56 protein-coding genes (2 of these 56 only partly in view) are annotated in these 55,935 nt (G+C 71.5%); 30 read left to right on the top strand and 26 right to left on the bottom strand.

Features of this window, described 5'->3' with window-relative positions; genetic code table 11:
- On the top strand, positions 1-1,556 hold the 3' portion of the coding sequence (locus ABZ459_RS25305; protein ID WP_357974660.1) for a transglycosylase domain-containing protein. It extends 505 nt beyond the left edge of the window; 1,556 of the gene's 2,061 nt are visible here — the last part of the coding sequence; its start codon lies off the left edge, out of view; its stop codon occupies positions 1,554-1,556.
- Here the strand turns inward: ABZ459_RS25305 and ABZ459_RS25300 are convergent.
- A complete protein-coding gene (locus ABZ459_RS25300; protein ID WP_357974657.1) occupies positions 1,542-3,506 on the bottom strand; it encodes a thioredoxin domain-containing protein in 1,965 nt (654 codons plus the stop codon). The genes ABZ459_RS25305 and ABZ459_RS25300 overlap by 15 nt on opposite strands.
- Positions 3,507-3,601: 95 nt before the next feature.
- Between ABZ459_RS25300 and ABZ459_RS25295 the strand changes: the two genes are divergently transcribed.
- Complete coding sequence (locus ABZ459_RS25295; protein ID WP_357974654.1) at positions 3,602-4,753, top strand: hypothetical protein; 1,152 nt, start codon at positions 3,602-3,604, stop codon at positions 4,751-4,753.
- On the opposite strand, the gene ABZ459_RS25290 is transcribed toward ABZ459_RS25295, so the two are convergent.
- From ABZ459_RS25290 to mca, 3 genes are read right to left on the bottom strand one after another with little or no spacing between them, the layout of a single operon-like run.
- Complete coding sequence (locus tag ABZ459_RS25290; protein ID WP_357974651.1) at positions 4,739-5,032, bottom strand: GNAT family N-acetyltransferase; 294 nt, start codon at positions 5,030-5,032, stop codon at positions 4,739-4,741. The two genes, ABZ459_RS25295 and ABZ459_RS25290, sit on opposite strands and share 15 nt — an antisense overlap.
- On the bottom strand, positions 5,033-5,194 hold the full coding sequence (locus ABZ459_RS25285) for a hypothetical protein (RefSeq protein WP_352323255.1): 162 nt from the start codon (positions 5,192-5,194) through the stop codon (positions 5,033-5,035).
- 34 nt (positions 5,195-5,228) lie between these two features.
- Positions 5,229-6,113 carry a mycothiol conjugate amidase Mca gene (mca, locus tag ABZ459_RS25280; RefSeq protein ID WP_357974648.1) on the bottom strand — a complete coding sequence of 295 codons (885 nt, stop codon included), beginning with the start codon at positions 6,111-6,113 and terminating at the stop codon, positions 5,229-5,231.
- A gap of 147 nt (positions 6,114-6,260) precedes the next feature.
- Here mca and ABZ459_RS25275 point away from each other — a divergent pair, with 147 nt between their 5' ends.
- The 13 genes from ABZ459_RS25275 (at position 6,261) to ABZ459_RS25215 (ending at position 18,102) form a co-directional block, all read left to right on the top strand.
- Positions 6,261-6,683: a DUF4307 domain-containing protein gene (locus ABZ459_RS25275; protein ID WP_357974645.1), complete on the top strand. Its 423-nt coding sequence runs from the start codon at positions 6,261-6,263 to the stop codon at positions 6,681-6,683.
- 108 nt (positions 6,684-6,791) lie between these two features.
- A complete protein-coding gene (gene greA, locus ABZ459_RS25270) occupies positions 6,792-7,292 on the top strand; it encodes a transcription elongation factor GreA (RefSeq protein ID WP_352323258.1) in 501 nt (166 codons plus the stop codon).
- A gap of 140 nt (positions 7,293-7,432) precedes the next feature.
- Positions 7,433-8,545, top strand: a complete 1,113-nt coding sequence (locus ABZ459_RS25265; RefSeq protein ID WP_357974911.1) for a C40 family peptidase — start codon at positions 7,433-7,435, stop codon at positions 8,543-8,545.
- 68 nt (positions 8,546-8,613) lie between these two features.
- Positions 8,614-9,135, top strand: coding sequence for a hypothetical protein (locus ABZ459_RS25260; protein WP_357974642.1), 522 nt, complete (start codon positions 8,614-8,616; stop codon positions 9,133-9,135).
- A 249-nt stretch (positions 9,136-9,384) separates the two neighbouring features.
- On the top strand, positions 9,385-11,178 hold the full coding sequence (locus ABZ459_RS25255) for a phosphoenolpyruvate carboxykinase (GTP) (RefSeq protein WP_357974639.1): 1,794 nt from the start codon (positions 9,385-9,387) through the stop codon (positions 11,176-11,178).
- 132 nt (positions 11,179-11,310) lie between these two features.
- Positions 11,311-12,216, top strand: coding sequence for a TIGR04222 domain-containing membrane protein (locus ABZ459_RS25250; protein WP_357974636.1), 906 nt, complete (start codon positions 11,311-11,313; stop codon positions 12,214-12,216).
- A gap of 1 nt (position 12,217) precedes the next feature.
- On the top strand, positions 12,218-13,057 hold the full coding sequence (locus ABZ459_RS25245; RefSeq protein ID WP_357974633.1) for a DUF692 domain-containing protein: 840 nt from the start codon (positions 12,218-12,220) through the stop codon (positions 13,055-13,057).
- Complete coding sequence (locus ABZ459_RS25240) at positions 13,050-13,412, top strand: hypothetical protein (RefSeq protein WP_357974630.1); 363 nt, start codon at positions 13,050-13,052, stop codon at positions 13,410-13,412. Before ABZ459_RS25245 ends, ABZ459_RS25240 begins: the two co-directional genes overlap by 8 nt.
- 38 nt (positions 13,413-13,450) lie before the next feature.
- Entirely contained in the window at positions 13,451-14,329 is an 879-nt protein-coding gene (locus tag ABZ459_RS25235; RefSeq protein ID WP_357974627.1) for a hypothetical protein, read from the top strand.
- A gap of 27 nt (positions 14,330-14,356) precedes the next feature.
- The gene (locus ABZ459_RS25230; protein ID WP_357974624.1) at positions 14,357-15,184 is read left to right on the top strand and encodes an amidohydrolase family protein; all 828 of its coding nucleotides are present in this window, start codon (positions 14,357-14,359) and stop codon (positions 15,182-15,184) included.
- A gap of 25 nt (positions 15,185-15,209) precedes the next feature.
- The gene (locus tag ABZ459_RS25225) at positions 15,210-15,758 is read left to right on the top strand and encodes a hypothetical protein (protein WP_352323267.1); all 549 of its coding nucleotides are present in this window, start codon (positions 15,210-15,212) and stop codon (positions 15,756-15,758) included.
- A 55-nt stretch (positions 15,759-15,813) separates the two neighbouring features.
- A complete protein-coding gene (locus tag ABZ459_RS25220; RefSeq protein ID WP_357974621.1) occupies positions 15,814-16,575 on the top strand; it encodes an isoprenyl transferase in 762 nt (253 codons plus the stop codon).
- A gap of 207 nt (positions 16,576-16,782) precedes the next feature.
- Entirely contained in the window at positions 16,783-18,102 is a 1,320-nt protein-coding gene (locus ABZ459_RS25215; RefSeq protein WP_357974617.1) for a PhoH family protein, read from the top strand.
- A gap of 12 nt (positions 18,103-18,114) precedes the next feature.
- On the opposite strand, the gene ABZ459_RS25210 is transcribed toward ABZ459_RS25215, so the two are convergent.
- The 3 genes from ABZ459_RS25210 to ABZ459_RS25200 are packed head-to-tail and all read right to left on the bottom strand — an operon-like array spanning position 18,115 to position 20,731.
- Positions 18,115-18,636, bottom strand: a complete 522-nt coding sequence (locus tag ABZ459_RS25210) for a hypothetical protein (RefSeq protein ID WP_357974614.1) — start codon at positions 18,634-18,636, stop codon at positions 18,115-18,117.
- An 8-nt stretch (positions 18,637-18,644) separates the two neighbouring features.
- The gene (locus ABZ459_RS25205) at positions 18,645-20,060 is read right to left on the bottom strand and encodes a HAMP domain-containing sensor histidine kinase (protein WP_357974611.1); all 1,416 of its coding nucleotides are present in this window, start codon (positions 20,058-20,060) and stop codon (positions 18,645-18,647) included.
- Positions 20,057-20,731: a response regulator transcription factor gene (locus tag ABZ459_RS25200; RefSeq protein WP_125636689.1), complete on the bottom strand. Its 675-nt coding sequence runs from the start codon at positions 20,729-20,731 to the stop codon at positions 20,057-20,059. The genes ABZ459_RS25205 and ABZ459_RS25200 overlap by 4 nt, the downstream gene beginning before the upstream one ends.
- Before the next feature lie 378 nt (positions 20,732-21,109).
- Here ABZ459_RS25200 and ABZ459_RS25195 point away from each other — a divergent pair, with 378 nt between their 5' ends.
- Both ABZ459_RS25195 and ABZ459_RS25190 read left to right on the top strand, forming a co-directional pair.
- Positions 21,110-21,712: a lytic transglycosylase domain-containing protein gene (locus ABZ459_RS25195; protein WP_357974908.1), complete on the top strand. Its 603-nt coding sequence runs from the start codon at positions 21,110-21,112 to the stop codon at positions 21,710-21,712.
- A 71-nt stretch (positions 21,713-21,783) separates the two neighbouring features.
- Complete coding sequence (locus ABZ459_RS25190; protein WP_357974608.1) at positions 21,784-23,784, top strand: glycosyltransferase family 2 protein; 2,001 nt, start codon at positions 21,784-21,786, stop codon at positions 23,782-23,784.
- Here the strand turns inward: ABZ459_RS25190 and ABZ459_RS25185 are convergent.
- The 9 genes from ABZ459_RS25185 to ABZ459_RS25145 form a co-directional block, all read right to left on the bottom strand.
- Positions 23,774-24,925 carry a tannase/feruloyl esterase family alpha/beta hydrolase gene (locus ABZ459_RS25185; RefSeq protein WP_357974605.1) on the bottom strand — a complete coding sequence of 384 codons (1,152 nt, stop codon included), beginning with the start codon at positions 24,923-24,925 and terminating at the stop codon, positions 23,774-23,776. The genes ABZ459_RS25190 and ABZ459_RS25185 overlap by 11 nt on opposite strands.
- Entirely contained in the window at positions 24,925-25,926 is a 1,002-nt protein-coding gene (locus tag ABZ459_RS25180) for an alpha/beta hydrolase (protein WP_357974602.1), read from the bottom strand. The genes ABZ459_RS25185 and ABZ459_RS25180 overlap by 1 nt, the downstream gene beginning before the upstream one ends.
- Positions 25,923-27,197, bottom strand: a complete 1,275-nt coding sequence (locus tag ABZ459_RS25175) for an MFS transporter (protein WP_357974599.1) — start codon at positions 27,195-27,197, stop codon at positions 25,923-25,925. The genes ABZ459_RS25180 and ABZ459_RS25175 overlap by 4 nt, the downstream gene beginning before the upstream one ends.
- Before the next feature lie 31 nt (positions 27,198-27,228).
- Positions 27,229-29,175 carry a helix-turn-helix domain-containing protein gene (locus ABZ459_RS25170; RefSeq protein ID WP_357974596.1) on the bottom strand — a complete coding sequence of 649 codons (1,947 nt, stop codon included), beginning with the start codon at positions 29,173-29,175 and terminating at the stop codon, positions 27,229-27,231.
- Positions 29,175-29,927: a 3-hydroxybutyrate dehydrogenase gene (locus ABZ459_RS25165; protein WP_357974593.1), complete on the bottom strand. Its 753-nt coding sequence runs from the start codon at positions 29,925-29,927 to the stop codon at positions 29,175-29,177. The genes ABZ459_RS25170 and ABZ459_RS25165 overlap by 1 nt, the downstream gene beginning before the upstream one ends.
- A gap of 75 nt (positions 29,928-30,002) precedes the next feature.
- Entirely contained in the window at positions 30,003-31,400 is a 1,398-nt protein-coding gene (locus tag ABZ459_RS25160) for a class II fumarate hydratase (RefSeq protein WP_357974590.1), read from the bottom strand.
- Positions 31,401-31,487: 87 nt separating this feature from the next.
- The gene (locus ABZ459_RS25155; protein WP_357974587.1) at positions 31,488-33,143 is read right to left on the bottom strand and encodes a protein kinase; all 1,656 of its coding nucleotides are present in this window, start codon (positions 33,141-33,143) and stop codon (positions 31,488-31,490) included.
- A gap of 35 nt (positions 33,144-33,178) precedes the next feature.
- Positions 33,179-34,288 carry a serine/threonine-protein kinase gene (locus tag ABZ459_RS25150; protein WP_357974584.1) on the bottom strand — a complete coding sequence of 370 codons (1,110 nt, stop codon included), beginning with the start codon at positions 34,286-34,288 and terminating at the stop codon, positions 33,179-33,181.
- A 70-nt stretch (positions 34,289-34,358) separates the two neighbouring features.
- The gene (locus ABZ459_RS25145) at positions 34,359-34,967 is read right to left on the bottom strand and encodes a superoxide dismutase (protein ID WP_357974581.1); all 609 of its coding nucleotides are present in this window, start codon (positions 34,965-34,967) and stop codon (positions 34,359-34,361) included.
- A 340-nt stretch (positions 34,968-35,307) separates the two neighbouring features.
- Between ABZ459_RS25145 and ABZ459_RS25140 the strand changes: the two genes are divergently transcribed.
- Both ABZ459_RS25140 and ABZ459_RS25135 read left to right on the top strand, forming a co-directional pair.
- Positions 35,308-35,979: a CHAP domain-containing protein gene (locus tag ABZ459_RS25140; RefSeq protein ID WP_357974578.1), complete on the top strand. Its 672-nt coding sequence runs from the start codon at positions 35,308-35,310 to the stop codon at positions 35,977-35,979.
- Between the two features lie 463 nt (positions 35,980-36,442).
- Positions 36,443-36,631, top strand: coding sequence for a DUF5999 family protein (locus ABZ459_RS25135; RefSeq protein WP_352327892.1), 189 nt, complete (start codon positions 36,443-36,445; stop codon positions 36,629-36,631).
- Between the two features lie 78 nt (positions 36,632-36,709).
- Here the strand turns inward: ABZ459_RS25135 and ABZ459_RS25130 are convergent, their stop codons facing one another.
- Together ABZ459_RS25130 and ABZ459_RS25125 are read right to left on the bottom strand one after the other, a co-directional pair.
- Positions 36,710-38,359: a fumarate hydratase gene (locus ABZ459_RS25130; protein WP_357974575.1), complete on the bottom strand. Its 1,650-nt coding sequence runs from the start codon at positions 38,357-38,359 to the stop codon at positions 36,710-36,712.
- Between the two features lie 31 nt (positions 38,360-38,390).
- On the bottom strand, positions 38,391-39,257 hold the full coding sequence (locus ABZ459_RS25125; RefSeq protein WP_357974572.1) for a DMT family transporter: 867 nt from the start codon (positions 39,255-39,257) through the stop codon (positions 38,391-38,393).
- 68 nt (positions 39,258-39,325) lie between these two features.
- Here ABZ459_RS25125 and ABZ459_RS25120 point away from each other — a divergent pair, with 68 nt between their 5' ends.
- Together ABZ459_RS25120 and ABZ459_RS25115 are read left to right on the top strand one after the other, a co-directional pair.
- Complete coding sequence (locus tag ABZ459_RS25120; RefSeq protein WP_357974569.1) at positions 39,326-40,702, top strand: PLP-dependent aminotransferase family protein; 1,377 nt, start codon at positions 39,326-39,328, stop codon at positions 40,700-40,702.
- 25 nt (positions 40,703-40,727) lie between these two features.
- Positions 40,728-41,666: a Gfo/Idh/MocA family oxidoreductase gene (locus ABZ459_RS25115; protein ID WP_357974566.1), complete on the top strand. Its 939-nt coding sequence runs from the start codon at positions 40,728-40,730 to the stop codon at positions 41,664-41,666.
- A gap of 16 nt (positions 41,667-41,682) precedes the next feature.
- Here ABZ459_RS25115 and ABZ459_RS25110 read toward each other — a convergent pair whose 3' ends face one another.
- The gene (locus tag ABZ459_RS25110; protein ID WP_357974563.1) at positions 41,683-42,846 is read right to left on the bottom strand and encodes an MFS transporter; all 1,164 of its coding nucleotides are present in this window, start codon (positions 42,844-42,846) and stop codon (positions 41,683-41,685) included.
- 105 nt (positions 42,847-42,951) lie between these two features.
- Here ABZ459_RS25110 and ABZ459_RS25105 point away from each other — a divergent pair, with 105 nt between their 5' ends.
- A complete protein-coding gene (locus tag ABZ459_RS25105) occupies positions 42,952-43,557 on the top strand; it encodes a TetR/AcrR family transcriptional regulator (RefSeq protein ID WP_357974560.1) in 606 nt (201 codons plus the stop codon).
- Here the strand turns inward: ABZ459_RS25105 and ABZ459_RS25100 are convergent.
- On the bottom strand, positions 43,532-44,194 hold the full coding sequence (locus ABZ459_RS25100) for a DUF998 domain-containing protein (RefSeq protein ID WP_357974557.1): 663 nt from the start codon (positions 44,192-44,194) through the stop codon (positions 43,532-43,534). The genes ABZ459_RS25105 and ABZ459_RS25100 overlap by 26 nt on opposite strands.
- Positions 44,195-44,407: 213 nt before the next feature.
- Between ABZ459_RS25100 and ABZ459_RS25095 the strand changes: the two genes are divergently transcribed.
- Positions 44,408-45,058, top strand: a complete 651-nt coding sequence (locus ABZ459_RS25095; RefSeq protein WP_357974554.1) for a DUF1707 domain-containing protein — start codon at positions 44,408-44,410, stop codon at positions 45,056-45,058.
- 6 nt (positions 45,059-45,064) lie between these two features.
- Here the strand turns inward: ABZ459_RS25095 and glpX are convergent, their stop codons facing one another.
- Positions 45,065-46,099, bottom strand: coding sequence for a class II fructose-bisphosphatase (gene glpX / locus ABZ459_RS25090; protein ID WP_357974551.1), 1,035 nt, complete (start codon positions 46,097-46,099; stop codon positions 45,065-45,067).
- Between the two features lie 248 nt (positions 46,100-46,347).
- On the opposite strand from glpX, the gene ABZ459_RS25085 reads away from it, so the two are divergent.
- From ABZ459_RS25085 to ABZ459_RS25075, 3 genes are read left to right on the top strand one after another with little or no spacing between them, the layout of a single operon-like run.
- On the top strand, positions 46,348-46,956 hold the full coding sequence (locus tag ABZ459_RS25085; RefSeq protein ID WP_357974548.1) for a TetR/AcrR family transcriptional regulator: 609 nt from the start codon (positions 46,348-46,350) through the stop codon (positions 46,954-46,956).
- Positions 46,957-46,967: 11 nt separating this feature from the next.
- Positions 46,968-47,498 (top strand): DUF4245 domain-containing protein, encoded by a 531-nt coding sequence (locus ABZ459_RS25080; protein ID WP_357974545.1) that lies wholly within the window; start codon positions 46,968-46,970, stop codon positions 47,496-47,498.
- Between the two features lie 36 nt (positions 47,499-47,534).
- Entirely contained in the window at positions 47,535-47,762 is a 228-nt protein-coding gene (locus tag ABZ459_RS25075; protein WP_352325447.1) for an exodeoxyribonuclease VII small subunit, read from the top strand.
- Positions 47,763-47,766: 4 nt separating this feature from the next.
- On the opposite strand, the gene ABZ459_RS25070 is transcribed toward ABZ459_RS25075, so the two are convergent.
- The gene (locus ABZ459_RS25070; RefSeq protein ID WP_357974542.1) at positions 47,767-48,180 is read right to left on the bottom strand and encodes a nitroreductase family deazaflavin-dependent oxidoreductase; all 414 of its coding nucleotides are present in this window, start codon (positions 48,178-48,180) and stop codon (positions 47,767-47,769) included.
- A gap of 82 nt (positions 48,181-48,262) precedes the next feature.
- Here ABZ459_RS25070 and ABZ459_RS25065 point away from each other — a divergent pair, with 82 nt between their 5' ends.
- On the top strand, positions 48,263-48,868 hold the full coding sequence (locus tag ABZ459_RS25065) for a TetR/AcrR family transcriptional regulator (protein WP_357974539.1): 606 nt from the start codon (positions 48,263-48,265) through the stop codon (positions 48,866-48,868).
- On the opposite strand, the gene xseA is transcribed toward ABZ459_RS25065, so the two are convergent.
- Both xseA and ABZ459_RS25055 read right to left on the bottom strand, forming a co-directional pair.
- On the bottom strand, positions 48,865-50,067 hold the full coding sequence (xseA, locus tag ABZ459_RS25060; RefSeq protein WP_357974535.1) for an exodeoxyribonuclease VII large subunit: 1,203 nt from the start codon (positions 50,065-50,067) through the stop codon (positions 48,865-48,867). The genes ABZ459_RS25065 and xseA overlap by 4 nt on opposite strands.
- A gap of 26 nt (positions 50,068-50,093) precedes the next feature.
- On the bottom strand, positions 50,094-51,230 hold the full coding sequence (locus tag ABZ459_RS25055) for a hypothetical protein (protein WP_357974532.1): 1,137 nt from the start codon (positions 51,228-51,230) through the stop codon (positions 50,094-50,096).
- A gap of 100 nt (positions 51,231-51,330) precedes the next feature.
- Between ABZ459_RS25055 and ABZ459_RS25050 the strand changes: the two genes are divergently transcribed.
- Positions 51,331-52,296 carry a 4-hydroxy-3-methylbut-2-enyl diphosphate reductase gene (locus ABZ459_RS25050; protein WP_357974529.1) on the top strand — a complete coding sequence of 322 codons (966 nt, stop codon included), beginning with the start codon at positions 51,331-51,333 and terminating at the stop codon, positions 52,294-52,296.
- On the opposite strand, the gene ABZ459_RS25045 is transcribed toward ABZ459_RS25050, so the two are convergent.
- A complete protein-coding gene (locus ABZ459_RS25045; protein WP_357974525.1) occupies positions 52,293-52,802 on the bottom strand; it encodes a DUF6542 domain-containing protein in 510 nt (169 codons plus the stop codon). The genes ABZ459_RS25050 and ABZ459_RS25045 overlap by 4 nt on opposite strands.
- A gap of 14 nt (positions 52,803-52,816) precedes the next feature.
- Positions 52,817-54,082, bottom strand: a complete 1,266-nt coding sequence (locus ABZ459_RS25040; RefSeq protein WP_357974905.1) for a DNA recombination protein RmuC — start codon at positions 54,080-54,082, stop codon at positions 52,817-52,819.
- A gap of 86 nt (positions 54,083-54,168) precedes the next feature.
- Between ABZ459_RS25040 and ABZ459_RS25035 the strand changes: the two genes are divergently transcribed.
- Positions 54,169-54,894, top strand: a complete 726-nt coding sequence (locus ABZ459_RS25035; protein ID WP_357974522.1) for a hypothetical protein — start codon at positions 54,169-54,171, stop codon at positions 54,892-54,894.
- An 11-nt stretch (positions 54,895-54,905) separates the two neighbouring features.
- Positions 54,906-55,935, top strand: partial view of a redox-regulated ATPase YchF gene (ychF, locus tag ABZ459_RS25030; protein WP_357974518.1) — the 5' portion only. 47 nt of this gene lie beyond the right edge of the window; only the first 1,030 of its 1,077 coding nucleotides appear in the window; it begins with the start codon at positions 54,906-54,908; its stop codon lies off the right edge, out of view.

Below are 55,935 nucleotides of genomic sequence, written 5' to 3'. Positions count from 1 at the left end.
TGGCGGCGGTCATCCAGCAGCCCAGCCGGTTCGCCGACCCCGAGGGCGCCGACCTCGCCGCGGCCCGCTCCCGGTGGCAGGCCGTGATCAACGCCATGAGCCAGACGGGCGCGCTGTCGCGTCAGCAGGCCGCCGCCGAGCGTTTCCCGGCGCTCAAGGCGCCCAAGAAGCCGTTCGAGCTCAAGGGCCAGGGCCAGTACATGCTCGACCAGGTCACCGCCGAGCTCAACCGGCGCGGCTACTCCGACGAGACCATCAACAGCGGCGGCCTGAAGATCGTCACGACGTTCGACAAGAAGCTCATGACGGCGGCCGAGCAGGCGGTCAAGGACGTGCTCCCGGCCTCGACGCCGAAGAAGGTGCGCACCGGGCTGGCCGCCGTCGATCCGGCCACCGGCGAGGTCGTCGCCTTCTACGGCGGCCGCCACGACCAGGTCGGCGACTACGACAACGCGTTCTCGGCCAAGCGGATGGCGGGCTCGACGTTCAAGCCGTACACGCTGGCCGCCGCGCTCGACAACGGCTTCGACCTGTCCACCAGGGTCGACGGCAACTCGCCGCTGCGCGTGGCCTCGGCCGACAAGCCCATCCCCAACGACAGCGGCCGCTCCTACGGCCAGATCAACCTGGTCAGCGCCACCCAGAACTCCGTCAACACGGCCTTCGTCGACCTCGGCCAGAAGGTCGGCCTGGACAAGGTCGCGGCCGTCGCCGAGGCCGCGGGCATCCCCAAGGAGCAGTTGCAGGGGCAGCAGGCGTACGCGACCTTCCCGCTCGGCGTGTCCTCGGTCAGCGCCGTCCAGAACGCCTCGGGCTTCTCCACCTTCGCCAACAAGGGCGTGCACATGGAGGCGCACGTGGTGCGGTCGGTGACCGACGGCAAGGGCGAGAAGAAGACGGTCAAGCCCGTCGCCACGAAGGTGGTGGAGGAGCAGGCCGCCGCCGACACCGTCTACGCGATGCAGCAGGTCGTCAAGTACGGCACCGGCACCGCCGCCCGCCTCTACGACCGTCCGGTCGCCGGAAAGACCGGCACCACCGACGACTCCAAGAACGTCTGGTTCAACGGGTTCGTCCCGCAGCTCGCCGTCGCCGTGAACATGTTCCGCAGCGACGACGAGACCGTCACCATCCCCGGCTACGGCACGCAGTTCGGCGGCCAGCTCCCGGCGCAGGTCTGGCGGGCGTTCATGACCGAGGCCATGGCCGGCGAGCCCGTCGAGGAGTTCCCCGAGCCCTCCCAGTACGGCTACGAGTCCTCCTACTCGCCGCCCGACCGCGGCCGCGACGTCCGCGACCAGCAGTCGCCGCCGCCCGCCGACCAGAACGAGTGGGACAACCCCGACTCAGGCCCCACCGAGCAGCAGCCCTTCGGCGACCCGGCGGTCACCGAGGCGCCCACCGACGACGGCTCGGGCGACAACGGCAGGACCGGCCGGCAGGACGAACGCCCCCAGGACGCCCCCACGGCGCCCTCAGACCAGCCTCTGGGGCCCCCGGACGAGGGCCGTGACACCCAGCGCGACAACCTGGGCCGGCCGTCAGGCACCGGCTAGCTGGGCCCGCAGCTCCTCCACGGTGGTGACCGGCAGCCGGCAGGTGAACCCCCTGCACACGTAGGCGGCCGGCGCGCCCCCGATCGGCCCGCGCCCCTCCAGCAGCGCCGGGAACGGCTCCCCGTCGGCCTCGCCGTCGCCGGGCGCGACCACCAGGCCCGGCACGTCGGCCAGCAGCGCCTCCCGGTGCAGGGCGGCCGTACGCGGGTCGGCGGGGCTGCCGACGACCGCCACCTCCACGGGGCCGTCGAGCGCCGCGCGGACCACGGCCAGCCCCCAGCCGGCGAACCTGGCGTGCCGGTCGGCCAGCACCGACACCGTGGCGAGCGCGGCCTCGGCGGCCTCCCGGTGCCTGGCCGAGCCGGTCAGCGCGGCGTAGGAGAGCAGGGCCCCAGCGGCCGCGTACTGGCCGGAGGGCGTGGCGTTGTCGGTGGGGTCCTGTGGGCGCTGGAACAGCCGTTCGGCGTCGTCAGCGGTGTCGTAGAAGCCGCCGGAGCCGTCGGAGAAACGGTCGAGGACCGTGTCGAGCAGTGTCCCGGCCAGGCGGAGCCATTTCGTCGCGCCGGTCACGCCGTAGAGGGAGATCAGGCCCTCGGCCACGTTCGCGTAGTCCTCCAGCACGCCCGCGTTGGCGCCCGCGCGCCCGTCGCGGGAGGTGCGCAGCAGCCGCCCGCCGGTCGTGTGCACGTCCGCGAGCAGCTCGGCCGCCGCCGTGGCGGCCTCGACCAGGTCGGGGCGCTCGAACACCACGCCGGCCTCCGCCAGCGCCGCGACGGCCAGGCCGTTCCAGGAGGCCACGACCTTGTCGTCGCGGCCCGGCCGCACCCGCAGCTCCCTGGCCGCCAGCAGCCTGCCGCGCACGCCGGCGTACCGCACCTGGTCCTCGGGGTCGCGCGGGAGCTGGAGCACCGACGTGCCGTGCTCGAACGTGCCGGTGACGTCGAACAGCCCGGTGGCCCAGCGGCCGTCGTCGTCCCCCAGGACCTCGCGCAGCTCCTCGGGCGTCCAGACGTAGAACTTGCCCTCCACGCCCTCGCTGTCGGCGTCGAGGGCCGAGGCGAAGCCGCCCTCGGGCGTACGCAGCTCGCGCAGCATCCAGCCGGCCGTCTCCAGCGCCACCCGGCGGGCCAGGTCGCCGCCGCCCGCCTTCCACCAGTGGGTGTACACCCGCAGCAGCAGGGCGTTGTCGTAGAGCATCTTCTCGAAGTGCGGGACCACCCACTCGGCGTCGACGCTGTACCGCGCGAAACCGCCGCCGAGCTGGTCGTAGATGCCGCCGCGGGCCATGGACCCGAGCGTCCGGCCGCTCATCTCGCGCTCGCCGGAGCGCAGCAGGAACTCCAGGACCATCGACGGCGGGAACTTCGGCGCGCCGCCGAACCCGCCGTTGACCGGGTCGAACGACTCCCGCAGGTTGGCGACGGCCCGCTCCAGCGTCTCCGCCTGCGGAGCGGCGCCGCGCGGGAACGCGGTGTTCTCGTTGAGCGCCTCGACCACCTTGGTCCCCTGCGTCAGCACCGACTCCCGGTCGCCGGTCCACACCCGGTGGATCTCGGCCAGCAGGCGCCGGAAGTGGGGCCGCGGGAAGTACGTGCCGCAGTAGAACGGATGGCCGTCGGGCGTGGCGAACACCGTCATCGGCCAGCCGCCCTGCTGGGTCATGGCCTGGGTGGCGGTCATGTAGACGGCGTCGACGTCGGGCCGCTCCTCGCGGTCGACCTTGACGTTGACGAAGTGCTCGTTCATGAGGGCGGCCGTGTCGGCGTCCTCGAAGCTCTCGTGGGCCATCACGTGGCACCAATGGCACGCCGAGTAGCCCACGCTGATCAGCAGCGGCACGTCCCGGCGCCGGGCCTCGGCGAACGCCTCCTCGCCCCACGGGTGCCAATCGACGGGATTGCCCGCGTGCTGCAGCAGGTATGGGCTCGTGGCGTCGTTCAACCGGTTCATCAGGACCTCCCCCGCTCACCCTAAACCGCGTCCCCGGGGCCGGGCCGCCACCCCCGCGGCTGACTCGGGCGGGGCGGACGGCGTAGGTTACGGGCGTGGACATCGACTACGTCTGCGCCCACGCCGGACGCCCGCCGGTCGCCGTCACGCGCAGGGACGTCGCCCGCGCGCTGCTGGCCGTGCCCTCGGGCGTGGCGCTGGTGGCGCTGCCCGATCTGCGGCGGGCCATGGTGTCGGCGGGCAACCCGCTCTCGCAGCCGTTCTGGGACTCCGCCAAGGCCACGCTCAGCTCCATCGAGGCGGGCGTGGCCACCGTCGGCGACGTGCAGCGCTGGGTCGAGTCCACCGGCACCGAGCCGATCCTCATGACGCCCAGCTACTTCGTCTGGCCCGAGGAGGACGAGCGCGGTCCGGTCGCGGCCGAGATGTTCGAGCGCATGGTCTCCTTCCTGGAGGAGCGCGTCGGCGCCGGCGAGATCGATCCGGACGCGCTGGCCCGGGGTGACCACGCCGCCCGCCGGGCGTACGAGGAGCTCCAGGAGCACTGGCTGGCCACGCCGCTGCCCGACGGCCGGGTGCCCGGCTTCGCGGTCAGCGACGAGCAGGACGAGGAGCTGTTCGCCGCCCTCGACGAGGAGGAGGCGTTCGCGCTGTCGGAGCTGCGCCGCATCGTCGGCGAGCTGCCCAAGGCGCCCGAGCTGCCGCTGGTCGAGCTGGAGCTGGCCGCCGCGCGCCTGCGCGTGCTGCTGGACCTGCCCGGCTACCCCGCGAACGTGCTGCGCGCCTGCGCCGGGTTCGACGACCGGCCGATGCCGGGCGACGACCGGGAGTTGTGGCTGGCGGTGGCGGCGGGCGTGGCCGGGCCGATCTCCGACCTGTCGGAGGACGACGACGTGCCGGAGGAGTTCGCCGACCTGGAGGGGGAGCTCGGCCACGAGGACACCGCACTGGCCAATCTGTGCGCGATCCAGCACGCCGACTGGCTGGCCGCGGTGGCGGCGCTGGCCCGCATGGGGCCCGGGGTGCTGGCCTCGCCGGAACGCCTGGCCAGGCTCATCGCCGAGTCGGGCGACATCGAGTCGGGCGAGCAGGACGACGACGACCTCGACGCCACCGAGGGCCTGTTCACCTCGGTGGTCAGCCTGTGGACCTACCTGGGCATCGTGGACGCCGACGAGGTGCTGACCCCGCTCGGCTGGTGGGGCCTGCCCAAGGCCCTGGAACGCGCCTGGTCACCCCGCGACTGACGGGTCGCTGTACTCCTTGAACTCGGGGTGACGCTCGATGTAGCGGGCCACGTAGGGGCACAGCGGCACGATGCGCAGCCCGGTGTCGATGCTCGTGCGCAGCGCGTAGTCGACGAGCCTGCTCGCCAGGCCCTGGCCCTCGTAGGCGGGCAGCACCTCGGTGTGCGTGAAGACGACTTTGGTGGGCAGCAGTCGATAGTCGGCGAACCCGGCGACCTTGCCGTCGACGAGGACCTCGAAGCGGCACTCCGTCGAGTTGTCGACAACTTCGATCGGCATCTATTCGGCTTTCTTGTCCGTGTCGCCCTCGTGCGGAACCTGGATCTTCGACATCTGCTTGTTCATCGACTTGATCAGGATGTAGAGGGCCAGCCCGATGAGGGCGACGACGGTGAAGCCGAGCAGACCCGGACTGACATCACCAGCTGCGAGAACTGTCACACCTTCAGTCTGCCACCCGTATGCCGTGGTCCGGTCAGTGGCAGGCGGGTGAGACGTCCTCGGCGTGGATGCCGGCGAACAGGTCGTCCTCGGGCAGCTCGGTGTCGACGAGCGAGCGCGCCAGGTGGTAGTCCTCGGTCGGCCAGATCTCCTGCTGCAGCTCGCGCGGGCAGACGAACCAGAAGCCGTCGGGGTCGACCTGGGTGGCGTGCGCGAGCAGCGCCTCGTCGCGGATCTGGAAGTACTCGCCGCACGGCACCCGCGTCGTCACCGGCCACTTGGCGGGCCGGTCCTCCCAGCGGGAGATCCAGTCGGAGTACGGGGAGCCGAGCCCGCGTTCGGTCATGGCCTCGTGCAGCGCCTCGAAGCGCTCCTTGGTGAAGCCCATCTGGTAGTAGAGCTTCATCGGCTGCCACGGGTCGCCGGTGCCGGGGTAGCGGTCGGGGTCGCCGGCCGCCTCGAACGCCTCGACGGAGACCTTGTTGGTCATGATGTGGTCGGGGTGCGGGTAGCCGCCGTCGTCGTCGTACGTGATGATCACGTGCGGGCGGAACTCGCGCACGGCGGCCACCAGCGGGGCGGTGGCGTCCTCAAGCTTCTGCACGGCGAAGCAGCCCTCGGGCAGCTCCTCCTCCTCGCTCTCCGGCAGGCCGGAGTCGACAAAGCCCATGAAACGCTGCTGGACCCCGAGGATCTCGCGGGCCCGCTCCATCTCCGCCCTGCGCACCTCGCCGATGTTGGCCACGATCTCGGGCCGGTCCATCTTCGGGTTGAGCACGGAACCCCGCTCACCGCCCGTGAGGGTACAGACCAGCACTTCCACGCCTTCGCGCACGTAACGCGCCATCGTGGCGGCGCCCTTGCTCGACTCGTCGTCGGGGTGGGCGTGGACTGCCATCAACCTCAGGGGTGCACTCACGGGCGCGTTCTCCTCACAGGGTCTCCTCGGTGGAGGACCGGTCACTCGTCCAGAGAGGTTAGTTTCTGCTGGGCGGTCGCGAGGGCACGCCCCCCGCGGGCGACAATTGTCTCGGATAACGCTCAGGGAGTGCAGGGAGATTCCGCCATGGTCACCGAAGATGTCGGGAACGGACCCGTTCTCGGCACACCCGACGACTTCCCCGACCGTCCGAAGAGAGGCGGCCGGCTGGTCGTGCATGTCGTGATCGGCGTGCTGGTGGCCATCGTCGCCGGTGGCTGGGGATGGGTGATGTGGTCGATGACGGCCGGCGGCGGCTCGGAGGCCCCGGCGCAGGTCGTCTCGTTCAGCATCGACGCGCCCGGGCGCGCGGAGATCACCTTCGAGGTGTACAAGCCCGACGATAGAGTGGCCGTCTGCCGGATCAGGGCACTGGACGTCTACCACGCGGAAGTCGGTAGCAAGGAAGTAAGAATCCCGGCTGGTGAGGGTAGTAAGCAGCTCAAGGAGAGCCTCGACACCAGTGGTCAGGCCACTTCCGTCCACATCCAGTACTGCAATCTCGTATAGTGAGACATTTGGGGAAGCGTCCGGTCGGTTGAGTTGTTAGCCTTTCGCAATTCGACCGTCCACATCCTCAAGTGATCTCAGGGCCCCCTAGGCAAGCAAGGAGAACCCGTGGCCGACTCTCGCGATGAGAACGTCACATGGCTGACGCAGGAGGCGTACGACCGCCTGAAGGCGGAGTACGAATATCTCTCTGGCCCCGGGCGCGTCGACATCGCCAAGAAGATCGAGGCCGCCCGTGAGGAGGGCGACCTGAAGGAGAACGGCGGCTACCACGCCGCCAAGGACGAGCAGGGCAAGATGGAGGCCCGGATCTTCCACCTCCGCCAGATCCTCGACAACGCCAAGGTCGGAGAGGCCCCCAAGACCGAAGGCGTGGTCGGCCCCGGCATGACCGTGACGATCCGGTTCGTCGGCGACGACGACGAGGTCACCTTCCTGCTCGCCTCCCGCGAGGAGAGCGGAGCGCCGATCGACGTCTACTCGCCCAAGTCGCCGCTCGGCTCGGCGATCAACGGCAAGAAGATCGGTGAGAAGGCGACGTACTCGATGCCCAACGGCCGCCAGAACACCGTCGAGATCCTCGAGGCTGTGCCGTACATCGGCAACTGACCCCCGCAGATCCTGACCGCCGGGCCCACGTCGGCCCGGCGGCGTTTTCGCGTTCGCCCGGAATCGCGCAGGACCTCAGCTTCCTGGTGAAGACGCGGAAACGGCGAGACTTATCCAGGCTCATCCCCTTCATCGTGGTGATGCTGGTGGCCGTGCTCACCACCGACGTGCTGGTGCTGGTCCAGACGGGGGAGGAGCAGGCGCCGGTCGAGGTGGTGCGGGCGCGACCGGTGCCGAAGCAGACGCTCATGGCCGAGTCCCGTGCCGAGCAGCAGCCGGTGGCGCCGCTGAGCAAGCTGCGCAAACCCCACCTCTTCGTGCTCACCCGCAAGCCGTTCACGGACGACCTGCTGCGCAAGGTGGCCAGGCTGCGCGGCGTACGGGCCCTTGAGCTGGCCGACGCGGCCTCGATCTCGCTCGACGGCAAGCGGGTGCAGACGCTCGCGGTGAACCCGTCCACGTTCCGGGCCTACACCCCCAAGGTGACGGCGTCGTCGGACGCCCTGTGGCAGAACGTGGCCTCCGGCGACGTGGCGGTCTCGTTCGTGCTGGGCAACGACGGCGGGCTCGCGCTGCACAGCCGCGTGAGCGGGCCGGCCGGGCCGCTGCGCATCGGCGCGTACGCCACCACCGGGTTCGGCGCGGTCGACGCGGTCGTGTCCAAGGAGACCGGGCGCCGGCTGCGCCTCCCGCGCGACAACGCGCTCATCGTCAGCGCCCCGGGCACGAACTCCGACGCGCTGCGCAGGGCCATCCTGGCCGCGATGCCCAAGGGCACGCAGGTGGCCACCGTCAACCCCGTCCAGCCGCGGCCCAGGGCCGACACCCCGAAGAACTGGCCGTCCGGGTCGTTCATGACCGTGGAACAGCTCACGGCGGCGCTGAAGGCCGCGGTGTCCAAGCTGGGCCGGCCGTACGTGTGGGGGGCCGAGGGGCCCGACACGTTCGACTGCTCGGGGCTGGTGCAGTGGGCGTACGGGCAGGCGGGCGTACGGATGCCGCGGGTGACCCACCAGCAGTGGGTGGCCGGGCCCCAGGTGCCGCTGGCACAGGCGCAACCGGGCGACCTGATCTTCTGGCGCAACGACCCGACGAACCCGGGTTACATCTCGCACGTGGCGATCTACTGGGGCAACGGGAAGGTGCTGCAGGCGCCGCGTACCGGTGACGTCGTCAAGATCTCTCCGTTGAGCACCCGGAACCTGGCCGGCGTCGTCCGGGTCAGCCCTGTCGCGGCCGCCCGCGTCCGCTGAACGAACCTTCGGCACGAACCGTGGGTTCGGCTCGTGCATTTCGCGCGCAACTGTGTAATCGTGATTACATGTCAACAGAAGAGATGGGCGCGCAGGTACGCGGCTGGTTCACCGGCCGGCTCCCCGAGGGGTGGTTCACCGGGGCCCCCGAGATCGTCCGTGACCGCGAGGAGATCGCGGTGCTCGGCACGCTGCCCGATCCGCCCGACGACACCCCCGAGGCCGAGCGTCTCGCCCTCATCGAGGGGCTGGCCCGCCGGTTCAGGGAGGAGACCCGCGAGCGGCGGATCGAGATCGCCCGTGAGGCGGAGCGCCGCTTCCGCCAGAAGATCTCCTGGGGCGTGCGGTGCGGGGGCGAGACTGTGATGTTCACCACACTGTCCGTGCCCGTGATGACGCGTCTGCGTCAGTCGGAGCGTCAGGTGCTCGACACGCTGGTCGCCGCCGGGGTGGCCAGGAGCCGCAGCGACGCGCTCGCCTGGTGCGTGCGCCTGGTCGGCAAGAACACCGACACCTGGCTGGCCGAGCTGCGCGACGCCCTCCAGCACGTCGACAGAGTGCGCAACGCGGGCCCCGACGTCAATTCCTGAGAACACCGGCGGAAACGGCTCCGGAAATTGGACTAAACCACTTCGGTAATTGGTTTAGACCACGCGAATTGGCCTGGACGGGCTCCGCGAAATTCCTCTTTTAAATCTCGGAGACCTGGGTAGGCTCCCCGGATCGTCAGGGCCGCTGCCTGCGACGACGGTCGCGCCAATAGGTCTATGCCAATTGGCCTTCATGCGCCTTCGTCGTTAATGATGTCTGGGCCCTGAGAGAGTGGAGGAGTCACAGTCGTGTCCGTTTCCGTGGAAGTGCCCGCGCCGACGAGCAATCGCGAATTGGTCGCGTGGGTGAACGAGATCGCAGCCCTGACCCAGCCCGACCGGATCGAGTGGTGCGACGGCTCGGAGGAGGAGTGGACGCGCCTGACCAACCTCCTCGTCGAGCAGGGCACGCTCACCCGGCTCGCCGCGCGCCCGAACAGCTTCTACGCCAAGTCCGATCCCAGCGACGTGGCGCGGGTCGAGGACCGTACCTACATCTGCTCGGAGCGCGAGGAGGATGCAGGCCCGACCAACAACTGGATCGCTCCAGCGCAGATGCGCGAGACCTTCTCCGAGCTCTTCGCGGGCTGCATGCGCGGCCGCACCATGTACGTCGTCCCGTTCTGCATGGGCCCGCTCGGCGGCGAGATCTCGCAGCTCGGCGTCGAGATCACCGACTCCGCGTACGTGGCCGTGTCGATGCGGATCATGACGCGCATGGGCGACCGGGCCCTGCGCCTGATCGAGCAGCGCGGCGGCTTCGTCAAGGCCGTCCACTCCGTCGGCGCCCCGCTGCGGCCGGGCCAGCACGACGTGGCCTGGCCGTGCAGCTCCACCAAGTACATCAGCCACTTCCCCGAGACCCGTGAGATCTGGTCCTACGGCTCGGGCTACGGCGGCAACGCGCTGCTGGGGAAGAAGTGCTACGCGCTGCGCATCGCCAGCGTCATGGCCCGCGACGAGGGCTGGCTGGCCGAGCACATGCTCATCCTCAAGCTCACGCCGCCCGACGGCGAGACCCGTTACGTCGCCGCCGCCTTCCCGAGCGCGTGCGGCAAGACGAACCTGGCCATGCTCCAGCCCACGATCCCGGGCTGGAAGGTCGAGACGATCGGCGACGACATCGCCTGGATGCGCTTCGGCGACGACGGCCGCCTGTACGCCATCAACCCGGAGGCCGGCTTCTTCGGCGTCGCGCCCGGCACCGGCCAGGTGACCAACGCCAACGCGATCAAGACCCTCTGGGGCAACAGCATCTTCACCAACGTCGCCCTGACCGACGACGGTGACGTGTGGTGGGAGGGGCTCACCGAGGAGCCCCCGGCGCACCTGACCGACTGGAAGGGCCGCTCCTGGACGCCCGACAGCGACGAGCCCGCCGCCCACCCGAACGCCCGCTTCACCACACCCGCCTCCCAGTGCCCGACCATCGCACCGGAGTGGCAGGACCCCAAGGGCGTGCCCATCTCGGCGATTCTCTTCGGCGGCCGCCGCGCCACCGCCGTGCCTCTGGTCACGGAGTCGCTGAGCTGGGAGCACGGCGTCTTCCTCGGAGCCAACGTCGCCTCCGAGAAGACCGCCGCGGCCGAGGGCAAGGTGGGCGAGCTGCGCTACGACCCGTTCGCCATGCTGCCGTTCTGCGGCTACAACATGGGCGACTACTTCGGCCACTGGCTGGACATCGGCCGGGTCAAGGGCGCGAAGCTGCCGCGCATCTACTACGTCAACTGGTTCAGGAAGAACGACGAGGGCAAGTTCATCTGGCCCGGCTTCGGCGAGAACAGCCGCGTGCTCAAGTGGATCGTCGAGCGCCTCAACGGCGAGGCCAAGGCGAACCCCACGGCGATCGGCCTGCTGCCCGCCGAGCTCGACACCGACGGCCTCGACCTGCCCGAGGAGGACCTGCGCACGTTGCTGTCGGTCGACCGCGACGTGTGGCGCGAGGAGGCGGCCCTGATCCCGGCCCACTTCGAGAAGTTCGGCGACCACCTGCCGAAGGAACTGTGGGACGAGTACGACGCCCTGCTCGACCGGCTCGGCTGAGCGGGCGCGCGCGGTGCGGCGGTGCTGGCCGCCGCACCGCGCGGGTGCGTCCTGATCACCCCCGGAACCTTTATGCCTGCCTTATACGTCTTCCCGGTACGCGGCCCGACGGGCCGCACGAGGGGAGGGCGTATGGATCTGTTCCTTCTCATCCTCGCGGTGGCGCTGGCCGGGGCGGCCGGGGTCACCGTTCTCGCGGTCCGGCGTGAGCACGCCGCCATCCGGGGGGCCGCCGTCGAGCTCCGGCCGCACGATCTCGGCCCCTACGAGCTGGCCTTCCTGGCGGGCGGCCCCAGGCGCGTCGCCGACACCGCCGTCGGGCTGCTGGCGGCCTCGGGGGCCGTACGCGTGTCCCGCGACGGACGGGTGCACCACGTGGCCGGCGCGCGAAGCACCGGCGAGCCGGTCGAGGACGCCGTCCTGGACGAGGTCGAGCGCAACCCCGGCGCGTGGGCGAGCACCATCAGGGAGCGCGTGGGCCAGGGCGAGACCATGGACGGGCTCAGGCACCGGCTGGGCAGGATCGGCGCCGTCCACCCCACCGGCTCCTTCACCCAGGTGGACCGGCTGATCGTCCGGTTACGGGTGCTGGCGGTGCTGGCCCTCGCCGGGGCGGCCGTGGAGGCGCTGTCGGTCGCCGTCGAGGGCACGTCGCCGCTTCCCCTGGCCGCGCTCGGCGTCCTGGCCGGGACGGTCGTGGGCGCGCCGACCGCCATCGCCGGACACCGGCGCACGTTCCCCACCGATCTCACCGCTTCCGGGCAGGCCGCGCTCGACCGGGCCAAGCTGGACCACCCGCCGGGCACGTCCGCGGGCCCGGTGGCCGTCGCGCTGTACGGCCTCGGCGAGCTGAACGACGCCAACCTGGTCCTCGCGCTCGACGGCTCCCCGGCCCGTACGGTCGCCACCAGGCGGCGGCGTGCCGGCGACCAGTCGCACAGCGCGGGCGCGGGCGGTTGCGGCACGGCGGGGTGCGGCGGCGGGAGCGGCTGCGGAGGCGGCGGCTGCGGGGGCGGCTGCGGCGGCGGAGGGAGCTGACATGCCGGACCTGCCGGACCTGGGGGTGGGCATCGGATGGCGGCCCGAGCTCGACCTGACGATCGAGCGGATGGCGGGCGTCGGGTTCGTCGAGGTGGTGGCCGAGAACATCGACCCCGGCGACCTGCCCGAGTCGCTGCGCGTGCTGCGGGCCAGGGGCGTGCCGGTGATCCCGCACGGCGTCTCGCTCGGGGTCGGCGGCGCCGAGCCGCCGGACCCGGCCCGGCTCGCCCACCTCGCGGCCTGCGCGCGGGCCCTGGACTCGCCGCTGGTCAGCGAGCACCTGGCGTTCGTCCGCGGGGGCGGCGTGGAGGCGGGGCACCTGCTTCCGGTGCCGCGGACGCGGGAGTCGCTGGAGATCGTCGTGGAGAACGTGCGGCTGGCCCAGGAGGCGCTGCCCGTGCCGCTGGCCCTGGAGAACGTGGCGGCGATCTTCGGCTGGCCGGACGACGAGCTGACCGAGGCCCGCTTCCTGGCCGAGGTGGTGGAACGTACCGGGGTGGGGCTGCTGGTGGACGTCGCCAACCTGTACGCCGCCCAGGTCAACCTGGGGCTGTCGGCCGTGGACGCGCTGGACGCGCTGCCGCTGGAGCACCTGGCGTACGTGCACGTGGCCGGTGGGCACGAGCACCACGGCATCTGGCACGACACGCACACCGCCGCCGTGCCGCCGGCCGTCCTCGGCCTGCTGACCGAGCTGTGCGCCCGGACCAGGCCGCCCGGGGTGCTGCTGGAGTGGGACGACGACTACCCGGGCGACGCCGCGCTCGCCGGCGAACTGGCCCGCATCCGGGCCGCCATGTCCTCAGTGGAGCAGGCCGTGGGCGGGCGCGGTGAGTGAGGAGGCGCGGGCGCGGCTGGCGGAGGCGCAGGGGCGGGTCGTCGCGTGCCTGGTGACCGGGGCGGATCCGCCGGCGGGCTTCGACACCGGACGGCTGCGCGTGCAGGCGTCCGCCCTGGTCGCCAAGCGGCGCGGCGTGGTGGCCAGGCTCCGCCCGGACGCCGCCCGTGCCGCCGGGCCCGCCCTGGCCGCGGAGTTCGCCGCCTACGCGGCGGCCCGTGCCGTCCCGCCGCCCGGCTACCGGGCCGACGCCGACGACTTCGCCGCCTGGCTGCGCGCCCGCGGCCTCATGCCGGCCGGGAAGCCGCGCGGATGGGCTCGCCTGTTCTTCGTGTTCCGCCGGGATCCCCGCTAGGCTTGTTTCGTAGCAAGCGCTTGGGAGGCGGTCCGGGCATGCGCATCGTCAACATGGGCGACTGGCCCCTCGGCGAGCAGGACGAGCAGCTCCACCGGCCGGGCGACGACCCGCTGTGGAACGAGTCCTACTACCTCGACTTCGTGTCCGACGACGGTGAACTGGGCGGATACGTCCGCATCGGGCTCTACCCCAACTGGAAGCGCACCTGGTTCTGGGCCCGGCTCGTCCGGCGCGGCGGCGACCTGGTGGAGATCACCGACCACGAGGCCCCGCCGACCGGCCTGACGATGTCCGCCGACGCCTACGAGGCCGACCTGGCCGCGCCCGACCCGCTGCGCACCGCGCGGCTGCGCCTGGCCGCCCCCGGCCTGTCGCTCGACCTCGAATGGCACACCCGCGGCGGCGTGTACGGCTACCAGCTCACCCCCCGCTACGAGGTCCCCTGCGAGGTGACCGGGACGGTCGACGGCCGCCCCTTCCATGGCCACGGCGAGCGCGACCACAGCTGGGGCGTCAGGGACTGGTGGTCGCTCTCCTGGACGTGGAGCAGCGGCCGGCTCTCCGACGGCACCCACCTGCACGGCACCCAGGTCAACCTGGGCATGCCGCTGCCGTGGCCGGCGTTCACGGTGCCGCCCGGCGGCGGGATCGAGCACGCGGACGGCTTCACGGCCGGCACCCGGTTCGACGGCGACCGCCCGGCGGAGACGCTGCTGAGCTTCCCGGGCCGTGCGGTGACCGTGCGGCCGGTCGCGTTCGCCCCCGTGACGCTGGTCTCGCCCGAGGGGGCGGTGGCCGAGTTCCCGAGGGCGCTGTGCGAGCTGGCGTCCGACGACGGCGGCACCGGCTTCGGCTGGACCGAGTGGCACCAGCCGCCGGGCTGGCGTCAGCACGGCTGGCACCCCTTGCTCTGAAAGATCGAGACATCCTAGGTTTGGGGGGTGATTGTCGATGCGCACCAGCACTTCTGGGACCTCGAAACCGGCGACTACCCCTGGCTCACCCCCGAGGCGGGCGTGCTCTACCGGACCTACGCGCCGCACGACCTGGCCCCCGAGCTGGCGCGGGCCGGTGTGGACCGGACGGTGCTGGTGCAGGCCGCCGACTCCTACGCCGAGACCGACGCCCTGCTGGCCCTGGCCGACGCCCACGACTTCGTCGGCGCGGTGGTCGGATGGATCCCGCTGCTGCGCCCGGACGAGGCCGCCGAGGCGATCGCCCGGTACGCCGCCCATCCGAAGTTCCGCGGCGTCCGGCACCTGATCCACGACGAGCCCGATCCCGACTGGCTGGTCCGCGACGAGGTGCTGGAGTCGCTGGGCCTGCTCGCGGCGGCCGGGCTGACGTTCGACGTGGTCTCGCTGCTGCCCAGGCATCTCGACCACGTGGTCACGCTGGCCGGACGGCACCCGTCCCTGAAGATCGTCATCGACCACCTCTCCAAGCCGCGCATCAGGGACCACGAGTGGGAGCCGTGGGCCGGCGGGCTGGCTCGCGCGTCCCGCTTCCCCAACGTGTACGCCAAGGTCTCCGGCCTGGTCACCGAGGCCGACCACCGGAACTGGACGGTGGAGGACCTGCGGCCGTACGTGGAGCACGCCGTCGAGCTGTTCGGCCCGGACCGGCTGATGGCCGGCAGCGACTGGCCGGTGGCCCTGCAGGCGGCCGACTACCGGACGGTCTGGGAGGTCACCGGCGCGCTGCTCGGCGGAACCGACCGGGACCTGGTCCTCGGGGACACAGCCAGGGGTTTCTACGGGTTTAGCTGACTTGGGGCCGGAAACGGGGAAGGGCGTGGGGGGACTACGCTGTGTCGATGGATCGTACCTGACCGTCACGCCTGTAGCGTGCACGGACACCGTCGGCACGCCGTACGAGATCACCCTTGAGCTTCATCGCGACGGCACGCCGTACGGCAGCGTGGGGGAGCGGTGCGGCTGGCTGCTCGCGCGCCTGGCGCGCGGGGTCGACGAGGCGCGGCAGGGAAGGGGGGCGGCCAGGCGGTGGAACGACCCCGACGACCGCTTCCCCGACGAGGAGCCGGAGAGCGAGCTGTTCTCCTTCCGCTACCGCACCCGCTCGGGGCTGGTGGGCGGCGGCGAGCTGCGCTGCCAGCTGCGCACCATCCCCATCTGGCAGCCCGCGCCGGGTCAGTGGCGGCTGACCCGCAGGGCCTACGTCGAGGCGTGGGGGGCCACCGGCGTGGGCATGAGGGCCGTCCTGACGTCCGCGGAGTTGTCCGAGTTCGTCCGCGAACTGGTCCATGAGGCCGAGGGGTGCCTCGGCGGAAGAGATCTCGCCAGGAATCCCATTGGGGGAGCAGGCACGGGCGAAACGCGGTGATAATTGCCTGTTGGGTCATTCGACCAAAGGCACAGCACCGCTGGGGAGGCACTCCGTGGGCCTGCGCGACCTGGTCTACCGGCTGTACGAACACCGGCTGGAGACCAAGCTGTCCAAGGACAGCGTTCCCCGGCATGTCGGGGTCATCATCGACGGCAACCGCCGCTGGGCGCGTGCCATGGGCATGCGCGACGTGGCCACCGGCCACCGCAAGGGCGCGGACAAGATATCGGAGCTGCTCGGCTGGTGCCGGGAGACGGGCGTCGAGGTCGTCACCGTCTGGATGTTGTCCAACGACAACCTCAACCGGCCGCGCGAGGAGCTTGAGCCGCTGCTGCGCATCATCGAGGACGTGGTCCAGGAGCTCGTGGACGAGGGCTGGCGGATCAGCCCGGTGGGCGCACTCGACCTCCTCCCCGACCGGACGGCCAATGTCCTGAAAAACGCAAAAGAAGCGTCATCACACCGTCCGGGCCTGATTGTGAACGTTGCAGTTGGGTATGGAGGAAGACGTGAGATTGCCGATGCGGTGCGCTCACTCCTCCAGGAGCATGCGAGTAAGGGCGCCAGCATCGAGGACCTCGTGGAGGTCCTCGATGTCGAACACATCGCGGAGCATCTCTACACTCGCGGCCAACCCGACCCGGACCTCCTCATCCGTACGTCGGGCGAGCAGCGTCTGTCCGGATTCATGTTGTGGCAGAGCGCTCACTCCGAGTTCTACTTCCACGAGGCTTACTGGCCGGACTTCCGCAGGGTCGATTTCCTGCGGGCGCTGCGCGATTACGCTGCGAGACACCGGCGTTACGGTTCTTGATGCGACATTCGGGTATCCAGGACGTAACGTTGGAAGTGTCCGGCCACAGGCCGGGCATCCCGGAGAGGGCCCGCCTTTGCACCGAAATCTGCTGAGGGGGGCCGGAGTCCGGCTCCGCCGGCAGGTTGCGGTCGGGGACGCGGGTCCGGTCCGGTTCCCACCTCGTCTGCAGGGTGCCCGCACCTATGGGCGCCCGGGGGAGAACGTGTGGCAGTGTCCTCGAGCAACCCTACTCACCAGCCGGCCAAGCGCACGTACGTGCTCGACACCTCGGTCCTGCTGGCCGACCCGGCGGCATTGACGCGCTTCGCCGAGCATGACGTCGTCCTTCCCATCGTGGTCATCACGGAGCTGGAAGGTAAGCGGCACCATCCCGAGCTCGGCTACTTCGCGAGGAAAGCCCTGCGCTACCTCGACGACCTGCGGGTTCAGCACGGCAGGCTCGACGAGCCGATGCCGACAGGGGATGGAACGATCAGGGTTGAGCTCAACCACAGCGATCCGTCCATCCTGCCCGTCGGGTTCCGCCTGGGCGACAACGACACGCGCATCCTGACCGTCGCGCGCTCGCTCGCGGCCGAGGGCTGCGACGTCGTGCTGGTCTCCAAAGACCTGCCCATGCGGGTCAAGGCGGCCTCGATCGGCCTGGCGGCCGAGGAGTACCGCGCCGAGCTGGTGGTCGAGTCCGGCTGGACCGGGATGGCCGAGCTGCAGGTGACGGCCGAGGACGTCGAGACGCTCTTCGACAAGGGCACGGCGGACCTGGAGGAGGGCAGGGAACTGCCCGCGCACACCGGCCTGCGGCTGCTGTCGGCCAAGGGATCGGCGCTCGCCAGGGTCGCGCCGGACAAGTCCGTCCGCCTGGTCCGCGGCGACCGCGAGGTCTTCGGCCTGCACGGCCGCTCGGCCGAGCAGCGCATCGCCCTGGACCTGCTGATGGACCCGGAGATCGGCATCGTCTCGCTGGGCGGCCGGGCCGGCACCGGCAAGTCGGCGCTGGCGCTCTGCGCGGGCCTGGAGGCGGTCCTGGAGCGCCGCCAGCACCGCAAGGTGGTCGTCTTCCGCCCCCTGTACGCCGTCGGCGGCCAGGAGCTCGGCTACCTGCCGGGCACCGAGGGCGAGAAGATGGGCCCGTGGGCGCAGGCGGTCTACGACACGCTCGGCGCGATCACCTCGCCCGAGGTGATCGAGGAGGTGCTCGACCGGGGCATGCTGGAGGTGCTCCCGCTGACGCACATCCGCGGCCGGTCGCTGCACGACGCGTTCGTGATCGTGGACGAGGCCCAGTCGCTGGAGCGCGGGGTGCTGCTCACGGTGCTGAGCCGGATCGGGGCCAACTCCCGGGTGGTGCTCACGCACGACGTCGCCCAGCGCGACAACCTGCGGGTCGGCCGGCACGACGGCGTGGTGGCGGTGGTGGAGAAGCTGAAGGGCCACCCGCTCTTCGCGCACGTCACGCTCACCAGGTCCGAGCGTTCCCCGATCGCCGCCCTGGTGACGGAGATGCTGGAGGACATCACGATGTGAGCCGCGGCGGGCTCACCTGAGCTCGCGGCAGGTGTACGGCCGCCCCTCCGCCTTGGCGGGGCGGCCGTCGTTCTCCCGGACGATCTTCACCTGCTCGAACGCGAAGTCCTGCTGCGCGGTGCAGACGATCTGGGCCTTGCCGAGCCGGCTCAGCGGCCGGTCGCCCTTGAAGTACACGGTCAGCGTGGAGGTGCGCGGGAGCTGCATCTCGTCGCGCTGCACGGGGTCGAGCGAGTCCTTCATGCCGACGTACTCCAGGCCGTGCAGCTCGGTGGTGCGGTCGCCGAGCGGCTGGTCGGAGGCGGCGAAGAGGGCGCCGAGCAGGCTGCCCACGGTGCCGCTCTCGACGTCGGCGGGTTCGAGCGTGAGCTGCTTGTTCCTGATCAGGTAGATGGTCTTCGAGGGCGGCGGGAGCTTGATGGTCGGCGCGGCGCCCTTGGTCTGGACGTCGGTCGGCGAGATGCCGCAGGCCGCCACGGCCAGCAGGGCCGCGGCGGCGACGAGGACCCGGCGCACGATCATCGGTGCGGTCATCGCTGCCTTCATCGGTGCGGCAGCCAGACCGTGAACAGGGTGCCCGGCTGCTGGGCGCGTACGGAGATCGTGCCGCCGTGCAGGTGCACGTTGGCGCGGGCGATGGCCAGGCCGAGGCCGCTGCCCTGGCTGCGGGCCCGGCCCGCGCCCGCCTTGAAGAACCGGTCGAAGACGTGCGGCAGCGCCTCGGCGGGGATGCCCTTGCCGTGGTCGCGCACCTTCACCTCCAGACCGTTCTCGGTGCCGCGCGCGGTGACCTCCACCGGGGGCAGGCCGTGCTTGAGCGCGTTGCCGACCAGGTTGGCCACGATGACGTCGAACCTCCTCGGGTCGAGGTTGACGGTCAGGCCCTGGGAGGCGGTGACGTCCACCTCGTCGCTCCAGCCGCGCACCTCCAGGCAGTCCAGGATGGCGTCGGCGACGTTCACGGGCTCCACGTTGAGCGTCGCGGTGCCGGCGTCGAACCTGCTGACCTCGATCAGGTGCTCGACCAGCTCGCGCAGGCGCCCGATCTCGCGCAGCACCAGCCGGACGGCCTCCGCGGGCGCGTCGGGCAGCCGGCCGGCCTCCTCCGAGAGCATGTCGGCCACGGCGGTCATGGCGGTGAGCGGCGTGCGCAGCTCGTGCGAGACGTCGGCCACGAACCTGCGGGACATGGCCTCCAGCGAGCGCAGCTCCGACACGCTCAGCTCCAGCGCCGCCGCCGCGTCGTTGAACCTGGCGGTCAGCTCGGCCAGCTCGTCCTGGCCGTGCACCGGCAGGCGGGTGTCCAGCCGGCCCTGGCCGAGCGCCTGCGCCGCCGCGCTGAGCCGCCGTACGGGCAGCAGCACCTGCCGGGCCGACAGCAGCGCCACCACCAGCGCGATCAGCACGATCACCGCGCCGCCCTGGGTGAGCGTGTTGCGCAGCGTCGTGAGCTGGCCCTCCTCGTCGTGCAGCGGGAAGAACACGAACGCGCGCAGCCCGGTGGCCTCGGGGGCGACGCCGGGCTCGAACCGGTGGACCTCGGCGCCGACGATGAGCCACAGCTCGTTGCCGATCACCTTGCGCTGGGTGACGACGTTCTGCTTGGCCCGGCCGTACAGCTCGTTGGGGACGTCCTTCATGGTCATCGGGCCGTCGGCGGACAGCAGGTTGCCGTACTCGACCAGGACGCTGCGGCCGGGGCTGGACAGCGTACGGACGACCTGGTCCAGCTCCTTCATGGACGGCGCCGCCTCGCCCGGCCTGAGCTTGCCGACGGGGAAGGTGATCCGGCCGAGCTCCCGGGTCACCAGGTCCAGGGAGGTGGTCTCGGCCCTGGTCACGAGCGCGGTCTTGGCCAGCTCGAAGCCGATGGTGGCGACCAGCGTCGACGCGGTGACCGCGACGAGGGTGAAGGTGATGACCAGGCGCGCCCGCAGCCCGGTGGGCAGCGGGATCACGGAGGGCTGAACCGGTAGCCGAACCCGCGCACGGTGTGGATGAAGACGGGCTCGGCCGGCCTCGGCTCGATCTTGGCGCGGACGCGCTGGACGCAGGCGTCCACCAGCCGCGAGTCGGCGACGTGCGTGTGGTCCCAGACGACCCGCAGCAGGTAGCGGCGGTTGAGCACCTGGCCGGGATGCCGGACCAGCTCCAGCAGCAGCCGCAGCTCGGTCGGCGTCAGGTGGATCTCCTTGCTGGCCAGCGTGACCTTGAGCGCCCCACGGTCGATCACGAGGTCGCCGAAGGTGATGCGGTCGGAGGTCGCGGACTCGGCCCTGCGCAGGATGGCCCTGATGCGGGCGTCGAGCACCCGCGGCTCGACCGGCTTGACCACGTAGTCGTCGGCGCCCGCCTCCAGGCCGACCACCACGTCCAGGTCGTCGCCGCGGGCGGTGAGCAGGATGACGGGGAGCTGATCGAGCTTGCGGATGCGGCGGCAGACCTCGACGCCGTCGATGCCGGGCAGCATGACGTCGAGTATCGCGATCTCGGGGCGGCGGGCGCGGATGTGGTCCAGAGCCTCCTCGCCCGTCGCGTAGGACGTGACGGAATGTCCCTGCCGCGTCAACGCCAGCTCCAAGGCTGTGCGGACGGAGGGATCGTCTTCTACAAGGAGGATGCCGGCCACGCGCACATTATTATTCCATGTCCCCTATACCCGGGTTGTGTCATCAAACTGTGACCGGGTGCGGATCAGATCCTGAAGATGGGGCGGAACCCTGAAAGCGGCCTCCCTTCGGTGCGGGCGCTCGAAGGGAGGCACCTCTCAGCCTGTGACGAAACTCACAATTTTTCGTGAAAAAGGTTGTTACCTGCTGGTTGGCCAAGAGAACGTCAACCGAATCCCGCGTTCCGGTTGCGGACCACCCCCCATGACAGGGCAAGCTCATGGATCGTGAGCCCCGGTCCGCAGTTGAGTGAGCGCCCCCCGAAGGATGACCTTCGTTCGGCGCGTCGCCGGCCTTCGCGTTTCACCCCCAAGCGCGTCGCCGTCGCCGTCGTGTCCCTGGTGGTGGTCGTGGGCGGTGGCGGTTACGTCGCCTACCGCGCCATCGACAACGCCGGTAAGCCGCCGGTCGACCCGTTCACGGCCGAGCAGCTCGGCGCGCTCGCCGGCGGCAACCTGTTCGCTCCCGACCCCGAGACCGACGCGCTGAAGAACGCCGCCGAGCAGGCGTACCGGGCCGACCAGCTCAAGAAGGGCCGCGGCGGCACCACCAAGAAGCTCAACTGGGTCGTGCCGAAGAAGGCGCCGGGCGGCAGCGGCTTCCCGCCCGCGAACTTCCCGCCGGGCAGCGACCCCTCGCCGGGCAGCAACAAGGCCGTCGCCAGGTCGATGCTCGCCGCCAAGGGCTGGGGCGCCGACCAGTGGGGCTGCCTGGAGCTGCTCTGGCAGAAGGAGAGCGGCTGGAACGAGCGGGCGATGAACCGCTACTCCGGCGCGTACGGCATCCCGCAGGCCCTGCCCGGCAGCAAGATGGCCAGCGCGGGCGGCGACTGGCAGACCAATGCCACCACCCAGATCGCGTGGGGCCTCGGCTACATCAAGGGCCGCTATGGCACGCCCTGTGGCGCGTGGGGGCACTCACAGTCCACAGGATGGTACTAACAGGTCAACTCTTCTTCTGTAATCGGCAAGCCGTCTCACCCGATCGTGTATGAGCGGCGCACGCTGGCCGCATGGGTGCGAAGGTCAGTGTGATCGTCAATGTCCACAACCCGGGTGACACCGCGGACGCGTGCATCCGCTCCGCGCTGGAGCAGACGCTGCCCGCCGCCGAATACGAAGTGATCTTCGTGGACGACGGCTCCACGGACGGCATCGGGGAACGGCTGGACACCATCGCCGATCTCCGCGAGAACGTCCGCGTGCTGCACCTGCCGCACACCGGGTCGCCCTCTCGCGGCCGCAACATGGGCGTGGCCGCGGCGGAGGGCGACTACGTCTACTTCCTCGACCAGACCGACCGGCTGGCGCGCGACGCGCTGGCCCGCATGCACGAGCGCGCGATCGAGACCGACGCCGACGTGCTGATCGGGCGGCTGGCCCGCGACTACGGGCCGCCGATGGTGGCGTTCGAGCGCAGCACCGCCCGCGCCGACATCCTGCGCGAGCGCCTGATGACGCTGCTCGTCCCGCAGCAGCTCTACCGCCGGGCCTTCCTGGAGGAGCACGAGCTGGGCTTCGCGATGCCCGGCGGCAGGCTGGCCGAGCAGGCGTTCGTGATGCGGGCCTACCTGCACGCCAAGGTGATCGCCGTCCTGGCGGAGGAGGTCTGCTGCCAGCTCGGACCGCGGCCCGAGGCGCCCGAGGAGGACCCCCGGGTGATCGTGGCCGGGCTGAGCACGCTGCTCACCGACATCGACACCTACGTCGGCGCCGGCCGCCAGCACGACCGCATGTACGCCTACTGGTTCCGCTCCGCCGTGCTCAGGCCGCTGTTGACCGCCAGGTTCGCCGACTCCTCCGTGGACCGGGGCATGCACTTCCGGGTCGTCCAGGAGCTCGTCGGCGAGCGTTTCCCCGAGCGGATCGACCGCTACCTGCCGGTCCAGCTACGGGCGGTGGCCGCGTTCGTCCGGTGCGGACGCCTGGACCAGATCGTCATGTTCGCCAACTCCACCCGGCGCGCGGGCCTGCGCGCCGAGCTCACCGAGATGCGCTGGGACGCCCACATCCTGGTGCTCGGCCTGACCGTGGAGGTCATGGCCGGCGACGGCCTGCCCGACCGGTACCGCGTGGACGGCGAGCGCCTGCACTGGATCCCGCCGCGCTCGGTCGACACCAAGCTGCTGTCCGACGACGTCACCGACATCACGGCCGACGTCGAGCGGGCCCGCATCGACGTCTACGTCCGGCACAGCGCGACCGGCGTGGTGCACTTCCTGCCGGCGACCCAGCACGTCGAGCGTTCCCCCGACGGCCGCCGCCGGGTCCGCGTGCAGATCAGGGGCGAGGCCCACCTGGACGTGACCAGCGCGGCGATGGGCCGGCCGCTCAGCCCCGGGCAGTGGGAGGTGCACGTCCGCATGTTCAGCGGCGCCAACCAGGCCAGGAGCCGGGTCGGCCGGGACGAGGGGCCGCTCAACTGCCTGGGCGTGCTGGCCCAGCGGCCCAGGATGCGGCTGGTGGTGCCGTGCTGGTCGGACAAGGGGGAGCTGGGCCTGGCCGTCGAGCCGCGCTCGTTCTCGGAGTCGATCGCGCTGGTGTCGCCGGGGGTGACCGTCCGCCAGCTCGACGGCCACGTGTACGTCGTGCTGCCGGTCCCGTACGTGCCGCCGAGCGGCGGGCCGCCCCTGGAGCTGGTGCTGCGCAGCACCGGCCGCCGGGAACGCGAGGTGTGCGCGCCCGCGCTGGTCGAGGCCGGGGTGCCGGGCAAGCTCGCCGGCCAGCTCGTCGCCAAGATCCCGGTCAAGCGGCACATGCCGAGCGAGGAGCACCTCGGGCCGGGCGCCTGGCTGTCGTCGCTGCGCTCGTCCGACGAGGAGATCGGGCTGCGGTTCGGCCTCCAGGTGCGCCGGGGCCGGGTCGAGACGCGCCCGGCCGTCGCGGTGGACCCCCAGCGGCGCTCGCCCATGGGCCGGGACACCGCGCTCCACCGCCTCGGCAGGCGCCTGCCCGGGGCGCGGCACATCGTGCGCTGGGCGCGCGCGGGCAGGCATCGCTACCTCAAGGAGTGACCCAGCCCTCCAGCTCCTGGAAGGCGTCCCTGAAGGCCGGGAGCATGGGCCTGAGCCGGTCGGGATAGACGTCGACGAGGCTGTCGAGGTGGTTGCCGCCCTCGATCCGGTGGTAGCGGAACGGGCGGTGCGGGCCGACCATCCCGGCGTAGACGTCGGAGTCGCGGGAGATCGGCAGCAGCGAGTCGAGCGTCCCGTGGATCGTGATCAGCGGCTTGGTGATCCGGCCGGTCAGCCCGATCCTGGCCATCGCGGCGGACGGCCGGCGCGCGTCGTAGTCGTAGTCGGCCGCCGCGCCCGTGTAGGACGGGTCCAGCTCCTTCTGGTACAGCTGCTGGGTGAGCTCCCAGTAGTACTGCCGGTGGAAGGGCCACAGGAACTCCGACCCCGGAGCGAACCCGGCCGCCCGCACGCCCGCCTCGTCGGGGTACGCCTTCAGCGCGGGCGGCAGGAAGTTCAGCAGGTTGTCGCCCTTGACCCGGAAGAGTGTCCCCTCCCAGTCCACGCCGCCGTCGTAGAGCCAGGCGCGGTTCTCCAGCTGCCACCTGACCAGATAGCCGCCGTTGGACAGGCCGGCCATGAACGTACGGGCCGGCGGGCGGCCGTACCGCTGCCTGACCACGGCCTTGGCGGCCACGGCGAGCTGGGTGACGCGGTCGTTCCACTCGGCGATGGCGTCGCCGGGGCGGCGGCCGTCCTCGTGGAAGGTCAGGCCCACGTTGCCCTTGTCGGTGGCGGCGAACGCGTAACCCTTGGACAGCACCCAGTCGGAGATCGTGTAGTCGTTGGCGTACTGCTCCCGGTTGCCCGGGGTGCCGCTGACGACCAGGCCGCCGTTCCACCGGTCGGGGAGCCTGATCACGAACTGGGAGTCGTGGTTCCAGCCGTGCGTGGCGTTGCCGGTGGAGGTGTCGGGGAAGTAGCCGTCGAGCTGGGTGCCGGGCACGCCGGTCGGGTTGACGGTGGCCTTGGAGTGCAGGCCGGCCCAGTCGGCCGGGTCGGTGTGGCCGGTCAGGGTGGTGCCGGCCGTGGTCAGGTCGTCGAGGGTGGCGCTGATCAGCTTCTCCGCGCCGGGCACGGTCAGGCCGTCCGCGGCGGGCACGGTGAGCAGGCTCGCGACCAGGGTCAGGGCGACGAGCATCAGACCTCCTCCAGGTGCTCGGCCAGCAGGCGGCCGAACTCGGCGGGCCGCTCCAGGTGGGGGCTGTGGCCGCAGTCGTCCAGCACGACCTCGCGGTAGCGGCCGTAGCGGTCGAGGACCGCCCTGGTCTGCGTCACCATCGGCTGGGCCGGGGTGCCGGGGGAGCCGGGCACGACGCCGATCGCGCCCAGGTGGGCCAGGTCGAACAGCGAGGTGTCGGAGACGATGACGTCGTCGGCGCCCCTGATCCACAGCACGGGCGGCCTGGGACCGATCTCGTGCAGGTCGTCCAGGCGGAAGTGGGTGGGGGCGCATGCGTTGAGCACGCCGTGCTTGCCGGGGGCCACGCCGGGCCAGGCGGGGGAGCCGGCGGCGTCGCCCGGGTAGTTGGGCTCGCCCACGCGGGTGGTGAGCATGGAGCGCAGGTAGAAGTCCTCGTCGGGGATCTGCGGGTGCTTGACGTAGCCGGTGCGGAGCACGTTGCGGGGGGACGTGGGGGATTCATCGGACATGTCGCCCGCCTTCAGTCGGGCCACGAAGTCCGGGTTCGCCGCCCCGGCGCCCGATCCCGCGCCGTCGGGGTGGGTGAGCGTGCCGTCCGGGCCCTCGGTGCCGCCGAAGCCGTACGGGGAGATCGGGTTGACCAGCGTGACGCTTCTGACCAGCGCCGGACGGTCGCGCAGGAGCTGCAGGACGACGCCGCCGCCGAGGCTCCAGCCGACCAGGTGCACGCCGTCGAGCCCGAGCGCCTCGACCAGCTCGGCCAGGTCGTCGGAGAAGTCGCGCAGGCCCCTGGTGGCGTCCACCGGCTCGGGGTCGGTGTCGCCGAAGCCACGCAGGTCGGGGGCGAGCGGGCGGTAGCCGGCGGGCAGCGCGGCCATGCTGTCGCGCCAGAAGGCGCCGGAGGAGACGTTGCCGTGCACGAACAGCACGGGCTCGCCGGACGTCCTGCCCTCGACGGTCAGGACGTGCTGCGTGAGGCGGGGGGTGGTGACCTTCATCGCGCGTGGATCCTCTCGGCCAGGTCGCGTCCCTGGGTCTCGCGGGCGGTGTAGACGGCGACCAGCGTGAGCACCGCCGCCAGGCCAAGGTAGACCGAGATGGGCACGCTGCTGGAGTAGCTCTTGAGCAGCGCCACCGCGATCAGCGGGGCCAGCGCGCCGGCCACGATCGCCGAGAGCTGGGCGCCGATCGACACGCCGGTGTAGCGCGTCCTGGTGCCGAACAGCTCGGAGAAGAAGGCCGCCTGCGGGCCGTACATCATGCCGTGGAAGAGCAGGCCGACGGTGACCGCGAGGGTGATCGCCAGGAAGTTGCCCGTGTCCACCAGCGGGAAGAAGGCGAAGATCCACACGCCGATCCCGGCGGCCCCGGCCAGGTAGATCGGACGGCGGCCGACCCGGTCCGACAACGCGCCCCACATCGGGATCGTGACGAAGTGGATCGCCGAGGCCACCAGCACCGCGGTCAGCACCGTCGAATTGTCGATCTTGGCGTTCTTCGCGTACGTGATGACGAACACCGTCAGCAGGTAGAACGAGATGTTCTCGGCCAGACGGGCGCCGATGGCGGTGAGCACGTCCTTCCAGTGGTGCCGCAGCACGCCCACGATCGGCGCGGTCGGCTCCGGCTCGGCCTGCTGGAACACCGGCGACTCGGTGATCGTCAGCCGGATCCACAGCCCGACCATCACCAGCACCCCCGACAGCAGGAACGGGATCCGCCAGCCCCACGACAGGAACGCCTCGTCGGACTGCCAGGCGGCCAGCACCGCCAGCACGCCCGTGGCCAGCAGGTTCCCGCCGGGCGCGCCCGCCTGCGGCCAGGAGGCCCAGAACCCGCGGCGCTTCGTGTCGCCGTGCTCGGACACGATCAGCACCGCGCCGCCCCACTCGCCGCCGAGCGCGAAGCCCTGCACGAGCCGCAGCGCGGTCAGCAGCAGCGCCGCCGACGAGCCGAGCGTGGCGTACGTCGGCAGGCAGCCGATCAGGAACGTGGCGGCGCCCATCATCAGCAGGCTGACCACCAGCAGGGTCTTGCGGCCCACCCGGTCGCCGAAGTGGCCGAAGACCAGGCCGCCGAGCGGGCGGGCGACGAATCCGACGGCGTAGGTGAGGAACGACAGCAGCGTGCCGGTCAGCGGATCGGACTCGGGGAAGAAGAGTTTGTTGAACACGAGAGCGGCTGCCGAGCCGTACAGGAAGAAGTCGTACCACTCGATGGTGGTGCCGATCAGGCTCGCGGCGACGATCCTCTTGATGGAAGTGGCCATGCCGGTCACGGTAAAGAGTGACCGGCGTCACTTATATGGGGCCGGGACCCACAGTCTGCGGGGAGGATGTGTGGCCGAGCCGGTGCAGGCGGAGGGCGAGCTGGATCTCCAGCGCGCGTTCGGGCTCCAGCCAGCCGTCGCCCAGCAGCTTCCCGATCCGGTCGAGGCGCTGGGTGACGGTGTTGACGTGGATGTGCATGGCCTCGGCCGTACGGGAGGGTGAGCCGCCCGTGCCGAAGTAGGCCGACAGGGTGTCGGTGAGTGCGGTGCCGCGGCGGGCGTCGTAGTCGATCACCGCGCCGACCACGCGGCCGACGAAGCCGCGCACGTCGCGGCCGTCGCCCACGAGCAGCCCCACGAAGCCCAGCTCGGCGGCGCTCGCGCCGTCGCCGGCCCGGCCGAGCGCCAGCAGCGCCTCGGCGCACCGCCGCGCCTCCTGGTACGCCTCCGCGACGTCCCGCGCCCCCGCCGCGCCGCCTCCCGATCCGCTTGCTGCGCCCCCGCCCGAGCCGCCCGTCGGCGCGCCTGTCGAGGCTTCGGGGAGTCGGGCCGGGGAGGCGCCCGCCGTCGCCGGGCTGTGCAGCGACGCGCTCAGCTCGGCCGCCACCCGCTGGGCGAGGCCGCCCGCGTCCACGCCCGGCAGCAGCAGCACCACCTCCTCGCCGCGCCCCGCCGCCAGCCCGTGCCGGACCGTGGCGTGCGAGGAGGCCCAGAACGCCGCCCGTTCCCGCTGGCCGCCGTGCCTGGCCACCACCACGACGTGCGGCGCGCGCAGGTCCACGCCGAGCCGCCGGGCCCGGTCGGCCAGGCCCGGCGAGTCGGGCCGCGAGATCAGGTCCTCCAGCAGCTCACCCCTGACCCGGCCCTCGGCCTCGGCCACGCTCCGCCTGAACAGCAGCAGCAGCGCGCACACCAGCGCCGCCCGCTCCAGGATGCGCTCGTCGGCGTCGTCGCTGCGCAGGACGAGCGTGCACAACGGCTCGCCGCCGACGTCCACCGACGCGATCAGCTGGTCGCCCCTGCGCACGGTACGCCCCAGCGCCCTGGACGCCTGCGCCGCCTCGAACACGCCCGCGTCCAGCTCCCCCACGTCGCCCGTGATCGGCCGGCCCAGGTCGTCGAGCACGGCCAGCGACCCGCCGAGCACCTCGGTCACCACGGCGGCGACGTCCTCGATGCCGCCGCCCCGCAGCACCAGCGAGGTCATCCGGTCGTGGGCCAGCGCGGCCCGCTCGACGGCCTCGCCGTGCGCCCTGGCGGTGCGGTGGGCCTGGGAGAGCTCCTCCAGGGCGTTCCTGGTCTCCTGGAGCAGCCGGGCGTTGTCGATGGCGACGGCGGCGTGCGCGGCCAGGCTCGCCAGCAGCGAGACCTCCTCCTGGTGGAAGGGCCTGGCGCTGCGGTTGGCCGCCATCAGCACGCCGATCACCCGCTGGCCCAGCCGTAGCGGCACCCCCAGGATCGCGACCAGGCCCTCCTCCTTGACGGCCTCGTCGATGTGTCCCTTGTGCCGGAACCTGGCGTCGGCGAAGTAGTCGGCGGTCGCGTACGGGGTGGCCGTCTGCGCGACCAGCCCGCCCAGCCCGGCGCCCATGGCCAGCCTGAGCGCCCGGAACTTGGCCGAGATCGACCCGTCGGTGACCCGCATGTACGTGTCGCCCTGCTCGGGGTCGTGCAGCGTCATGTACGCGATGTCGGTCGCGAGCAACTGCCTGGCCCGGTGGACGATGGCTTCCAGCACGGCGTCGAGGTCGCGCAGCGCGGCCAGGTCGCCGGCGGTGTCGTAGAGCGCCGACAGCTCGGCCTCCCGCCTGGCCCGCCGCCTGAGCAGCGCCCTGACCTTCAGCGCCTCGACCTTGGCCTGCTCCAGCTCCTCGATCGTGGCCGGATCGGCGCCCTGCGCCCTGGCCTCCACGATCGGCCCCTCGAACTCGACCGCCGACGCCTCCCGCGCCAACAACTCAAGGAAGTAGGTGGTCACTAATGGGCCGTCCAGCCGCCGTCTACGGGGAGGGAGGTGCCGGTGATGAAGGAGCCGTGCGGGCCGCAGAGGTAGGCGACCAGTTCGGCGACCTCTTCGGGCTCGATCAGCCGCTTGACCGCGGCCGGCTGGAGCATGATGTTCTCGACGACCTCGTCGCTGCCGATGCCGTGCACCCGGGCCTGGTCGTCGATCTGCGCCTCGACCAGCGCCGTGCGCACGTACGCCGGGCACACGCAGTTGGACGTCACCCCGTGGGCCGCCCCCTCCAGCGCGACGACCTTGGAGAACCCCTCCAGCGCGTGCTTGGCCGTCGTGTAGGCCGACTTGTACGGCGAGGCCCGCAACCCGTGCACCGACGACATGTTCACGAACCGCCCCCACCCCCGGGCGTACATGCCGGGCAGCACCCGGCGTGCGATCAGGAACGGCGCCTCCACCATCACCCGCATCATGGTGGAGAACACCTCCGGCGGGAAGTCCTCGACCGGCGCCACGTGCTGGAACCCGGCGTTGTTCACCACGATGTCCACCGGCTCGTCGGGCAACGACGCCGCGAAGGCCGGATCGCTCAGATCGGCCACCACCGCGACCCCGCCGACCTCCGCGGCCACCTTCCCGGCCGCCTCGCCCTGCCTGTCGACCACCAGGACCTTGGCCCCCGCGGCGGCCAGTCGCCGGGCGCAGGCGGCGCCGATGCCACCCCCAGCCCCCGTCACCAGCGCGGTCCGCCCAGTCAGCTCCTTCGCCATACTCCGAACCCTAGGCGCTCGCCGCGCCGGGACGCATGGGTGCCGCCGACATAGATGCGACCCGACCTATGTGGATCACCTCTCCGTCGGCGGCCGGGTCATGGACAGCACGTCGAGGGCGGCGTCGAGCTGCTCCTCGGTCAGGGTGCCGTCGGCCACGTGGCCGCGCTCGACGACGACCTCCCTGATGGTCCTGCGCTCGGCCAGCGCCTGCTTGGCTATCTTGGCCGCCTCCTCGTAGCCGACGTGCCTGTTGAGCGGGGTGACGATCGAGGGGGAGGACTCGGCGTACTCGCGCAGGCGCTCGACGTTGGCCGTGATGCCGGCGACGCAGCGGTCGGCCAGCAGCCTGGACACGTTCGCCAGCAGCCTGATCGACTCCAGGATGTTGCGGGCGATGACCGGGAGCTGCACGTTCAGCTCGAAGCTGCCCGAGGCCCCGGCGAAGGTGATCGCCGCGTCGTTGCCGATGACCTGCGCCGCGACCATGGCCGTGGCCTCCGGGATCACCGGGTTGACCTTGCCCGGCATGATGGACGAGCCCGGCTGGAGGTCCGGCAGGTTGATCTCGCCGAGCCCGGCGCGCGGGCCCGAGCCCATCCAGCGCAGGTCGTTCGCGATCTTGTTGAGCGACACGGCCACCACCTTGAGCTGCCCGGACAGCTCCACGATGGAGTCCTGGGCGCCCTGGGCCTCGAAGTGGTCGGCGGCCTCGCGGAAGGGGATGCCGGTCGCCTCGGCCAGCTTCGCTATCGCCCGCTGCGCGAAGCCGGGCGGCGTGTTGATGCCCGTGCCGACCGCAGTCCCGCCCAGGGGCAGCTCCAGTACGTGGTTCAGCGCCGTGCGCACGCGGGTGCCGCCGTGGTCGATCTGGGCGGCGTACCCGCCGAACTCCTGCCCGAGAGTCACCGGCGTGGCGTCCATCAGGTGGGTCCGGCCCGACTTGACCACCTGCGCGAACTCGGCCTCCTTGGCGTGCAGCGTGTCGGCCAGGTGGGCGAGCGAGGGCAGCAGGTGGAAGGTCACCTCGATCGCGGCCGCCACGTGGATCGAGGTCGGGAAGACGTCGTTGGACGACTGGGAGGCGTTCACGTGGTCGTTGGGGTGCACGGGCCGCCCCAGCCGCTCCTCGGCCAGCGTCGCGATCACCTCGTTGGCGTTCATGTTGGACGAGGTGCCGGAGCCGGTCTGGAAGACGTCGATGGGGAAGTGGGCGTCGTGCTCGTTGTCGGCGACGTCCGCGGCGGCCTGCGCGACGGCCTCGGCCAGGTCTTTGTCAATCACGCCCAGCTCGCCGTTGACCTCGGCGGCGACCGCCTTGACCAGGCCGAGCGCGGCGATGTGGGACGGTTCGAGCGGCCGCCCCGAGACCGGGAAGTTCTCCACCGCCCGCTGGGTCTGGGCCCGCCACCGCGCTCCCGCCGGCACGCGGACCTCGCCCATCGAGTCATGTTCGATTCTGAACTCGCTCATGACTCCAGTCTGTCCCACGGCCGCGCGATCAGTCCGGGGCCGGCCCGCCCCGCGCGGGGACGGGCCGTCGTACCGGTGACGGCACGCTCAGCTGGAGATGAGCGCCACGATGAGGACGGCGATCACGACCGCGGCGGCCGCCGCCACGGCCATGAGCACGAGCATGCCGTTGCGGTTGCCCGCCGGCGGCTTCTCGGGCGGCCCGGCGATGGCGAACAGGTCGGTCCCGAGGCCCTGGCCCTGGTGCGGGCCGCCGGCGGGCGGCACCGGCTGCCCCGGTCGGCTCTGTCCTGGCCCACCCGGCACCGGGCCACCCTGCTGCGGACCTTGCTGTCCCGGACCCTGCTGTCCCGGGCCCTGCTGCCGCGCGGCTTGCTGTGGTTGCTGCGCCGGCGGGTAGACCTGCTGGCCGGGGGAGCCGCTCCGCGGCGAGGCGATGTGCCTGGTCGTGACGGTCCCCTCGTCGTCGGGACGCTGCGGCGGACGGCCGCCGCCCTGCTCGGGCCCCGGCGGGAACGGCCCCTTGGGACGCATCACGCTGACGGTCCGATCGGGGTCGAAGTCGCCGTCGTCGCCGGTGTCGCCCGCCTGCGGCGGCTGCGCCGGGCGCGCGCCCCGCGGCGGCTGACCGGGTGCGGTGCTCTGGGGCATCGTCGGCGCCCCCAGCGGGCTCCGGGCGGGCTCCTGCGCGCCGGACGGCACGGGCCCCGGCCCCTGGGGCCCTGAGGGCCGCGCCCCGGCGGGACGCACCGGCTGCGGGCCCGACACGGGCGGGGCGCCCGCCCCGTACGCCTCCTGAGCCCCTGAAGGGCGCCCCTGAGGGCCGGAGGGACGTCGGGGGCCGGAGTCGGTGAAGGGGTCGGGCAACGCGGCCTCCTGGGCCATCAGGGCTTCCGCCGTGAGCGCCGGCATCTCGCTCGTGGGCGTGTCGGCGACCATCCGCATGAGCGTCTCCGCCTTGGCGGCGCTGAGCCGCTGCCGGTAGTCCTTGTTGAGCAGCCCGTTCAGCACCGGCCGGAGCCGTCCGGCCTGCGTGGGCGGGTCGGCGCTCTCGCTGAGCAGCGCCGCCAGCGTCTCGGCGATCGTGGCCCGCTCGTACGCCGGCCGCCCCTCGACCGCGAAGTACAGCGTCGCCCCCAGCGACCAGATGTCGGACTCGGGCCCGGTGTACTCGCCCCTGGCACGTTCCGGGGCCGTGTACCCGGGCGAGCCGATCACCATGCCCGTCTTGGTGAGCCGCGAGTCGCCCTCGGCCTTGGCGATGCCGAAGTCCGTCAGGACCACCCGGCCGCTCTCGGTGATGAGCACGTTGCCCGGCTTGACGTCGCGGTGCGTGATGCCCTGGGAGTGCGCGGCGCGCAACGCGCCGAGCAGGTCGACGCCGATCTCGGCCACGAGCCGCGGCGGCAGCGGCCCCTCCTCCTCGATCACCTGCTCCAGGGAGCGCGCCTCGATGAGCTCCATGATGATCCAGGGGCTGTCGTCCTGGATGAGCACGTCGTGGATGGCGGCGACGGACGGGTGGTTGATCCGCGAGGCGATGCGGCCCTCGCGGACCATGCGCTCGCGTAGCTCGGCCCGCTGGTCCTCGGTGAGCCCCTGGTCCTGGCGGATCTCTTTGACCGCCACCTCGCGCCCGAGCGCGCGGTCGCGGGCGCGCCACACGGTCCCCATCGTGCCCCGGCCGAGCGGGGCGATGAGCTCGTAGCGCTCCGCGAGCAGGCGTGTCTGCTGTTCCGGCATGAGAAGAAGATATCGATTCTCGCTTGGGAAGTGCTTTACCCTCGCTTGCGAAGTTCTCTTGGCCAGAACCGCCGAGGAAGGAACAACTTTATCACCGCAGCCTTGAAACGGACATAAGTGGACGGACTTGGACGTGGTTCGACCCGCTTGCGGTGGACGCCCTCACCCGGCCTGCGCTCCTGGCGCGGCGGCGGGACCGACAGCGTGGCGGCGGCGGCCTCCGCCCTGTGCAGCCCGCGGTGCGCGGGCCTGCGGGCGAAAGGGGGTGAGGCGACCACGGGTACCGGGCGTACGGGCCGGCGCGGGGCCAGCGGCTCCTCCGCCGAGCCGCCCGCGGCCACCCGGGCCAGCATGAGCGAGGCCCGTACGGAGTCGAGCCGGGTCTGTGGATCGATCCTGAGCAGCGCGTCGAGCACGGGCGCCAGCGGGCCCGCCTTGCTCATCGGGATCGGCTCGCCACTGGTCAGCGCGGCCAGCGCGGCGGCGGCCGTACGGCGACCGTGCAGCCCCCGGCCCTCGACGGCGGTGTAGAGGGTCGCACCGAGCGACCACAGGTCGCCCGCGGGGCTGGCCTTGGAGCCGAGAACCCGTTCGGGGGCGATGTAGCCGGCCGATCCGAGCACGATGCCGGCCTGCGTGATGGAGACGTCGCCTTCGAGCGCGGCCAGGCCGAAGTCGGTGAGCACCGCGCGGTCCTCGGTCACCAGGACGTTGCTGGGCTTCACGTCGCGGTGCAGGATGCCCTTGGCGTGGACGGCCCGCAGCGCGCCGAGGATCTGCCGGCCGATCTCGGCGGCCCGGCGCGGATGGAGCGGTCCGTGCTCCTGGATGAGCTGCTCCAGGGACCTGGCCCGGAGCAGCTCCATCACGATCCAGGGACGGTCGTCCTCGGTCACGACGTCGAAGACGGTGATGACCGACGGATGGGCCACCATCGCGGTCGCCCTGCCCTCGCGCTCGGTGCGGGCGCACAACTCCGCGCGCAGCTCCTCGTCGAGGACGGTGGGCAGCCGTACTTCCTTCACCGCCACGTCGCGGTCGAGCAACTCGTCATGCGCCCGCCAAACGGTGCCCATGCCGCCGCGACCAACCGGCTCCACGAGCCGATAGCGCGCGGCGAGAAGGTAACCGGAGGGCGCACGCATGCCAGGCAGCTTACCTATTTGTGTAAACCGACCAGTAGAGGCGGGGCCGATAAATTGTTGCGAACTTAAGTCAACCCGCCTGACTCGTTACGTCAGCGAACCTCCGGGCCACATCTGCCCAGTTGACGAGGCCCCACAGTTTCTCGACGTAGTCCGGACGCACGTTGCGGTACTGCAGATAGTAAGCGTGCTCCCACGCGTCGAACACGAGAAGCGGCGTGGTGTTCATTCCGACGTTGCCGTGGTGGTCGTAGATCTGCTCGACCACCAGCCTGCGGCTCAGCGGCTCCCAGGCCAGCACGCCCCATCCCGAGCCCTGGACCGACGCCGTGGCCGTGGTGAGCTGCTTCTGGAACGCCTCGAACGTGCCGAAATGCTCGTCGATGGCGGCCCTGAGCGCGCCGTCGGGGCGGTCGCCGCCGTCGGGGGAGAGGTTCTCCCAGAAGATCGAGTGCAGGACGTGGCCTGACAGGTTGAAGGCGAAGGTCTTCTCCAGGCCCACCAGATTGCCGAAGTCGCCGCCCTGGCGGGCCTCGGCCAGGCGGTCGAGCGTGTCGTTGGCGCCCTTGACGTAGGCCGCGTGGTGCTTGGCGTGGTGCAGCTCCAGGATCTCGCCGGTGATGGCGGGCTCCAGCGCGCCGTAGTCGTACGGCATGTCGGGAAGGGTGTAGTCCCCCATGGGTCCGTCCTCTCGAAGTAGATCTCTGGAGGACACTATTGCAAGTAGTTCGCAAGTGCATCAGACTTGCGACCTAGGTCTCGCCTTGGCATCGTGGCGGGAGTCAGTTGGGTCCAGTTTGTGCGCGGACGGCATAAGCCGTCCGCGCACAGGCGTCCTGTGGGGATTTCTTGGGGTGGGAATTACCCAGGTCAGGGCGCTGTTGTACCCGTTTGTACGCGACGGCAGGGCAGCCGTGTCGAGGCGCCCCCGCAGATCTGTCGTCATCACCCATCGCAGGATTCACACCTGTGACCCGCCGTGCCTCATGCGCGGACGGTGAGCAAAGGAGCACCCCCCGATGGCCAAGCACGCCATGATGACCACGTCCCATATCGCCAAGCTCGCTCTCGGCGCGACCATCGCCGCGACCGCGCTGGGCGCCACTGCCGCCGTCAGCGCCGAGACCGCGCACCGGACCGCCGCCCAGACCGCCGCGCAGCAGTCGGCCGCGCAGGGTTCGGCCCAGGGCCGGGTGAACGTCACCGCCGCCCAGGTGCTGGCGACGGCCCGCGCCCAGGTCGGCACCTCCGAGGACGCCAACGGCGGCGGCACCAAGTTCCAGAAGTGGTACGCCGACTCCCAGCGCGCCGGCGAGACCGTCGCCCGCGACGGCGGCAGCCGCCAGGACTACCTGAACGCCGCCTGGTGCTCGATGTTCGTCTCCTGGGTCGGCGAGCAGACCGGCGCCCGCCCGCAGGTCGGCTGGGACGCCTACACCGTGAGCCACGCCAAGTGGTTCGCCGCCAACGACCGCTGGGGCACCGAGGCCAAGCCGGGCGCCGTCGTCTTCTTCTCCTGGAGCGGCAGCAAGAGCCTGAGCGACATCCAGCACGTCGGCTTCGTCGTCAAGGACAACGGTGACGGCACGATCTCCACGATCGAGGGCAACACCGGCAATGGCAAGGTCGAGGAGCGCGTCCGGCCGACCTCGCAGGTCGTCGGCTACGGTTACCCGTCCTACGCCGCCTGACACATCGACACAGCGCGCATTCCTGCCCGGGATGCGCGCTTTGTGGCATTACCGCACGTCACAGCGACTGTGACGCTCGGCACACCTCTCTCCCCGATAAATGTGCATGATGCCTAGTAGGGCACTTTCCGGCGTACGGCAGGCTGAATGACAGGAACCACGGCACGCCGTCAGCAAGATGTAAGGGTGCCGAAAGGGGACGGGGGCATGGTTAGGACATGAGAGCAGGCGAGAACCCACGAGCAGCTGAAACTGTCGGTGCCGGCCCTGAGACTGGGTAGGACGCCGAAGTTCCACCACTGACGACAGAAGTTGAAGGACGTGATGGAGATGCGCCAGACACAGGTTCGCCGCCGGCCGAAGAAGCCGGTCGGCGCCACCCTGGACCTTCGCACGCCGTCGGGGCGACAGTTGCCCTTTTGAACATCAGGAAGCAGGAGCGCCATCTGAGAGGTGCGCGATGATGTGCAGTCACTTTCCCGTATGCCCCAGTGCGGACTCGCCCGACCGTGAGCGTTCGCACGTGATCTCGGCCCACCCCGACCAGGGCTGGAGCCTCCTCTGCAACGGCGTGGTGCTGTTCGAGGACACGGGTCTGCTCCTGCCGGACGGCAGCGTCGTCGCCCCCCACCGAGCCCCTGTCGCGGCCTGAGACGCCCGAGGGCAACCCCCGTCGTCCGGTGCCGAGGGGCTTCGACCGCCGCCCGGCACCCTTCGACGCGCTCGGGCCCTACCTGCGCCCGATGCTCAGCACCGGCCCTGTGCGGTCGGTGAAGAAGTCGTCACCCTTGTCGTCGACGACGATGAAGGCGGGGAAGTCCTCGACCTCGATCTTCCACACCGCCTCCATGCCCAGCTCGGGGTATTCGAGCACCTCCACCTTCCTGATGCAGTCCTGGGCCAGCCGGGCGGCCGGGCCGCCGATGGAGCCCAGGTAGAAGCCGCCGAACTTCTGGCACGCCTCCGTCACCTGCCTGGACCTGTTGCCCTTGGCCAGCATGACCATCGAGCCGCCCGCCGCCTGGAAACGCTCGACGTAGGAGTCCATGCGGCCGGCCGTGGTGGGGCCGAACGAGCCGGAGGCGTAACCCTCGGGGGTCTTGGCCGGGCCGGCGTAGTAGACCGCGTGGTCCTTGAGGTACTGGGGCATCTCGCCGCCCTCGTCGAGCAGTTCGGCGATCTTGGCGTGCGCGATGTCGCGGGCGACGACGAGCGGGCCGGTGAGGGAGAGCCGCGTCTTGACGGGGTACTTCGTCAGCTCGGCGAGGATCTCCTGCATCGGCCTGTTGAGGTCGACGCGGACGACGTCGTCGGACAGGTGCTCGTCGGTGGTCTCCGGCAGGAAGCGGGCCGGGTCGGTCTCCAGCTTCTCCAGGAACACGCCCTCGGCGGTGATCTTGGCCAGCGCCTGGCGGTCGGCCGAGCACGACACCGCGATGGCCACCGGGCAGGACGCGCCATGCCGGGGCAGGCGGATCACGCGCACGTCGTGGCAGAAGTACTTGCCGCCGAACTGGGCGCCGATGCCGAGCTTCTGCGTCAGCTCGAAGACCTTGGCCTCCAGCTCCAGATCGCGGAAGCCGTGCCCGGAGGGCGAGCCCTCGGTGGGGATGGAGTCGAGGTAACGGGCGCTGGCGTACTTGGCGGTCTTGAGCGCGAACTCGGCGGAGGTGCCGCCCACCACCACGGCCAGGTGGTACGGCGGGCAGGCCGCGGTGCCCAGCGAGCGGATCTTCTCCTCCAGGAAGGCCAGCATGCGCTTCTCGTTGAGCACCGCCTTGGTCTCCTGGTAGAGGAACGACTTGTTGGCCGAGCCGCCGCCCTTGGCCATGAACAGCAGCTTGTACTCGTCGGCGTGGCCGTGGGGGTCCTCGGCGTAGAGCTCGATCTGGGCGGGCAGGTTGCTGCCGGTGTTCTTCTCCTCCCACATGGTCAGCGGGGCCATCTGGGAGTAGCGCAGGTTGAGCTTGGTGTAGGCGTCGTAGACGCCGCGCGAGAGGTGCTCGGCGTCGCGGCCGTCGGTCAGCACGTGGCGGCCGCGCTTGCCCATGACGATGGCGGTGCCGGTGTCCTGGCACATCGGCAGCACGCCGCCGGCCGAGATCGAGGCGTTCTTCAGCAGGTCGAGGGCGACGAAGCGGTCGTTGCCGCTGGACTCCGGGTCGTCGACGATCTTGCGGAGCTGCGCCAGGTGCGAGGTGCGCAGGAAGTGGGAGATGTCGTGGACCGCGGTCTCGGTGAGCAGCCGCAGGGCCTCGGGGTCGACCTCCAGGAACGTACGCCCGGCCGCTTCGACCTTCCGCACCCCCTCCGACGTGATCAGCCGGTACTCGGTCTCATCGGCGCCCAGGGGAAGCAGATCGGTGTAGTCGAAGTCCATGTCCATAGAGGGTACGCCCCCCGTCAGGTGGTCATCCCGGGGCCGGCACGGGCTCCGGCGAGCGCCGCGCGGTGAGCCCCACCAGGATGCCGACGATCACCAGACCGGCCCCCGCCAGGTCGTAGACGCCCGGCGTCGCGATGCCGAGCACGAGCCCCGTCACGATCGCGCCGACCGGGATGAGCCCGGCGAACAGCCCGGCCGTCCCGGGGCCGAGCCTGGGCAGCGAGGTGTACCAGAGGAAGAAGGCCATGACCGTGACCACGACCGCCAGGTACACGAAGCCCAGCGTCTCGGCCGCGGTCGGCGTCCTGAACATGGCGGCGCCCTCCTGGACCAGGCCGACCACGGCCAGCATGGGCACGGCCAGCGCCGTCGAGTACGCCGAGACCCGGATCGCCCCCAGCTTCGGCAGCAGGGGGATGGCCAGCATGGAGAAGCTCACCTCGCCCACCAGCGCCCCGAGCGCCCACAGCAGGCCGGTCGGGTTCCCGCTGCCCAGCCCGGTCGCCAGCGTCGCGCCGGCCACCACCACGGACGCGCCCACCAGCAGCCGCGGCGCCGGACGCCCGCCGGCCAGCGCCAGCGCCAGCGGCACGGTGCCGAGGACGGTGCCCACCAGCGCCGGCCCCGAGGCCCGGGTGGACTCGACGACGCAGACGTTGAAGACCACCAGCCCGAGCAGGGTGAGCCCGCCCAGGTACAGGGTCTCGCGCCCGGTCAGCCGGACGAACCGCAGGCCGAGCGCCCTGGTGACGACCAGCAGGATGAGCGCGGCGGCGAGGTAGCGCACGGCCTGGCCGCCGTACACGGGATAGGAGCCGATCAGGCCGGACACTCCGGCCAGGGTGCCCACCAGGAACATGGCGGTGGCGGCTCCGGCGATTCCGTTTCTCATGTGCAGGATCGTAGGGAGACAATGGTTCGTGCAAACAGTCCAATAGGCCGCTATATGACAGGACCAATATGGCCGACCTGCACATCCAGATAAATCGGGACGCGGGAGGGATCGCCGGGCAGATCGCGGCCGAGCTGCGCGAGGGCGTGCGCCTCGGGCGGCTCGTGCCCGGCACCCGCCTGCCCGCCACCCGAGACCTCGCGGCCGACCTCCAGGTGTCCAGGGGCGTGGTGGTGGAGGCGTACGAGCAGCTCGTGGCCGAGGGGTTCCTGGTCTCGCGGGTGGGGGCCGGGACCGAGGTGGCCCCGCTGGGCGCCGTCCGGTCCGCCCGTCCCTGGCCGGTGGCCGACGGCGGCGCCTGCGGGCCGTACCAGGGGCACCGGGCCACGTCCCCCGACCTGGGGCACTTCCCCAGGGAGCGGTGGTCGTCGGCCCTGCGGCACGTGCTGGCCACCGTCCCGTCCGACGCGCTCGACTACGGCGACCCCGGCGGCGTCCCCGAGTTGCGCGAGGAGCTGGCCGGTTACCTGCGGCGGGTGAGGGCGGCCGACGTCCATCCCGACAATCTGGTCGTCGTGGGCGGTGTGGCGCAGGGGCTGAGCCTGGCGCTGCACGTCCTGGCCCGGCGCGGCGGCCTGCGCCTGGTCGTCGAGGACCCCACCAGCCGGCGCCAGGTCCCGCTGCTGGAACGGGCGGGGGCCCGCCTGGTGCCGGTGCCCGTGGGCTGCGAGGGCCTGGTCACCGGCGCCATGGAGGGCGACGCGGCGCTGGTCACGCCTGCACACCAGTACCCGACGGGCGTCGTGCTCTCCCCGGCCAGGCGGGCCGCGCTCATGGAGTGGGCCTGCGCGGGCGACCGGACGGTCCTGGAGGACGACTACGACGCCGAGTTCCGCTACGACCGCGACCCGGTCGGCTGCCTCCAGGGCCTGGCCCCCGACCGGGTGATCCTGACCGGCAGCGTCAGCAAGTCGCTCGCGCCCGGCCTCCGGCTCGGCTGGGTCGCCGCCCCCGCGCACCTGGCCGAGGCGATCCGCCGCGCCCGGAGCGAGCTCGACCTGGGCTCCCCGGTCATCGAGCAGTACGCGCTGGCCCACTTCCTGCGCACGGGCGGCTACGACAAACACCTGCGGCGCATGCGCAGGGAGTACCGCCGCCGCCGGGACGCCCTGGTCAGGGCGCTGGCCGAGGAACTGCCGGAGATCCGCGTCCGGGGCATCCAGGCCGGGCTGCACGTCTACCTCGACCTGCCGGACGGCTGGGACGAGCTGCGGGTCGTCCGCGCGGCCGAGGGCGTCGGCCTGGCCGCCGAGCCGGTCGCGCCCATGCGGTTCTCGCCCGGCCCGCCGGCGGTCGTGGTCGGGTTCGCCCGGCTGCCGGTGCATCAGGCGGCGGAGGCCGTGCAAGGCTTAAAAGTCCGAATGTCTGGACATATCATGAACTGAGGCGGAGAGCGGGAGTGGAGGCGGCATGCGGGTGGGACTGCTGGGCCTGGGCCGGATCGGCGCGCTCCACGCCGCGAACCTGGCCGCACATCCCCTGGTCGACGAGCTGATCGTGGCCGACCCTGTCAGGACCTCGCCGTACGGCAGGCCGGGAGATCCGTTCGACGCCGACGCCGTGGTCATCGCCACGCCGACGAGCACGCACGCCGAGCTGCTGATCCGGGCCTGCGAGCGGGGCGTCCCCGTCCTGTGCGAGAAGCCGGCGGCGGGCACGGTCGCCGAGACGGTCAAGGTGCTGGAGGCGAGCGCGGGCCGGCGGGTGTGCATCGGGTTCCAGCGCAGGTTCGACGCCGGTTACCGGGCCGCCCGCGCGGCGCTGCGGGCCGGCGAGCTGGGGGAGCTGCACCGCGTCCACCTGGTGACGGCCGATCCCGCGCCGCCGCCCGCCGCGTACGTCCCGCTGTCCGGCGGCCTCTTCCGCGACTGCCACGTCCACGACTTCGACGTCCTGCGCTGGGTGACCGGGCGTGAGGTCGTCTCCGTCCACGCCGTCGGCGCGAACCGGGGCGCGGCGTTCTTCAAGGAGGCCGGCGACGTGGACAACAGCGCCGCGCTGCTCACCCTCGACGACGGCACGCTGGCCACGCTCCAGGGCTCCCGCTACAACGGCGCAGGCTACGACGTGCGCATGGAGCTGGCGGGCACGAAGGGCACCCAGGTGGCCGGGCTCGGCCCGCGCGCCCCGCTGCGCAGCGCCGAGGGCCTGCGGCCGCCCGGCCCGCCCTGGCCCGACTTCGCCGCCAGGTTCGGCCCCGCCTACGCGGCCGAGATCGACGCCTTCCTGCGCGGCGGCGAGGGCCTGTGCTCGGTCGAGGACGCCCTGGCCGCCCTGTACGTCGCCGAGGCCGCCGACCTGTCGCTGCGCGAGTCCCGTACCGTCCAGGTGGCCGAGGTGCGCGGCTGAGGCGGCGGCCCGTGCCTCACGCCTGCGCGGCGGCCCGCCTGGGCGCGAAGCCCGGCGCGAGCGCGATGATCACGCCGGCCAGCAGCAGCGGCGCGACGAACGCCAGCCGCCAGTCCGTGGCGTCGGCGATGCCGCCGATCAGCGCGGCTCCCACGATGAAGCCCACGTAGTTGAAGAGGTTCACCCGGGCGATGGCCACTCCGGTGCCCGCCGGGTCCAGCTTGCCCGCCGCCGAGAACGACTGCGGCGCGACCACCGACAACCCCAGCCCGGTCAGCCCGAACGCGACGATCGCCAGCGGCTGGTTCGGCGCCACCACGACGCCGAGGAAGCCCAGCGTGGCCAGCGCGCCACCGAGCCGGACGATGGCGGCCGGGCCGTAGCGGCGGACCGCGACGTCGCCGCCGAGCCGAACGGCCAGCGTCGCGCCCTGGTAGACGCTGTAGGCCAGCTTCGCCACGCTGTCCTGGGCCAGCAGGGCCTTGCCCATGAAGACGGTCGCGAAGTTCGACACCGCCGCGTCGCCGATGTAGAGGAAGCCCATCGCCAGGCAGAGCGGGATGATCGGCCGCCAGGGGAACTTGCCGGTCGCGGCCTCGACGACGTTCTCGACCTTCTCCTCGGCGATCGTGCACAGCTTCGGCCCGGCGTAGACCGAGCCGGCCACCGCCAGGACCATGGGGATCGCCATCGTGACCGCCAGCGAGACCCGGCCGGCCGCGAACACCGCCCACAGGGCCCCCGCCAGGCTGAGGACGCTCCACACGCTGTGGAAGCCGTTCAGCACGGCGGTGCCGTACCGGCGTTCGACGGCCACGCCCTGCATGTTCATGCCCGCGTCCACCGCGCCGACCGCCAGGCCGAACAGCAGCAGCGCGGGCACCGCCAGCGGCACCGAGGGCGCGAGGCCGGTGAGCACCACGGCGAGCGCCACCGCGGGCTGCGCGACCCGCAGGAGCAGTTTGCTGCCGTACCGGGCGGCGAACGTGCCCGCGCCGACGCTGCCCACGCCGGCGAAGACGGGCACGATGAGCAGCAGGAGCGTGAGCGCCCCGTCGGTGAGCTCCAGCTCGGCCTGGAGGCTGGCCACCTGGACGAGCAGGGTGGCGAAGGAGAGGCCCTGCACGCCGTACACGACGTACGTGGCGGCACGGGCCTGGCGATCACGCGGGGACGGCACGACGGCCTCCTGATCGGGGGGGAATCAAACGTGAGGCGGAGTCAGGTTAGCGGCTGCTCAGGGCCGTACGCCAGCGGCAGATCCAGCGGTGGATAGGGTGCCTGGGTGAAACGGGGCTACGCGACCGGCGAGGCACGCAAGGAGCGCATCCTGGCGGTCGCGCTGCTGGAGTTCGCCGAGCACGGCTACCGCGGCGCCTCGCTGGCCCGCATCGCCGAGCGGGTCGAGCTCTCCCAGGCCGGGCTGCTCCACCACTTCAGGAGCAAAGAGCGTCTGCTCCTCGCGGTGCTCGACTATCGCGACGAGCTCGACCGGCGCAGGTTCGGTCCGGGGCGCGACGGCCATGAGGGCGGCGGCGCCGACGCGCTGCGCGCCCTGGCCGACGTCGTCGACCACAACGCGCGGGTGCCGGGCCTCGTCCAGCTCTTCTCGGTGATCAGCGGCGAGGCGGTGACCCCCGGCCACCCCGGCCACGAGTGGGCCAGGCGGCGGTACCGGCGGCTGCGCGCCGACGTGGCCGACGCGCTGCGCGCGGGCGTCGAGCGCGGCGAGTTCCGGGCCGGCCTCGACGCCGAGGCCCACGCCGACCGCCTGATCGCGATGATGGACGGCCTGCAGACCCAGTGGCTGATCGACCCCGGCCAGGTGGACATGGCCGCCGTCTTCCGCGGTTACGTGGAAGACCTCATCGCCGCTCTACGGCCTGCCTGACCGCCCGCACGGGCTCGGCCTCCGCCAGCCGCCCGGCCGCCCACACCCCGAGGGCCAGCAACGCGGCCACCTCGGTCACCGCCAGCCCCCGTTCGACCAGGCCGAGGGGCATGACCCGGTACCACGGCAGCCCGCGGCCCGCGCCGATCAGCACCGCCGCGCCGATGCCCACGACCCACAGCGCCGAGCACACCCCCAGCCCGAACGCCACCGTCGCCGACCTGCGGCGTTCCCGGTGCCGCCAGGGCCGGGCGATGACCAGCGCGGCGAGCGGCAGGCTGAGGAAGGCCACGAAGCTGCCGACCCGGTGGATGCTGCCGCTCGTGCTCGGCCCGACCGCCCAGTCGTGCTTCTGGAACGAGGCCGTCAGCAGCAGCCCCACGCTCCAGGCCATGAGCGCGACCGTGCCGACCGCCCCGGCCAGCCGCTTGCGCGCCAGCGAGACGCCGATGGCCGCCGACCCGGCCGCGAGCAGCCCCACGGCGAGCCCGAAGATCCAACCGTCGGGGCCGAGACCGTGCTCGCTGATCGTGCGCCTGAACGGGTTCGTCTCGTCGAGGCCGATCACGTCCAGGCCCACGATCACGGCGATGCCCACCCCCGCCGCACCGAGCCCCCATCGCGCCGGTTGATGCACGCCCACCTCCCGGGATCAGCGGTCAGAAGCCTGTCGCGTGGATCAACGGCGAGAAACCCCGGACGATTCCGGCGTACGGCCACCGGCACGCCGACGCGAACGGAGAGCCAGTTCGGGAGATCGGCGCGTTGCTCGTGCGGATTAGCCGATGTGCGCCCTGTTGGTCCGCTCTTGGGCGAGCGAATACCCGGGCCGCCGGATATCGTCAGAAGTGTGAACGAACGCGCGGGATCGTGGTTGCCGAAGCTGCAGGAAGTCGGAGAGCGGCTTGCTGAGGAGTTCGTGACGTCCCGGCGCGCACCGGCCGCGTCCGGCCTGCCGCAGCCGCACGAGCTGCGCGCCTCCGACGCCGATCGCGAACGCATCGCGCAGGTGCTCCAGGACGCCCACGCCGACGGCCGGCTCGACCTCGTCGAGCTGGAGGAGCGGCTCGGCGTCGTCTACTCCGCGCGCACGCTCGGCGACCTCGCCGGGCTCACCGCCGACCTGCTCCCGGCCGAGGAGCAGCCGCTGAACCTCGACGGCCGGCCGGTGTCGGCCATCTTCAAGAAGGAGCAGCGCGGCGGGCGCTGGGTGGTGCCCGCCGAGCTCGACGTCACGGCCATGTTCGGCACGACCAAGCTGGACTTCCGCGACGCGATCCTGCAGAACAGCCGGATCGTCATCAACGCCACCCTGGTCTTCGGCGGCCTGGAGATCCACGTGCCCGAGGACCTCGAGGTGATCAGGGTCGCCAAGGGGGAGACCGTCCGCCTGACCAAGCAGCCGGTCGAGCCCGGCGGGCCCGTGGTCGAGGTGCGCACCACGAACTTCGCCGGCGACATCAAGGTCAAGGAACCGCCCAAGCGCAAACGCCGCCGATGAGGCGGGTCAGCCGGCCGTGTCGAAGTTGATCGCGCTGTAGGCGCGCAGCTTCCAGAGCTGGTGCTCGCTCTCGATCTTCCTGATGGTCCCCGACCGGCCGCGCATCACCAGCGAGCTGGTCACCGCCGCGCCCGACCTGAACCGCACGCCCTGCATCAGCTCGCCCTGGGTGATGCCGGTCGCGGCGAAGAACACGTCGTCCGACCTGACCAGGTCGTTCGTGGTGAGCACCTGGCTGAGGTCGTGCCCGGCGTCGATGGCCTTGCCGCGCTCGGCGTCGTCGCGCGGCCACAGCCGGCCCTGGATCACGCCGCCCAGGCACTTGAGCGCGCACGCGGCCACGATGCCCTCGGGCGTGCCGCCGATGCCCAGCATCAGGTCGATGCCGGTGCCCGCGCGGGCCGCCATGATCGCGCCGGCCACGTCGCCGTCGACGATGAACTTGATCCGCGCGCCCGTCTCCCTGATCTCCTTGACCAGCTTCTCGTGCCGCGGCCGGTCCAGCACGACCACCGTGACGTCGGACGGCGAGCAGTGCTTGGCCCTGGCCACCGCGTTGATGTTGTCGGCCACCGACGCCTCGATGTTCACCACGTCGGCCGCCTCCGGCCCGGTGACCAGCTTCTCCATGTAGAACACCGCGGAAGGGTCGTACATCGAGCCGCGCTCGCTCACCGCGATCACCGACACCGCGTCCGGCATGCCGAGCGCCGTCAGCCTGGTCCCGTCGATCGGGTCCACCGCCACGTCGCAGTCGGGGCCGCTGCCGTCGCCGACGCGCTCGCCGTTGTACAACATCGGGGCGTGGTCCTTCTCGCCCTCCCCGATGACCACCACACCGTTCATCGACACCGTGTTGATCAGCTGGCGCATGGCGTTGACCGCCGCGCCGTCGGCGCCGTTCTTGTCGCCGCGGCCCACCCAGCGGGCCGCGGCCATGGCGGCCGCCTCCGTCACGCGTACCAGCTCCATCGCCAGGTTGCGGTCGGGGGCGTGCTCGCCCGTCGCGAGCGCTGCCGGTACCGACGTCTGATCGGACATGCTGAGCCTCCTCGTTGAGAACTCTCTCGATCGTAGTTGCCGGTCTATTCCCGGTCAGAGGGGGATAATCTGCCCAGCCCGGCTCAGCCCTCCGCACAAGGGCCGCCGCGCGATGGTCAGGGACCGGCGAAAAGGGATATCTATATGGGTGCCCCGCATGACGGAGACCGGATTTTGCGCCATATCGCGTGCGCGTAGGAGATCTCGCCTCCACCATGGACATGCGCCCCCGCCGTGGAGGAGATCGAATGAGCGAAGTGGAACACGCGGTGACCCAGCCTCGCACGTCCGAGCGGGGGGCTGCGACGCGGAGCTCGCTGCTGGCCGCCGCGCGGGAGGTCTTCGTCTCCAAGGGGTTCGCCGAGGCCGGCGTGACGGACGTCGTCGCCAGGGCCGACGCCAGCGTGGGCAGCCTCTACCACCATTTCTCCGGCAAGGCCGACCTCTACCTCACGCTGTGGGAGGAATGGCAGGCCCGCCAGGCCCAGCGCACCAAGCAGGCCGCCCGTACGGCCCGTGCCGCCGCCGAGGGCGACCCCATGCGGGTGTTCATCGACGCCGCCCGCGCCTACCTCGAAGGCTGCCTGGAGGAACGCGAGCTGGCCGCCCTGTTCCTGCGCGGCGACGGTCCGCCCGGCTTCGAGGTGGTCATGCGCGACCGGCTGCGGACGTGGGCCCAGCGCAACGCCGCCCTGTTCGAGGGCGAGCCCGCGCTCGTCGTCGTGGTCACCGGCGCCCTGGCCGCGGCCGTCAGCGAGATCGTCTTCTCCGGCGACGGCGCGATGGTCGACGACGTGCTGGCGATCATCGGCCAGATCAGGCCCGCCGCTTCGGCGACCGCGCCCTCCAGCGGGTAACCTCGCCAAGTGTGCGACGGTTCAGCCAAAGTTTCTACGGCTACGCGGTAGCCCTCTTCGTGTGCCTGGCGGGCGTGGGGCTCTTCATGCTCGTCGCCCCGCAGAGCCGCGAGGAGCACATCCCGCGGCTCGACTACTCCATCACCGTCGCCAACTTCGGGCACGGCGTGCCCTACCAGGTGTGGTCCCCGCAGAAGGACCCGGCGGGCTGGGTGCCCAACAGCAACAGGATCGCCAAGGGCGAGAACGGCGCTCAGGTGCTCTACCTGGGCTACGCCACCGCCAAGCGGCAGCACGCCATGTTCGCCCAGAGCGACGAGAAGCCGGCCGCCGAGTTCGCCAACCGCATGACCGGCATCGCCAAGCCGTCCGGCAGCCAGCAGGTGGGCGGGGTGACCTGGGAGAGGCGTTTCCGCGAGGACAAGAACCAGCGCTCGCTCGTACGGGTGCTCCCCGACGTCACCCTCGTGATCACCGGCACGGCCGACTGGCCCGAGCTGACCGAGCTGGCCGGGCTCCTGCAGCAGCGCGCCAAGGGGTGACCCTGGCCGGGCGCGGCGGCGTCTAGGGTGGTGGCCGTGGCAGACGAGAAGACACCTTCGTACGAGCAGGCCCGCGAGGAGCTGACCGAGGTGGTGCGCCGCCTGGAGACGGGCGGGCTCACCCTGGAGCAGTCGATCGAGCTCTGGGAGCGCGGCGAGAGGCTCGCGGCCGTCTGCGAGGAGTGGCTGCAGGGCGCCCGGGTCAAGCTCGCCGCCGCCATGGCGAGGCGCTCGGAGCCGGGCGCCGACGACGCCCCCTTCTGATCCGTCAGGAGGCGGTGCGGTTGAGCGCCACCACCGGGATGCGGCGGCTGGTCTTGGCCTCGTACTCCGCGAAGCCGGGGGCGATCTCGACCATGCGGGCGTAGAGCCGGTCGCGCTCGTCGCCCTCGACGAAGTCCGCCTTCACCTCGAACGTCTCGGTGCCGATCTCGGCGGTCGCCGTGGGGGTGGCGCGCAGGTTGTGGTACCAGGCCGGGTGGTTGTCGGCGCCCGCGTTGGAGGCGATGATCACGTAGCGGTCGCCGTCGGCCAGGTACATCACCGGCGTGGTCGTCTGCCGGCCGCTCTTGGCGCCCGTCGTCGTGAGCAGCACCAGCGACGCGCCCTCGAACGGGCCGCCCACCCGGCCCTCGTTGGCCCGGAATTCGTCAATGATCTGCTGGTTGAACGAGTTGGTCATCTCAGCTCCTGATAATCGGAGAGTTCTCCGATTCGGAGAATACCGGAGAGCTCTCCGTTCACAAGGGAGTTATGCTCCAGGCGTGTGCGCACGTCCACTGCTGCCCGTCGTCGGGCAGGCCCAGCCCGAGCGGGCCGACGCCGCGCGCAACCGCCGGAAGATCATCGAGGTGGCCGCCACGATGATCGCCGAGCGCGGCGCCGAGGAGCTCTCGCTCGACGAGGTCGCCAAGGCCGCCTGCGTCGGGGTGGGCACCGTCTACCGGCGGTTCGGCGACCGCGCGGGTCTCGTCCTCGCGCTGATCGACGAGCGGGAGCAGCGGTTCCAGGCGGCGTTCCTGAGCGGCCCGCCGCCGCTCGGGCCCGGCGCGCCGCCGGCCGAGCGGGTCACGGCGTTCCTGCACGCGCTGGTCGATCGCATCGTGGAGCAGCAGGACCTGTTCCTGCTGCTGGAGAACGGGCCGGGCAGGGCGCGCTACAGCGGGCCGTACAAGGTGCATCAGGTGCATCTGGCGAGCCTGCTGGCCGCGGCCCGGCCGGGGGCCCACGTCGCCTACCTGGCCGACGCGCTGCTCGCGCCGGTCACCGCCTGGCTGATCAAGTTCCAGCGGGAGGAGCGGGGAATGACGGTGGAAGATGTGAAGGCCGGCCTCACCGAGCTGGCCGCCGCCGTCGTGCGGGTGCCCTAGTCCTCCGTACGGACCGTGAGCCGGTCGTCGCTCAGCCTGATCGTCAGCGGGGTGCCCGGCGGCACGTCCTTGGCCAGGCGCACGACCTCGCCCGACGGATGTTGCACGATCGCGTAGCCGCGCTCCAGCGTGGCCGCGGGCGACAACGCGACCAGGCGGGCCCGCAGGTGCGTGAGATCGTCGGCGGCCCGGTCGAGCGAGCCGGTCAGCGAGCGCCTGGCCCGCTCCCGCAGCGCGTCGACCTGCTCGGCCCGGCGTTCGAGCTCGCGCACCGGATCGGCCAGCGACGGCCGCGAGCGCACCGACGTCAGCCACGACATCTCGCGGTCGAGCCAGCCGTTGAGCACCCGCCGCCCGCGGTCGCGCAGCTGGCGGATCAGCGCGAGCTGCTCGCCCACGTCGGGGACGACCTTCTTGGCGGCGTCGGTGGGCGTGGAGGCGCGTACGTCGGCCACCAGGTCGAGCAGCGGGCTGTCCTGCTCGTGGCCGATCGCGCTGACCACGGGGGTGCGGCAGGCGGCCACCGCGCGCACCAGCGTCTCGTCGGAGAACGGCAGCAGGTCCTCCAGCGAACCCCCGCCGCGGGCCACCACGATCACCTCGACCTCGGGATCGGCGTCGAGCTTGCGCAGCGCCTCGGTGACCTCCCCGACCGCGTACGGCCCCTGGACGGCCACCTCCTCCACCTTGAACCGCACGGCCGGCCAGCGGCGTCGGGCGTTCTCCAGCACGTCGCGCTCGGCGGCCGAGTCACGCCCGCAGACGAGCCCGATCGTGCCCGGCAGGAACGGCAGCCGCCGCTTCCTGTCGGCGTTGAACAGCCCCTCGGTGGCCAGCAGCCGGCGCAGCCGCTCCAGCCTGGCCAGCAGCTCGCCCACGCCGACCGGCCGGATCTCCATCGCCGTGAAGGCGAACGAGCCCTTGTTGACCCAGAAGTCCGGCTTGACGTGCACCACGACCCTCGCACCGTCGGAGGGACGCGGCTCGGCGGCCTCGTAGACGCCGCGCGGAGCCGTGACCCGGGCCGAGACGTTGGCCACCGGGTCACGCAGGGTCAGGAACACCGTGCCGCCGCGCGCGCTCAGATCGGTGATCTGGCCCTCGACCCACACCGTGCCGAGTCTGCCGATCCAGCCGCCCACCATCTGCAGGACCGTGCGGATCGGCAGGGGAGACTCGGGTGTGGTCTTCGAGGTCATGGCGGAAGACTACGGGTTCGCTACGACTACTCCCCGGTCTGCAGCTTGGCCAGCCGGTTCTCGAACATGCGCACGACCTCGTCGCGGGCCTGGGTGGCGCGCTCGTAGGCGAGGTAGTCGCCGATCTGCTCGGCGGACTTGCCGCGCATCCTGGCCCGCAGCGAGGCCACGGTCAGCTCGGAGTAGCCGGGCAGCGGCTCGGTCAGGTCGTCCGGGACGGCCTTGGGCTCCGCCACGGGGGCGGCCGGCTCGGTGACGGCCTCCGCGGCGGCCTTGAGTACGCCGTCCTGGGGCGCGGCGACGGGCGCGGGCTCCTCGGTGACGGCGGCGGGCTCGGCGGCGGCCTTGGCGGCCTTCGTCGCCTTCGCGGGCTTGGCGGTCGTGGTGGTCGCGGCGGCCTTCGTGCTCTTGGCGGTCTTCGTGGCCTTGGCGCTCCTGGCGGGCTTCGCGGCGCTCTTGGCGGCGGGCTCGGCCGCGGGCGCGACCTCAGCCTCGGCGACCGGCTCGACCTCGGCGGCGGCCTTGGTGTCAGCGACCGGCTTGACCTCGGCGGCGGCCTTGGCGTCGGCGGTCGGCTTGGCCTCGGCGGCGGGCTCGGCCTCCGTCGGCGCCTCGGCCTTGACCTCGGCCTTGGCCGGCGCGTCGGCCTTCGCCGGGGCCTCCGTCTCGGCGACGGCTTCCGGCTCGGGCTCGGTCGCGGTCTTGGCGTCGGTCGTCGGCTTGGGCTCGGTCGTCGCCTTCGGCTTGGTCGTCGCCTTCGGCTCGGCTTCCGGCTCGGGCTCGGTCTCCGGCTTGGTGGCGGTCTTGCCCGCGGGGGCGAAGATGACCGGGTCCGGCTTGCTCTTGGCCGACCCGTTGGGCGCGGCCTCCGGACGCGGCGTGAAGATCACCGGCTCCTTGCGCGCCGGCTTCTCCTCCTCGGCCGGGGGAGCGGTGACCTGCGCGGCGGCGGAGGGACGGGACTCCTGCTCCTCCTCCTGCTCCTCCTTCGTGCCGAGCCCCTTGATGGAGTTCTTCACCCGGTCCACCACCAGCAGCGCCTGCCCGGCCGCGCTGAGCGTGGTCTGGACGACGAACAGCGGCAGATCCTTGGCCTTCTCCTTGAGTTCGTCCTTGTTGGTAACGGTTCTGGCGATGTTGCGTATCACGTCGCTGAGGGACATGACGTCTCCCTGGGAGGTCTGTATTGGACGGCCAGTCTGGCAAACGGCGGGCGACCACGCACGCGCAGCCCTGATGGCCGCTCCACGTAGCATAAGAAGTATGGAGCCCCAGACCCCCACTTCCCGCCGAGTACTCGTAGCCAAGCCGCGCGGCTACTGTGCCGGAGTCGATCGAGCCGTGGTAGCGGTCGAGAAGGCTTTGGAGCAGTACGGCGCGCCGGTCTACGTCCGCAAGCAGATCGTGCACAACACCCACGTCGTCAGGACGCTGGAGGCCAGGGGCGCCATCTTCGTCGAGGAGACCGATGAGGTGCCCGAGGGCGAGATCGTGGTGTTCTCGGCCCACGGCGTCTCGCCGGCCGTGCACGAGGAGGCCAGGCAGCGGGGCCTGCGCACCGTCGACGCCACCTGCCCGCTGGTCACCAAGGTGCACAACGAGGCCAAGCGGTTCGCCGCCCAGGACTACGACATCCTGCTCATCGGGCACGAAGGCCACGAAGAGGTCGAGGGCACCTCGGGCGAGGCCCCCGACCACATCCAGCTCGTCGACGGCCTCGACTCGGTCGAGAAGGTCCAGGTGAAGGACCCCGACAAGCTCGTGTGGCTGTCGCAGACCACGCTGTCGGTCGACGAGACCACCGAGACGGTCGCCCGCCTCAAGGAGCGCTTCCCCACGCTGATCGACCCGCCGAGCGACGACATCTGCTACGCCACCCAGAACCGTCAGGTCGCGGTGAAGGAGATCGCCGCCGAGGCCCAGCTCGTGATCGTGGTCGGGTCGGAGAACTCGTCCAACTCCAAGCGCCTGGTCGAGGTGGCCAAGGACTACGGCGCCGAGGCCGCGTACCTGGTGGACAACGCCGGCTTCATCCAGGACGAATGGCTCGAAGGCGTCACCACGGTCGGCGTGACCAGCGGCGCGTCGGTGCCGGAGGAGCTGGTCGACGAGGTGCTCGCGCGGCTGGCCGGCCACGGCTTCGGCGACGTGCACGAGGTCGAGTCGGTGCAGGAGAGCATGCGCTTCGCGCTCCCGCACGAGCTGCGCAAGGACCTTCGCGTCGGCTAGTCGTCGCCGCGCGGGGTGCCGTAGACCTTGGGCTCGAAGTAGCCCTCCGGCTCGGGCACGAACGGCTGGCGCGGGCGCGGCATCTCCGCGCCCGCCTTCAGCTCCTCGCGCAGCTCCCGCACGTTGTCGCGCAGGCCGCGCCGCCAGGCGACGGCCAGCACGACCGCCGATCCGGCGAACAGCCAGGGGGCGCCGCGGGTCAGCGAGCCGTACAGGCCGAGGGCCAGCGACTGCACGATCGACACCGAGCCGAACGCGCGCCCGAGCTCGACGAAGAGCGTCGCGCAGAAGAACACCAGCGGCGGCGTGACCACCAGCGACAGCAGTTCGCGCTTGTTGACCAGGAGCACGCCGAGCAGGCTCGACGCCACGAACGCGGCCCCAACCAGGTAGGACAGGCCGAGCACCGCGGTCAGGACATAGCCCGCCAGGGTGGCGACCAAGGTGAGCGCGATGGCGCCGCGAGCGGTCAGCCGGACGCCGGAACGCCTGCCCTTCTCTGCCACTGTCCCACCCCCGTTTACGGCGACCCGCCTGCCAACTTACCGTTCGAGTGCGAAATCAGAGACGTGGTTTCGAGCAGTTCGGGTGAGGCCAGGGGTCTCGGCAGCCCTTCGAGCATCTCCGGGGCGTCCAGGTCGCCGTCCACGACGCCCAGATCGTTTAGTTTGCGTGCGGTGACCAGGACGCGGCTTTCGAGCGAACCGACCGACTTGTTGTACGCCTCCACCGCCCGCGTCAGCGCCTTGCCCAGCGACTCCACGTTCCTGCCGAGGGACGACAGCCGCTCGTACAGCTCCTTGCCCAGCTCGAACACCGCCCGCGCGTTCTCGCTCAGCGCGGCCTGCTGCCAGGCGTAGTGGGCGGTGCGCAGCATCGTGATCAGCGTCGTCGGCGTGGCGATGTGCACCCGCCGCGCCATGGCGTACTCCAGCAGCGCGGGGTCGCGTTCGAGCGCGGGCGCGAGGAACGCCTCACCCGGGATGAACAGCACCACGAACTCCGGCGACGGGTTGAACCCCTGCCAGTACGCCTTGGCCGCCAGCCGGTCGACGTGCTCGCGCACGTGCCTGGCGTGCGCGTCGAGCCGGACGGTGGCCAGCGACTCGTCGCCCGCCTCGGCCGCCTCCAGGTAGGCCGCGAGCGAGACCTTGGAGTCGACCACGATGTTCTTGCCGCCGGCCAGCCTGATCACCATGTCGGGCCGCATCGCGCCCTCGACGACCTGCTCCTCGAAGTCGCAATGGCGCTGCATCCCGGCGATCTCGGCCACCCGGCGCAGTTGCAGCTCGCCCCACCGCCCGCGGGCCTCGGGCCGCTGCAGGGCCCTGACCAGCGCGGTCGTCTGAGAGCGCAGTTGCTCGTTGCTCTGCTGGACGAACTCCATCTGCTTGGCCAGCTCCGCCCGCGCCGCCCGCTGCCCGGCCTCGGTGTCGCGAAGCTGCGACTCGACCCGCGCGAGCGCGTCCTTCAGCGGCTCGACCAGGTGCTCGACGGCCTGCCTGCGCTGGTCGAGGTCGCCGGCGGCCTCCGCGCGGCTGGCCGAGAGCCTGGTCTCGGCCAGTTCGAGGAAACGCACGTTGTTGACGTCGAGGGCGCGTGTGGACAGGGCCTGGAACCGTTCGGCGAGCTGCTCCTCGACGTAGACCAGCTTCTCGGCGGCCGACCTGGCCCGCGCGTCGGCCTCGGCCACCCGTACCGCCGCGCGGGTCCTGGCGACCAGGAAGCCGACGAGGAGTCCGAGGGCGAGTCCGATGAGCAGCGAGACGACATCCACTCCAACGATGATTGCAGCACATCGCGTCTGGATCTTCCCGACACGCTTGCGGAATCCGCTTGTGCGCCGACTGATCCGTCACGCACAGTATTGGAATGGCTACCGGTACGAGTGTCGCCGTCGCCGTGTCCGCGGTGTCGGTCGCCCTGATCGCCCTGGCCGGAGCCGTGATCACCGGGCCCGGTGCCGAGGGGCCGGCGGCCACCCGCCCGACCCTGCGCTGGACGCCCGGCGCCTGCGTCACCGACCGCTACTCGCTGATCCCCTGCAACGGCGGCGACTTCGAGGTGCTGGCCATCGCCCACGACCCGCCGCGGCCCGCCGACTGCCCCGACGACACCGACGACGTGCTCCGCATCGGCCTGGGCCGCACGGCCTGCGTGCGGTCCTTCCTGGCCCCGCACGCCGGCCTGCCCGGCGGTGGCGGCGGCGTGCTCAGGCCCGGCGACTGCGTGGCGCTCGACGGCCGGGAACGCCCGTGCGCGGGCACCGGCTGGTACGGCAGATCCATCGCGATCGCCTCGACCGCGGACGAATGCCCCTCGACCACCCTCGACACGCTCGAAAGCGGAGCGGACGTCGTCTGCCTGGGCCCCGGCGGTCAGGTGCTCGCCGCGGGCGCGTGCGTGGCCAGACCGGCCGCCGACGTCGTCGCCAGGTCGGCCGTGACCAGGGCCGCCTGCGACTCGTCCGCGGCCTGGGCCCGCGTCGTCTCCTTCGAGACCACGCCCGCGGCCTGCCCGGTCGGCGTGCAGCGCTACCTGCGCGCGGCGCCCGGGACCTACCGTCCGGTGACCTGCCTGCACCTGCTCAGCAAGTAAACTCGCTGTCCGTGAGCCTTTCCATCGGCATCGTCGGCCTGCCCAACGTCGGTAAGTCCACGCTCTTCAACGCGCTGACCAAGACCGGCAACGCACTCGCCGCGAACTACCCGTTCGCCACCATCGAGCCCAACGTGGGGATCGTGGGCGTGCCCGACGACCGCCTGCCCAAGCTGGCCGAGATCTTCGGCTCGGCCCGCGTGCTGCCCGCCAAGGTCGAGTTCGTCGACATCGCCGGCCTGGTCAAGGGCGCCTCGGAGGGGCAGGGCAGGGGCAACCAGTTCCTCGCCAACATCCGCGACACCGACGCGATCTGCCAGGTCATCCGCGTCTTCGGCGACCCCGACGTCACGCACGTCGACGGCGAAATCTCCCCCAAGCGGGACATCGAGACCATCAACACCGAGCTGATCATGGCCGACCTGCAGACGGTCGAGAAGGCCGTGCCGCGCCTGCAGAAGGAGGCGCGCAACAACAAGGACAAGAAGGCGGCGCTGGAGGCCGCCGAGGCCGCGCTGGCCGTCCTGGAGACCGGCAGGACCATCTTCGAGAGCGGCCTCGACCGGGAGGAGCTGCGCGAGCTCCACCTGCTCACCGCCAAGCCCTTCCTCTACGTCTTCAACCTCGACGCCGACGAGCTGACCGACACCGCGCTCAAGGAGCAGCTGTCGGCCATCGTCGCGCCCGCCGAGGCCGTCTTCCTCGACGCCAAGATCGAGTCCGAGCTGGTCGAGCTCGACGAGGAGGAGGCGCTGGAGCTGCTCCAGTCGGTCGGCCAGGAGGAGTCGGGCCTGCGCCAGCTCGCCCGGGTCGGCTTCGAGACGCTGGGCCTGCAGACCTACCTGACCGCCGGCCCGAAGGAGACCAGGGCCTGGACGATCCGCAAGGGCGCCACGGCGCCCGAGGCGGCCGGCGTGATCCACACCGACTTCCAGCGCGGCTTCATCAAGGCCGAGGTGGTCTCCTTCGACGACCTGGTCGAAGTGGGCTCCATCGCCAGCGCCCGGTCCGCGGGCAAGGCCCGCATCGAGGGCAAGGACT

Source organism: Nonomuraea sp. NPDC005692 (genome assembly GCF_040631115.1).
In the GTDB taxonomy this organism is placed as follows: domain Bacteria; phylum Actinomycetota; class Actinomycetes; order Streptosporangiales; family Streptosporangiaceae; genus Nonomuraea.
Note: the sequence above shows the minus strand (reverse complement) of the source record. Positions and strands in the feature narration are given on the sequence as shown.

Excerpts from the sequence above, each read along its gene's own strand:
- ABZ459_RS25300 (WP_357974657.1), bottom strand. The coding sequence starts at position 3,506 with ATGAACCGGTTGAACGACGCCACGAGCCCATACCTGCTGCAGCACGCG.
- ABZ459_RS25160 (WP_357974590.1), bottom strand. The coding sequence starts at position 31,400 with ATGAGCGAGTTCAGAATCGAACATGACTCGATGGGCGAGGTCCGCGTG.
- glpX (WP_357974551.1), bottom strand. The coding sequence starts at position 46,099 with ATGTCCGATCAGACGTCGGTACCGGCAGCGCTCGCGACGGGCGAGCAC.
- ABZ459_RS25035 (WP_357974522.1), top strand. The coding sequence starts at position 54,169 with ATGGCTACCGGTACGAGTGTCGCCGTCGCCGTGTCCGCGGTGTCGGTC.
- ABZ459_RS25150 (WP_357974584.1), bottom strand. The coding sequence starts at position 34,288 with ATGCGTGCGCCCTCCGGTTACCTTCTCGCCGCGCGCTATCGGCTCGTG.
- ABZ459_RS25260 (WP_357974642.1), top strand. The coding sequence starts at position 8,614 with ATGTCAACAGAAGAGATGGGCGCGCAGGTACGCGGCTGGTTCACCGGC.
- ABZ459_RS25165 (WP_357974593.1), bottom strand. The coding sequence starts at position 29,927 with ATGGCGAAGGAGCTGACTGGGCGGACCGCGCTGGTGACGGGGGCTGGG.
- ABZ459_RS25185 (WP_357974605.1), bottom strand. The coding sequence starts at position 24,925 with ATGCTCGTCGCCCTGACCCTGGTCGCGAGCCTGCTCACCGTGCCCGCC.
- ABZ459_RS25125 (WP_357974572.1), bottom strand. The coding sequence starts at position 39,257 with ATGAGAAACGGAATCGCCGGAGCCGCCACCGCCATGTTCCTGGTGGGC.
- ABZ459_RS25290 (WP_357974651.1), bottom strand. The coding sequence starts at position 5,032 with ATGCCGATCGAAGTTGTCGACAACTCGACGGAGTGCCGCTTCGAGGTC.
- ABZ459_RS25250 (WP_357974636.1), top strand. The coding sequence starts at position 11,311 with ATGGATCTGTTCCTTCTCATCCTCGCGGTGGCGCTGGCCGGGGCGGCC.
- ABZ459_RS25050 (WP_357974529.1), top strand. The coding sequence starts at position 51,331 with ATGGAGCCCCAGACCCCCACTTCCCGCCGAGTACTCGTAGCCAAGCCG.
- ABZ459_RS25140 (WP_357974578.1), top strand. The coding sequence starts at position 35,308 with ATGGCCAAGCACGCCATGATGACCACGTCCCATATCGCCAAGCTCGCT.
- ABZ459_RS25180 (WP_357974602.1), bottom strand. The coding sequence starts at position 25,926 with ATGAAGGTCACCACCCCCCGCCTCACGCAGCACGTCCTGACCGTCGAG.
- ABZ459_RS25135 (WP_352327892.1), top strand. The coding sequence starts at position 36,443 with ATGTGCAGTCACTTTCCCGTATGCCCCAGTGCGGACTCGCCCGACCGT.
- ABZ459_RS25155 (WP_357974587.1), bottom strand. The coding sequence starts at position 33,143 with ATGCCGGAACAGCAGACACGCCTGCTCGCGGAGCGCTACGAGCTCATC.
- ABZ459_RS25055 (WP_357974532.1), bottom strand. The coding sequence starts at position 51,230 with ATGTCCCTCAGCGACGTGATACGCAACATCGCCAGAACCGTTACCAAC.
- ABZ459_RS25120 (WP_357974569.1), top strand. The coding sequence starts at position 39,326 with ATGGCCGACCTGCACATCCAGATAAATCGGGACGCGGGAGGGATCGCC.
- ABZ459_RS25130 (WP_357974575.1), bottom strand. The coding sequence starts at position 38,359 with ATGGACTTCGACTACACCGATCTGCTTCCCCTGGGCGCCGATGAGACC.
- ABZ459_RS25275 (WP_357974645.1), top strand. The coding sequence starts at position 6,261 with ATGGTCACCGAAGATGTCGGGAACGGACCCGTTCTCGGCACACCCGAC.
- ABZ459_RS25265 (WP_357974911.1), top strand. The coding sequence starts at position 7,433 with ATGCTGGTGGCCGTGCTCACCACCGACGTGCTGGTGCTGGTCCAGACG.
- ABZ459_RS25245 (WP_357974633.1), top strand. The coding sequence starts at position 12,218 with ATGCCGGACCTGCCGGACCTGGGGGTGGGCATCGGATGGCGGCCCGAG.
- ABZ459_RS25085 (WP_357974548.1), top strand. The coding sequence starts at position 46,348 with ATGAGCGAAGTGGAACACGCGGTGACCCAGCCTCGCACGTCCGAGCGG.
- ABZ459_RS25145 (WP_357974581.1), bottom strand. The coding sequence starts at position 34,967 with ATGGGGGACTACACCCTTCCCGACATGCCGTACGACTACGGCGCGCTG.
- ABZ459_RS25070 (WP_357974542.1), bottom strand. The coding sequence starts at position 48,180 with ATGACCAACTCGTTCAACCAGCAGATCATTGACGAATTCCGGGCCAAC.
- ABZ459_RS25190 (WP_357974608.1), top strand. The coding sequence starts at position 21,784 with ATGGGTGCGAAGGTCAGTGTGATCGTCAATGTCCACAACCCGGGTGAC.
- ABZ459_RS25235 (WP_357974627.1), top strand. The coding sequence starts at position 13,451 with ATGCGCATCGTCAACATGGGCGACTGGCCCCTCGGCGAGCAGGACGAG.
- ABZ459_RS25115 (WP_357974566.1), top strand. The coding sequence starts at position 40,728 with ATGCGGGTGGGACTGCTGGGCCTGGGCCGGATCGGCGCGCTCCACGCC.
- xseA (WP_357974535.1), bottom strand. The coding sequence starts at position 50,067 with ATGACCTCGAAGACCACACCCGAGTCTCCCCTGCCGATCCGCACGGTC.
- ABZ459_RS25175 (WP_357974599.1), bottom strand. The coding sequence starts at position 27,197 with ATGGCCACTTCCATCAAGAGGATCGTCGCCGCGAGCCTGATCGGCACC.
- ABZ459_RS25210 (WP_357974614.1), bottom strand. The coding sequence starts at position 18,636 with ATGACCGCACCGATGATCGTGCGCCGGGTCCTCGTCGCCGCCGCGGCC.